Raw genomic sequence first — 57,671 nt, 5'->3', positions numbered from 1 at the left:
CTCGCCCTGTTCGCGCTGCAAAACCTGACCGCCATCGCCTGTTACCCGGCGTGGCGGCACGCCGCCGCCGAAGCCGCCGCGCAGTTCCCCGCCTATGCCGGCAACCTGGCCGCCGCCGAAACCGTGACCGGCCCGTTCCCGCCCGTGGGGCAGGCGGACGGCCTGTACCTTGCCTTTGTACGCACCCCGCTGCTGCGCGTGACGCTGCCGGGCACCCTGCTGGAGCTGGCCACATCGGCCGCCCTCGCCGTCCTGCTGGCGGGCTGCACGGCCTACGGCGCGTCGCACGGCAGCCGTTTCGGCCTGCTGTTCACCGTGCTTGTCCCTGCCGTGACCTATGGCGTGTGCGTACAGGCCGCGGCCGTGGCCGAATTTTTCTGGAGCCTGCTGCCCGTCCCGGTATTCCTGCTCCTCTGGGCGGCCTGGCTCTCTGCCAGCACCGTCTTGCGCTATGTCCGCACATTCAACCTGCCCTGACAAAGGAGGGAGCCACATTATGAAAAAACGCATTGCCGCCCTCTGGCGCGCGCACGTCCTGCCCATCCTTGCGGCAACCGTCCTCATTTGCTTTGCCGGGCTGTTTTTCTGGCGCATTGCCGCGGGATATGCCGCCGCGGCCACGCTCCAGGACCTCACGGGAGACCGCGCCGCGCTGCGCACCTTCCCGCTTTCCTTCGACCTGCGCGACGAGCGCCACCTCCGCACGGTCTCGCTGCGGGACGGCGCGCCGTCGACCGATACGGTGCTCACAGACCCTCTTTACGCCACGGAATATATCGACCGCCCCCTTTCGGTCACCATCCCGGGGCGACGGGATAAAGTGGGCGAATTCCGGATGGAAACGGCGGCACGCGGGGCGGAAACCGGTATTTACCTGTACCTCAACTTCTACTCCCGCGGCAACGCCTGGTATTCCGGCGCAATGGCCGGCGCCGGGGTGTTCACCGGGCTTTATACCGGCAAGCCGTATAAGCCGGACGATTTCCCCACATTCAACCCGTCCGTACACAGCGCCTTCATCGGCTCCACGCTTTACTATATCCTGGACAATTCCGACCCGGCGCTGGGTTACCAGGGGGAAAACGGCCTGTTCCGCCTGGCGCTCGACCCGGATACCTTCCGCCCCGACAGCGCCGACCCCTACCGGGGATATGTGGAACAGCCGCTGGAATACGGTGATGCGGACTGCATCGCTTCGGTCGGCAGCGGCACGCCCGTGCTTGGGCTGGCGGCGGCGGGCGAATACCTGGTCTTGCTGACGCGCAGCCGGGACGGCGTTACGCTCACGCTGCTCGACCAGGACGGCAACGCCTGCGGCAGCTATGAAGCGCCGCTGCAGGGCGGCCGCGTTTCCTATACGCTCTGCACGGATACCAGCCAGGGGCAGGCCGTGTGCGCTGTGCACCTGGCCGGGTACGATGCGGGCGAGCCGCTGATGACCAATATGCTGGACGCGCGCTTTCTCGCCCTGCGTATCGGCGCTGACGGCTTCACGCCGCTGCTTTCCGCCCCGGCTTCCGCGATGCGCGCGGACAGTCTGCCGCTCGATTCGGTCTATTACCTCGCGTGGCGGGACGGCAAGCTGCTCGTATCCGGCCTGCGCCAGGTCGCGCCGGACACGACCTACGCGACCTATGAGGGCGCCTCCATGGCCGTCGGCTTTTTCGACGTCTATGTCGCGGTGTACGAACCGTCGGACATGGGAAGCGCCGCGCTGCTCTATGCGGGGCAGTTCGACAGCGGCATGGCGGACGACAATAAGACGCAGATCCATTCGGGCGTCTATTATGCCGGCGTGCCGCCCTACCGCACGCAATACTACATGCTCCAAAATTACCGCATAGAGGGGGATGCCGCATGATTACGATCGAACACCTGGCAAAATCCTATCCTGACAGCGCGCACTGCGACCTCTATATCCCGTCCCTCACCATCCCGGACGGCGAGGTCGTGGGCGTGCTGGGTGCGAACGGCGCGGGCAAATCGACGCTGCTGCGCGCCATTATGGGGCTGACAAACGCAGGGGACCCCCGCGCCGTACAGATCGACGGCCGCCTGCCGCAGGCGTGCTATGACGAGCTGTCCTATATGACCGAGGCGGGCAGCTTCCCGCCCTTCCTTTCGCCGTCCGCCTACGGCGTGTTCCAGGCCGACCTGTACCCAGGTTTTGACCGCGCACGGTACGAAAAGCTGCTCTCCTTCTTCCAGCTCCCCACGGACCGGCCCGCGCGCACATTTTCCAACGGGCAGCGCGCCAAGCTGGAGGTCGCAGCCGGGTTCTCCCGCGGGGCAAGGTACCTGCTACTCGACGAGCCGTTTCTCGGCAAGGATATTTTCACGCGCCGGGATTTCCTGAAGCTGATGGCCGGCTCGCTGCACCACGGCGAAACCATTCTGGTTGCAACACACCAGGTCGACGAGATCGAGAACTTTTTAGACCGCGCCATCCTCCTGCACGACGGCGAAATACGCGTGGACGTCTACCTGGACGACCTGCGCGCCCAAGGGCGAACGCTTGTCGGGCTGATGCAGGACGCCGCGGGGTACGACCCCGCGCGGTGGCGCAAATTTACCGGATAACGCGCCGGGGGCGGGCATGGCTTTTTGCCATCCCCGCCCCCTTCCGTTTACCGCAAAAATGCCGCAAACGCAAACGCCAGCAGCCATACCGCGACCCGCATCGCCCTCATAGACCGTCCCTCCTGCGTTTTCTTTTTATTCTGCCATGGGCATGCATAAAAATCCTGTCTGAAGCGCACGGCAAAAAAACAACTTTCCGGCGCGCTGCTTCGGCATATCCGGCCGGTATCCGTCCAAAACCGCCCAAATCCACCGCCGTACCGTACAGCACGCGCATTTTCGCCGCCAATTGACATTTTGGGCAGAATCCACTAAAATAGAGACCATCTAGGCGCCTTTTATGAAAAATACGGCGTGTAAGGGGGAACACCGGCATGGACGTGGGGATTATCGGCGCGGGGCGCATCGGCAAAACGCACGCGGAAGTGCTGCGGCGGCACGCGACCGGGCTGCATGTCCGCGCAGTCGCGGTACGGCAGCTCCGCCGGGAACTGGCCGGCTGGGCGCGGGACGCGGGCGTGGCCTGCCTGACAAACGATTATCACGACCTGCTGCGCGACCCCAGGATCGGCGCGGTGCTGATCTGCACCCCGGGGGATTCCCATGCGCGCCTGATCGAGGAAGCGGCGGACGCGGGCAAGCACGTTTTCTGTGAAAAGCCGGTCAGCCTGTCCCCCCAGCGCGTCGTGGACGCGATGCGCGCGGCCGACCGCGCGGGCGTTGTCCTCCAGGTCGGGTTCCAGCGGCGCTTCGACCGGAATTTCCGCCTGATGCACGACCGTATCGTTGCGGGCGGCCTCGGCGACGTGCGCACCCTCAAGCTGACCTCGCGGAACATCGCGCCGCCGCCGCTCTCCTACCTGCCCGGCTCCGGCGGTATTTTCCTCGACATGATGGTGCATGATATCGATATGGCGCGGTACCTTGCGTGCAGCGAGGTGCGGGAGGTCTATGCGCACGGCGACGTGCTGACCGACCCCGCCATCCGGGAAGCCGGGGATTACGACACCGCGGCCGCCATGCTGAAGTTTGAAAACGGCGCGACCGCGCTGATCGACAATTGCCGCCAGTGCTCCTATGGGCACGACCAGCGCGCCGAGGCCTTCGGCTCGCGCGGCTGCCTGACGGCGGATAACGAGCGCGCCTCCACGGTTTCCCTGCATTTGGACGGGCACGCGGAATACGCCGCCCCGGTCGGGCCGTTCCTCCCCCGCTACGAACAGGCCTATGCGGCGCAGTTTGCCGCTTTTGCAGCCGCCTGCGCCGGGGACGCGCCGGTGCAGGCGGACGGGTTCGACGGCCTGCAGGCGCTGCGCATCGGCCTGGCCGCGCGGCAGTCTGCGGCGGAAAACCGCCCGGTGGCGCTGCCGACGCTCACGCGCGGGACGGTATAGGCGGCGGGAACGAATAGGGAAAGGAGGTGCGGCATGCAACAGGCTGATTTTGAAAAATACCCCGTCAAGGAGCGGTATCTCCCCTCCCTGCGGTACATCCTGCACCAGCACAGCGAGAGCGCGGAATACTTTTATCATAAGCATGAGGATATCTGCGAGCTCGTCTACCTGGCGCACGGCAGCGGCACGGTTTCCGTGCGCGGCAAGGAATACCCGTTCACGGAAGGCGACCTGCTGCTCATCAACCAGGACGCCATGCACAGCGAAAAGTATGAAGCCGGCGTTGTGGTGGAAAAATACGTCTACGGCCTGGACAATGTGCTGCTGGCCGGCATGCCGCCCAACCACCTGCTGCCGGACGACGCCTGCCCGGTGATCCCGAAGAACGAATACCACGACGAGCTGCTGTCCTGCCTGCGCCTCATCGAGACCGAATACAACAACTCTAAACCGCGGTACGAGCAGGTATGCGGCGGCGTGCTGCTCGGTGTTTTCGCGCTGATCGCGCGGAGCAGCGCCGTCCCGGAAAAGTCGCTGGAGATTGACCGCATGACCTCGCGCCTGGCGGAGCAGGTGGAGGAGTACCTCAAGGTGCACTACTGTGAAAACCTGTCCCTCAAAAGCGTGGCGGACAAATTTTATGTGAGCACCTTTTACCTGGCGCACATCATGAAAAGCCACCTGGGCATCCCCATGATCCGCTATGTCATCCGCCTGCGGATCGGCGAGGCGCAAAACCTGCTGTGCACCACCAATTACCCAGTCAAGCAGATATCCCAAATGGTCGGGTATGCGAACTTCAACTATTTCCTCAACGTTTTTAAAAAGACGACCGGCAAGACCCCCAACGAGTTCCGCGCGCAGGTGCAGAAAAAACAATATTGACCCCGCCGGCGGCAAGAGGACGATGCCGCCGGTTTTTCATGCAAAAACCGCTTTGCAGGGCGTGGGCTTTTTTATTGCAGCAGGGGCGTCCCCGTATGCGGCGCAGCAATTTTGTGCACCCCCGCGCCCCGTATGCGCGGCGGCCGCGCCCGCCGTTATCCTTTGCCGATTGCGGCATATTTTTTGCGTATATCTGCAAAAATCACGTTAAATATCCGCATTTTTATCCCAACTATCCCTTATCTGCACAAACGTTACCCGCCCGCAGCAGGACAATTTACCGCAGCCCCTTCCGCCAGCCTTTTCCATATCCGACCCGCTGTGCAACAAGATTCTTTGTATATAATGACAAGAAGTGTGAACAAAATGCACGGCAAAGCAATTTTGTGTCCCGCCAGTTGGCAAAACCGCATATTTTTCTTTTGATTTTTCCGATTCCACCGGAACAGGTGAAAAATATTGCTGAGTTTTTCCGCCGGAACCGGGCGTTTTGGCATCACCCGGTGTGTAATCTTGCTGTCGCCCCAAGGTGCGCGCCTTAATTTACCAACCCGTAAAACGTTCTGTTTTCCGTATTTTTTCCGTTTAATTTGGAATAATATCCAATTATAAATACAAATATTTCGCCATTTCTCTTTATGCAAGTTTTTATTGTAAATCCTGCATTTCATTTTTTCGGGCTTCCTCTCTGTGCGAATCTACCTGTTTGCACATTAATAACCCTATTTAATTGTGCAATTTACCCACAAAATCCTGTGCGCTATGGAGAATCCGGATGGTTTCCGCGAAACTTCCTGGTGATTTCCCAGCATTTTTCCGTCATTTTGCACAATTAATTTGTATCCTCTTCGCTCCCGCCAAAATTGACAACGCTTCCCCCTTCCCCTTATACTGTGGTTACTCCGGCAGGGGAACACCGCCGGGATTATGGCCCGGGCCGTCGGCCAGGGAAGCCATCAATTGCAGACCATAGGAGTGAAGACACAGCAATGAGCGATAAAGAACAGCTTTACAGCCAGTACACCGCCATCCTGAAAAGCGAGCTTGTCCCGGCGCTGGGCTGCACCGAGCCGATCGCGATATCCTACGCAAGCGCGGTCGCCCGGCAGACGCTTGGCCGTTTCCCGGAGCATATCGTAGCGGCGTGCAGCGGCAACATCGTGAAAAACGTCAAGGGCGTCATCGTACCGAACACCGGCAATATGAAGGGCATCGAGACCGCCGCCATTGTCGGCGCGGTCGGCGGCGACCCCGCGCGCAAGCTCGAGGTGCTGACCACCGTTACCCCGGAGGATGTTGAAAAGGCCCGCGCGCTGCTCGCCGGGGGGCTTTGTAAGGTCGAGGTGCTGCACGGTACCGCCAACCTGCACATCATCCTGACCGCCTCCGCGGGGGAAGACACCGCGACGGTCGAAATCCTGAACGAGCACACGAACATCGTGCGCATCGAGAAAAACGGCGAGACCCTGTTCCGCGCCGACCCGGGCGAAACGCAGGCCGAGGCCGCGGAACCCGACCACAGCTGCCTGAACATCCGCGATATCCTGGATTATGCCGACCATGCCGACCTGGATACCGTGCGCGGCGTGCTCGACCAGCAGATCGAGTGCAACACTGCGATTTCCAAAGAGGGGCTGGCCAAGGACTACGGCGCCAACGTCGGCAAAACGCTGCTCAGCGTCTACGGCGACGACGTCAAGGTCCGTGCGAAAGCGAGCGCGGCCGCCGGGTCGGACGCCCGCATGAGCGGCTGCGTACTGCCGGTCGTCATCAATTCCGGCAGCGGCAACCAGGGCATGACCGCGTCCCTGCCCGTCATAGAATTTGCCAAGGAGCTTGGCGCGAGCCGGGAAAAGCTGTACCGGGCGCTGCTCGTCAGCAACCTGGTCGCCATCCATCAGAAGACGGCAATCGGCCGCCTTTCCGCCTACTGCGGCGCGGTCAGCGCGGCGTGCGGCGCGGGCGCGGCGATCACCTACTTGAGCGGCGGCGGGTACGAGCGCGTATCCCACACCATCACCAACACGCTCGCGAACGTTTCCGGCATCGTGTGCGACGGCGCAAAGCCGTCCTGCGCGGCGAAAATCGCCTCCGCGGTCGATGCGGCGGTCATGGCGCATTACATGGCCATGAAGGACGAATATTTTAACGCCGGCGAGGGCATCGTGAAGGACGACCTGGAAAAGACGATCGAAAGCGTCGGCCGGCTCGGCCGCGACGGCATGAAGCAGACCGACGTCGAGGTGCTCAAAATTATGGTGGACGATTGACAAATCCGGATTCCCGGTATACAATCTAATTCATACTAATCCACTATGAAAATAGGTTTAAACTCCTGGGGAGCTTAAATATGGCGTGCGGCCTGCTTTGGGGGCAGCCGTACAAAACAAAATTTTGGGAGGAAACGAAAATGAAAAAATTCCTGTCTTTATGCATGGCGGGCGTCATGGCGGCCAGCCTGCTCACCGGCTGCGGCGGCGATGCGGCCAAGGACGATACCCCCGCGGCAAACGGCACCCCCTCCGAGGGCGGCGTCCAGTATACCAAGCACACGCTGGCGGCTTCGATCCCGCTGACCGGCAACACCATGCAGTACGGCATCAGCTATAAGAACGCGCTGGAAATGGCGGTTGCGGATTTTAACGCGGCTGGCGGCCTGGGCGGCGAAGACGTCGTCCTCGAGATCAACGACGACAAGGGCGACCAGAAGGAAGGCATCAACATCGCCAACAAGATCGTGGGCGAAAAGGACGTGTTCGCGACCGTAGGCTCCTTCGGCTCGAGCGTCACGATGGCGGCGGCGCCGGTTTATGAAAAGAACTCCATGCCGCTCGTCTCCCCGAACACCTCCCACCCGGACTTCCCGGAAATGGGCAAGATGATGATCCCGATCTCCCCGATCGCGGACCTCGAGCGCACCAAGACCACCAACCTGCTGTTTGAAAAGTTCGGCGGCGGCGACCTGGCGATCATCCACCAGAACACCGACCTCGGCGTCGCGGGCGCGGAGATCATGAAAAAGACCTATGAGGACCTGGGCGGCAAGGTCGTCCTGATCGAGAACTTCGTCCCGCAGCAGACCAAGGACTTCACCCCGATCCTGTCCAAGGCAAAGGCCGCGAATCCGGCTATCCTCTATATCGACGGCGAGTATAACGACGTTGCGAACGCCATCCTGCAGACCGAAAAGGTCGGCCTGACCGGCGTGCAGCTCGCAGGCCCCGGCAACGTGTTCAAGCAGGAGTTCCTGGACCTCGTCGGCAACAAGGCGGACGGCATCATCCTGGCGGGCACGACCCCGGTTTACCTGGATTCCATCATGAACGGCGAAAACGACTACAGCGAATACCTCAAGGACTTTACCAAACGCTACACGGAAAAGTACCCGGACGTCCCGTGCGACGGCTTTGCGGCCTCCGCCTATGACGCGGCGATGCTCGCGATGACCGCGGCCAAGAACGTCGGCACGACCGACCCGCAGGCGCTGATCGACGAGATGCACAAGGCGCCCATCGAGGTCGCTTCCGGCAAGTCGATGTCGTTTGACGGCCAGTACGTCGTCAAGGACGTATTCATCTATACGGTCAAGGACGGCGAGTTCGCCTCTTATAACGCGTAACGCCTCTACTTCTCTTCGCGTAAACCTTCTCTTCTTTTTTCGCCGCGCCCGCCTTCCAAACGGGCGCGGCGAAACACTGGAAACCATTTAGGGCCGTTGCTCTGGCAGCCTGTTTAGGAATAAGCTGCTCTAGCCAAACGCCACGACCTTTCAAACGGCCTCTCATTTTAGAACAAAGGGGAAATAAAAATGACAAAGACCGAACGCCTCCGCGCGATGGTGGAAAAAAAGCCTTTTGACCGTATCGGCCTGTCCGGCTGGGTACATATGCCGATGGTCGACCGCAATGTGCGCGACTTCACCAAGGCGACCATCGATTTTACCGACAACAACGACTGGGATTTTGTCAAGCTCATGTCGAACGGCCACTATTTCGCCGACGCCTACGGCGCGAAGATCCGCTGGCGCAACGACCCTAAGGAATGGTCGGGCGAGTTCCTGGAATACCCGGTCAAAACCCCGGAGGACGTCGCGAACCTGCCCGTTATCGACCCGGATACGAACGCGGTGTTCCAGCGCGAAATCCAGCTTGCCAAGAACGTCTGCGGGCACTACCACGGCGACGTGCCCGTGCTCGCAACCATCTTCACCCCGCTGACCTGGCTGCAGGAAATGATCTCCTCCACCAACCCCGCGCCGGTCATGCAGCTTATGGCGGAGCACCCGCAGTACGTGCACAAGGCGCTCGAAGCGCTGCTCGAGACCAACAAGAAGCTGCTCGACCGCATGATCGAGGCCGGGATAGACGGCATCTTCCTGTCCACGCAGTGGGGCTGCCGCGACCTGATCTCCAAGGCGGCGCAGGACGAGTTCTGCCACCCCTACGACCTGGAGCTGCTCAACTACATCAAGGGCCGCACCTGGTTTAACATGTTCCACATCCACTACTGCGAGAACCTGACCTTCGGGGAGTACCTCGATTACCCGATCCAGGCGCTCAACTGGGAGAACTGCACGCGTATCCCGGATATGTCCAAGCTGACCTCGATCAAGCAGGTGCGCGAGATGACCGACAAGGTCCTTATCGGCGGCATCGACCAGCACCACGACTTCCACAATGCCGAAAACGACCGCGACGCGATCAAGGAGACCCTGCGCCGCCGCCTCGTGACCGCGCTGGAGGAGTGCGGCGACAGCCGCTTTATCTTCGCGCCCGGCTGCGCGCTGCCGATGGATGTAGACCGCTATGTCTTCACGCTGATGCGCGAGGTGGTCGAGGAAGAAGGCATCCTGAAATAAAAAAAGCAGAGCGGGCGGCGGGCGTTTTCAGGCCGCTTCCCGCTCTTGCCCTATTAGGAAGGAGAAAGCATCCTTATGCTATTTGAACAAATCCTCAACGGGTTGACCATCGGCAGTACATACGCGCTGGTAGCGATCGGCTTTACGATGGTATTCGGCGTGCTGGAACTGGTCAACTTCGCAAACGGCTCGATCTACATGCTGGGCGGCTACCTGACGCTCATGGTGTATACCACCATGCAGGGGCACTTCATCCTGGCGTTCATCCTGGGCGTCGTGATGACCGGCGTCGTCGGTTTCTGCCTCGACCGTTTCGCGCTGCGCCGTTTGCGCGAAAAGAAAGCGCCCAAGCTCACCGGCCTCATCACCACCATGGGCTTTGCAACGGTGATCGACAACGTCATCCTGCTGTTCTTCGGCAGCCAGACCAAGCCCTACCCGAACCTGATCGACTTCGGCCAGTTCCAGGTCGGCGGGACGACCGTCAACACGAGCCAGATCGTCATCCTGGCCGTGGCGCTGCTGCTCATGGGCGTGCTGTCCTACGTCACCTATAAGACCAAGCTCGGCAAGGCCATGCGCTGCACCGCGCAGAACGCGGACGCCGCCCGCCTGATGGGCGTGAACGTCAACATGGTCATTTCCGTGACCTTCATCATCTCCTCGGCGCTCGCGGCGATCGCGGGCACGCTGGTCGGTATGTATTACCAGACCATCGACATCAACATGGGCTTTACCATCGGCATGAAGACCATGGCCTCCGCGGTCCTCGGCGGCGTCGGCGTGCTGCCGGGCGCGATGGTCGGCGGCCTGCTCGTCGGCCTGTTCGAAACGCTGGGCGCAAGCTATATCAGCGCAGGCTACCGCGACGCGGTGGCGTTCATCATCCTGATCATCATCATCCTTGTCAAGCCGGCCGGCCTGTTTGGCAAGAAGAAGATCAACAAGGTTTAAAGGGGGTTGCACGCAGTGAAAAAAGCGCTTGATTTTGTCGCATTGCATATGCGCGCGATCTCGGTTGTCCTGATCGTGCTGCTGATTGCCTTCCCATTCGCCGTATCCTCCTCGTACATCCTGCGTATCATGACGATCTGCTTCATGTACGTCATGATCGCGCTCAGCCTGAACCTGCTGACCGGGTTCCTCGGCCTGATGACGCTCGGCCACGCGGCCTTCTGGGGCATCGGCGCGTATACCGCCGCCCTGATCGCCACGCGCGCCGGCCTGGGCATGGGCGCGTGCATGGTCGCGGCCGCCATCGTCGCGGGGGTGTTCAGCCTGCTGCTCGGCGGCGCCGCCCTCAAGCTGAAGGGCTACTTCCTGACGATCGTCACGCTGGGCTTCTGTGAGATCATCCGCCTGGTGGAAATGAACTGGACCGGCCTGACCCGCGGCCCGCTCGGCATCCCGGGCATCCCGTCCCCGAACTTTTTCGGCATCGACCTGTCGTCCAACACACAGATCTACTTCGTCATGCTGGTGCTCGTCATCCTGTCCGCGCTCGTGATTTACAGTATCGTGCATTCCCGCATCGGCACGGCGATCATGGCCATCCGGGAGGACGACCTAGCCGCGCAGGCGATGGGCGTCAACGTGTTCAAGTACAAGATCATGGTCTTTATCATCTCCTCCATGATCGTCGGCGTGGCCGGCGCGTTCTACGCCCACTACATCAATTACATCGACCCGACGAGCTTCACAACCGCCGCCTCGACCGATATGCTGGTCATGGCGATCTTCGGCGGCCTCGGCTCGATCCCGGGCACCATCCTGGGCGCGTCCATCCTGACCATCATCCCGGAGACCATCCGCGCGCTCGGCATGTACCGCAACCTGTTCTACGGCATCCTGATCGTCGTGCTGATGATGGTCAAGCCCGACGGGATCCTGGGCAACGTAAACTTTAAGTACCTCAAGCAGCGCGCGCTATCCCGGCGCGCGGCAGAACCTGGAAAAACGGGGGGCAAAGCGGAATGAGCAGTGTTTTAAAGGTCACCTCCGTGACACAGAAGTTCGGCGGCCTAAAGGCGCTGAGCGATATCAATATGCACATTGAAAAGGGCGAGATCGTCGGCATCATCGGCCCGAACGGCGCGGGCAAAACCACGCTGTTCAACATCATCACCGGCATCTACAACCCGACCGAGGGCAAGGTCGAACTGGGCGGCGAGGACATCACCGGCCAGAAGCCGCACGTCATCGCGCGCAAGGGCTTTGCACGCACCTTCCAAAACATCCGCCTATTCAGCAAGATGTCCGCGCTGGACAACGTCATCGTCGGCATGCATGGCCGTACCAGCGTGAACCTGGTGGACGCGATCTTCCATACGCCGAAAAAGCGGCGCGAGGAAAAGGCATGTGGCGCGCGCGCCGAGGAGCTGCTGCGGCTGATGGACCTGTGGGAGGACCGCTACGCGCTGGCCAGTTCCCTGCCCTACGGCAAGCAGCGCCGCCTGGAGATCGCCCGCGCGCTGGCGACGCAGCCCAAGCTGCTCCTGCTGGACGAACCCGCCGCGGGCATGAACGAGCAGGAGACCGAGGACCTGCTGCATATGGTGCAGCAGCTCAAGGAGCTGGGCGAGACCGTGCTGCTGATCGAGCACGATATGAAATTTGTCATGAACGTCTGCGAGCGCTTGTACGTCCTCAACTACGGCGAGCTGCTTGCGGAGGGCACGCCCGCGGAAGTGCGCGGCAACCCCAAGGTCATCGAGGCCTATCTCGGGAAGGAGGACGACTGAGCATGGCACTGTTACGCCTGGAAAACGTCGTATCCAATTACGGCAGTATTAACGCGCTCAAGGGCATCTCCTGCGAGGTGAACCAGGGCGAGATCGTCACCCTGATCGGCGCCAACGGCGCGGGCAAGACCACGACGATGCACACCATCACCGGCCTCAAGGAGCTAAACGGCGGCAAAATCTTCTTTGAGGACCAGGACATTTCGCGCTGGGAATCCCAGAAGCGCGTCAAGGCCGGCATCGTGCTGTCGCCCGAGGGGCGGCAGGTGTTCCCGGATTTCACGGTCTACGACAACCTGATGATGGGCGGCTACCTGCAAAAGGCCGATACCAACGCGGCGACCCTCAAGACGGTCTACGCGCTGTTCCCCCGCCTGGAGGAGCGCGCCAGCCAGGTCGCGGGCACGCTGTCCGGCGGCGAACAGCAGATGCTGGCCGTCGCCCGCGCGCTGATGGGCAAGCCCAAGCTGATGCTGCTCGACGAGCCTTCCATGGGCCTCGCGCCGCTGATCGTCAAGGAGATCTTCAACCTGATCCAGCGCATCCGCGACCTCGGCACCACCGTGCTGCTCGTGGAGCAGAACGCGCGCGCCGCGCTCAAGATTTCCGATCGCGCCTATGTGCTCGAAACCGGCAAGATCGTCCTGTCCGGTTCGGCGCAGGACCTGCTTAATTCCGAAGAAGTACAGCAGGCCTACCTTGGCATGTAAAGCTGCCCCTAAAGCGTCCCCAGCAGGGGACGCTTTGGGGCGGCAAACCGTTAACCCAATGGACTTGAGGTGAAAGATATGGTAAACGTAGGTATTATCGGCTGCGGCGGCATCGCAAGCTTCCGCCATATCCCGGCGCTGAAGCTCATCCCGGAAAAGGCCACAGTCTACGGCTTTTTCGACGGCATGGCCGGGCGCGCGGAGGAATACGCGCAGAAGTACGGCGGCAAGGCCTACGCCTCGCTGGAGGAAATGCTAGCCGACCCCGCCATCGACGCGGTCGACGTGTGCACCGCCACCCGCTCGCACTGCGAGCTGACCGTAAAGGCGCTCGAGGCCGGCAAGCACGTGCTGTGCGAAAAGCCGATGGCGGCCTCCGCCGCGGACGCGCGCGCCATGATCGCCGCCGCGGGGAAGAGTGGCAAGAAGCTCATGATCTCGCACAACCAGCGCTTTTACGAGCCGCACCGGAAGGCCAAGGAACTGCTGGAGGCAGGCGAGATCGGCAGCCTCATCACCTTCCGCACCTTCCTGGGCATCAAGGGGCCGGAATACAGCTCCGCGCTCGGCGTCAACAACATGTATTTTAGCCGCGCGCTGTCCGGCCGCGGCGTCATGTCGGACGTCGGCTCGCACCGCATCGACCTGATGCATTATATCGTCGGTTCGCGTTATAAGCGCGTCCTGAGTTACACGCCCACGCTCGCAAAGCGCGGGCCGGACGGCAACCTGATCGGCGTAGACGACAACGCGATGAGCATTGTCGAGATGGAAAACGGCGTGGTCGGCCTGATGGTTTACAGCTGGACGAGCATGAGCGGCAACGACCGCATGACCCAGTTCTTCGGCACGGAGGGCGTCATCACGCTGTACGGGCCGGACTGCGCGGTCAAGGTCGAGAAAAAGGACGGCACCGTGACCAAGATCGACTTCGCGGACAACCCGCATCAGGACGTCACCCTGCTGACGCACATCGACGAGTCCTTTATCGACTGCATCGAGCGCGATACGGCGCCCTTCATCACCGGCGAGGACGGGCTTGAAGTCGTGCTGTGCATCGACGCGATGGAGCAGTCCAACCTGACCGGCGGCTGGGCCGAGGTCGCCCGTTAAAATAGCCCCAAAATCATTTTCCATATGCTCCCTAAACATACAGGGCGTGCACACTTTGCAGTGTGCACGCCCTGTGTGCTTCCATCTATGCGTGCAAAAGGGCGGCCGCTGCCGCCCTTTTGCCATCTAGTGGTGTTAGATTTCCCGCCAGCAGATTTCATGCAGCATGCGCGTCAGCTCGTCCTTGACCGCCTTGTTGCCCCGCGGGTCGGGATCAAAGCGCCAGCTTTTGTTCAGCGCCAGCAGGCGCCCCTTTTCTTCCGCCGTAATGCGGCCGCGCTTTTCCTCGCTGTCCATCCAGGTATCGAAGTTGCCGATCCAGCGGTGCAGGTCGCCAAGCTGCGGGTCGGTGGGGATCACCTTGCTGTGGTCGAGCACCTCGTAGTTGAGCCGGGAGGGGTCGCCCGTGATCGAGACCTCAAACAGAAGGCTGGTGCCGCCCAGGCCGGGCTGGTAGGGGCTTGCAATGTCGCGCTCCAGCACATCCTTCTGCACGCTGCACCCGACGGTTCGGCCAATATACAGCGTGGTATTGGACAGCGGGTAGGAATCCACGATCTTGACCTCCACGTTGGAGACGCACTCGGCAATGCCCGGCGCCTTGACCTGGCGGGACGGCAGCGGGGTCAGCCCGGCGACGTCCAGCTCGCTGATTCCGTGCGGCACCGGCAGGCCGCACATCCAGCTTTGCCGGGCGAGCGGCGCGTCGTAATAGCACACGACGCATTCCTTCGTCTGGTCAAGGTTGATGCGGGTCTGGCGGCGGTTCTGTACCGCGAAGCAGAAATACCAGCCACAGTCCGCCGGCTCGCCCCACATGGCGGTGCCCATGGAAATCGGGGCGACGTTGCCGTTGCCCTGCCCGTCCAGCGTGGAGATCAGGTAACAGGCGACCGGCGGCTGGATCCAGCGGTGCGAAAAGCCGTAGTCCTCGTAGCGGGTCAGGATATCGCCCATGTCAAAGCGGTCCTTTGCCTCAATATCGGCATAGATTTCGGCGACGTCAAAATATTTGTGTTCCATTTCCCTGCATCCTTTCATTTTTCCTATGTGGTTTGTCATAGTGTGGGAGGTGTCCCGCCTATCCTTGCATCCAGTATAGGAAACCCGCCGCCTTACCGCAATACGATTGCCGCCCCTAAAAAGTGAACCGGTTCAATAGGATGTTATCCCCTGTTTTTGCACGCCCCCGGCACGCCGCGGCGTTCACCTGTCCGCACGCCGCGGCATAGACTGCAAACACAACGAACCGTTTCAAAGGAGGCCGTCCTATGCCAACCATCTACTTATCGCCATCCACACAGGAGTACAACCCCTACTACGGCGGAGAGGGCAACGAAGAGTATTACATGAACCTGATCGCCGACGCCATGGAGCCGTACCTGACGTCCAGCGGGATCGGGTTTGTGCGCAACACCCCCGATATGACCGCCGCCTCGTCCATCGCCGCCTCAAACCAGGGCGGGTACGATGTGCACCTCGCGCTGCATTCCAACGCCTCGCCCCCCAGCATGTCCGGCCTGCTGCGCGGCACCGACGTGTATTACAACCCGTCCTCCGCGCGCAGCGAACAGCTTGCCGAGATCATCGCGAACAACCTGAAATACCTGTACCCGGACTCGTCGCTCGTCAAGGCGGTGCCGACCACCTCGCTCGGGGAGGTGGTGCGCACGCGCGCGCCGGGCGTGCTGGTCGAGTTCGCCTATCACGACAACCCGGACGACGCGGCCTGGATCCGCGCGAACATCCAGAACCTGGCGCGCAACATCGTGCTGTCGCTGACGGAGTATTTCGGCATCCCGTTTATCGAGCCTTCCCCCGCGCGGCAGGCGACGGCCGACCTGTCCTCCGGGTATCTCAATATCCGTTCGCGCCCCGCCTATGACGCACCGGTCGTGGCCACCGCCGCGGACGGCGAACCGCTTACTGTCCTCGGGGCGTGGAACGGCTGGTTCCTGGTGCGCCGGGGCGGCGATACCGGATATGTGCGTTCTGAATATATCACGCTAAATTATTGAATCAAATTTTGTAAACTTGCTTTTTTATAGCACTTTCTTTCGAAATCCGCCGCCCGCTCTTGCATAATCGTGCAGGAAATTGTATAATGAAAGCGCTTGTACCGGATGTTATAGAGGAGGAATCAGATACCGATGTTTGAAATTTTAAAGAAAAAGACGCTGAACGCGAACACCAAGCTTATGGTGATCCACGCGCCCAACGTCGCGCGCAAGGCCGAGCCCGGCCAGTTCATCATCCTGCGTGTCACCGAAGACGGCGAGCGCATCCCGCTGACGATTGCGGAGTATGACCGCGCGGCGGGCACGATTACGATTATCTTCCAGGAGGTCGGCGCGACCACGATGGCGCTGGGCTGCCTGGAAGAGGGCGACAGCCTGCATGACTTCGTCGGCCCCCTCGGCCGTGCGAGCGAGCTGGAAGGCCTCAAGAAGGTCGCGGTCGTCGGCGGCGGCCTCGGCTGCGCTATCGCCTACCCGCAGGCCAAGAAGCTGCACGAAATGGGCTGCGAGGTCGACCTGATCGCGGGCTTCCGCTCCAAGGATATCATCATCCTCGAGGACGAGATGAAGGCGGCCTGCACCAACCTGCATATTGTAACGGACGACGGTTCGAACGGCCGCAAGGCGCTCGTCACCCAGGTCCTGAAGGAACTCATCGACGCCGGCAACCAGTATGACGCGGTCATCGCGATCGGCCCGATGATCATGATGAAGTTCGTTTCCGAAACCACCCGCCCCTACGGCATCAAGACCATCGTTTCCATGAATACGATCATGGTGGACGGCACCGGCATGTGCGGCGGCTGCCGCCTGACGGTCGGCGGCGAGACCAAGTTCGCCTGTGTCGACGGCCCGGATTTCGACGGCCACCTGGTCGACTTCGACGGCTCCATGCGCCGCGGCGCGATGTACAAGGCGCAGGAGAAGGCCGCCGTCGAGCACCACCAGTGCAATCTCATGAAGCAGGAGGTCAAATAAGATGCCTAACATGAATCCCAAGAAGATGCCCATGCCCGAGCAGAACCCCAACGTCCGCAACAAGAACTTTGAAGAGGTCACGCTCGGCTATACCCCCGAAATGGCGATCGAAGAGGCCGGCCGCTGCTTAAACTGCAAGAACAAGCCCTGCATTGCGGGCTGCCCCGTACAGGTCAAGATCCCGGAGTTTATCGCGCTCGTCGCCGAGGGCAAGTTTCTCGAGGCGGCCGCCAAGATCAAGGAAACCTCCTCCCTGCCCGCCGTCTGCGGCCGTGTGTGCCCGCAGGAGACCCAGTGCGAGCAGAAGTGCGTGCGCGGCATCAAGGGCGAGCCGGTGGCGATCGGCCGCCTGGAGCGCTTTGTCGCGGACTATGCGCGCGAGCACGGCGAGGAAAAGCCGCAGAAGCCGCAGCCGAACGGCCACAAGTGCGCCATCGTCGGCGCGGGCCCTGCCGGCCTGACCTGCGCGGGCGACCTGGCGCGCCTGGGCTACGAGGTCACCGTTTTTGAGGCGTTACATACCGCGGGCGGCGTGCTGATGTACGGCATCCCGGAATTCCGCCTGCCCAAGGCAATCGTCCAGAAGGAGATCGACACGCTGGGGGATCTCGGCGTCGAGTTCGTGCTGAACTTCGTCGTCGGCCGTTCCGAGACGATCGACGAGCTGTTTGCGGACGGCTACGAGGCCATCTTCGTCGGTTCGGGCGCCGGCCTGCCGACCTTTATCGGCGTGCCGGGCGAGAACGCCAACGGCGTGTATTCCGCGAACGAATACCTGACCCGTATCAACCTGATGAAGGCCTATGAGGACGGTTCCCCCACGCCGATCCAGCACGCGCACAAGGTCGCGGTCGTCGGCGGCGGCAACGTGGCCATGGACGCGGCGCGCTGCGCCAAGCGCATGGGTGCGGAAGAGGTCTATATCGTCTACCGCCGCTCGGAGAAGGAACTCCCCGCCCGCCTGGAGGAGATCCATCACGCCAAGGAAGAGGGCGTGGTCTTCAAGTTCCTGACCGCGCCGCTTGAGGTGCTGGCGGACGAGAACTACAACGTCACCGGCATGCGCTGCCAGGCGATGGAGCTCGGCGAGCCGGACGCTTCCGGCCGCCGCCGCCCGGTGCCGGTCGAAGGCAGCGAGTTCACGCTCGACCTGGACTGCGTTATCGCGGCGATCGGCACCAGCCCGAACCCGCTGATCCGCACGACCACCCCCGGCCTGGATACCAACCGCAAGGGCTGCATCGTAGCAGACGACGAGCACGGCGTCACCTCCAAGGACGGCGTGTTCGCGGGTGGCGACGCGGTCACCGGCGCGGCGACCGTCATCCTCGCCATGGGCGCGGGCAAGCGCGCGGCGGCGGCGATGGACGAATACATCCGCAATAAAGCGTAATCCCCGCAAGCTTCGCAATCAAGAGGGCTTTCCCGGATGGGAAAGCCCTCTTTTATATGCCGGTTTTGGCTGGGAAACCTCCGCACAAAAAGGGGACGGTGCACCTGCACCGTCCCCTTTTTGTCGCTAATTGTAATTTTAATGTTTAAATATACAGTACGTCATCATTCAGGCGCACCGGGCTGCCTTCCACCAGCAGGTTGAACAACTCGGCGGGCGCCCAGGTCGTGCCCTCGGCTTCATACGCCGCCGCGCCCAGGGAGGCCGGTGCGGACATGCCAGCCAGGCCTTCCTTTGCCGCGGAATAGGCATAGCTGTCCACGCCCAGCTTGACCGTTATCTGGCGCGTGCCGTCGGTCAGGTGCACGGATTCCGCAGCGCCGTCCCAGGTGACCTTGAAGCCGAGCTTCTCCGCGACCTGGCGCAGCGGTACCATGACGATGCCGTTTTCCACCTTGGCCTTGCCGATCGCGATGTCGCCCTCGGAAACCATGGTCAGCTCGCGATCCTGCGCGGGCAGCAGCACGGCCTTCGTCGCCGTGGCCTGCGCGGGATAGGATTCCGCTACCACGTCATACCACGCCAGCACGCGCACGCCCATGCGGATATCGGTGTTCTTGACGATATTCTTCGTCAGGTACGGCGCGACCGGCGCATCTGCCGGTACCGTCACCAGGATGCCGCCGTTCTCCGCCAGCAGCGTCACGCTGCCGTCCGGGTTGACTGTCGCGCGCTCCGCGGTCAGCAGGCGTACGCCGGCGCCCGGCTCCTCCTGGTTGACGACGACCGCCTCGGCGGTTACCTGCGCAGGCTCGCTCGCCGTCATGACGGGGCCGTAATATACGGTGAGCTTGGTACCCTCGGCGACCGCCTTTTCCTGGTCGGTGACGTCCGTCCAGCCCTTGACGCTCCCCTGCTTACCGTCTACAAACAGCGTGCCCTCGCCCAGCTTGACCTCCAGGGTCTCCCCCGNCGTCGCGGGTTTCAGCGGCCGCCGCAGCGTCCGTAGCGTCCGCCGCGTCCGGCAGCAGGACGGCCTGCGTGGCGTGCGCCTGTCCGGGCATGGACAGCGCGACCTGGTCATACCACGCAAAGAAGCGCGTACCAACCTCAATGTCGGTGTTTTTGACGATATTCTTCGTCAGGTAGGGGCTGACCGGGGTGTCCTTGCCGATGGTCACGAGGATCGTGCCGTTTTCCGCCAGCACGGTCACGCTGCCGTCGTCGTTCTTTGTGACTTCCTCTGCCGTCAGGTAATGCGCGGGCGAGGCTTTCTCGTCCAGGTTGACGACCAGTGCGTAGCAGTAGGACTGCGGCGGGAGGCTGCGGGTCATGGCCGCGCTGTAATACGCATAGATCTCGTCGCCGACCTTGATATCCCCGGCGTTCGCCGCGGCGCCGGTCTTGGTATCGATGCAGACCGTATCCCCGCCCAGGTTGAGCTGGAGCGCCAGGCCGCCGGACTCGCGTCCCGCGTCTGCGTCGTCCGCCGGGACAACGCCGATGGACGGGTACCCGCCGGACTTCAGGTTTACTTCTACAACTTTCATCTTGCCGCCCAGCACGGAAAGCTGGGCCTGCTGCTCCGTCGCCGCCGGGGCGTCCTGCGGCGCCGCGGGCGTCAGGGTGTTGGCGCTCGCCGCGAGTACGGCGGTGCAAAGCATGGTGGCGCTCAAAATAGCGGCCATAGTACCTCTAAATTTCATATATAAATTCCTCCTTGTTTTAAGCAGCATCGTTTGTTTGCTCCCATCTGTCAGATTAGACGGGGGCTTTGCGGAAAGGTTCCCGCCGCAAAATAAAAAGTGCCGGGAAAAATTCCCGGCACCCTTATATCCCGTTTTGTGACAGACGTTCGGTTCTTACTCCGCGGCAGCCGGTACCGTGTAGGTATCCAGGTCGGCCGGCAGCTCAACCTTGACGCTGTCGCCGGTCGCGGTTACATTTGCCTTTACGGTAATGTCCATATTCATGGTCTGGCCCTCTGCGCCAGCCGTCATGCCCATGGCCATGTCCATCGCGGACACCATGCCGTCCTTGACGGTCGCGTTCATCTTGAACGTATCCATCTTGAACGTAACGCCCTGCATCACAGCGTCCATGTTCATGCCCTTGAGCATCGTGTCCATCATGCTGTTCATCACAGCCGGGGCATACTCTACCGTGTAGGTATCGCCGGACTTCGTCAGCGCCTTGATCGCGCTGACCGGCTCAGAGGATACATCCTTGGTGCTGTTGATCATCGCCTGCGCCTGGGAGAAGTCCATCGGCATCTTGACCTTATCCTCGCCGAGCTGCATATACATATTGCCGTCGGTGTAGTAGTACTTGAGATCCTGGGACAGCTTGGCGTCCGCCTCGTTCTCTACCAGGGACTTGTCCATTTCGATGTCCATGGTGCCGTCCATCGCCATCTTGGACTTGTTGAGGTCCTCAAGGTCCATATTGGCCTTGATCGCCATCTTGCTCTTCATGGTCATAAAGTCCTTGCCGTTCAGCTTTGCGGACATCGCCATATCCATATCCATCGCCATCTTGGACACGTCGTTCTGCTTGGTCGCGGCAGACTCGTATTCCTTGAAGTTCTTGAACAGGTCGAGCGTCGGCTGCGCCTTGGCGCTGTCGACCGCGCCGTCCGCCACCAGCTTGGCCAGCAGGGTATCGGCAGACTTGTCCTTGGGCTCTACAGAAAGCGCGGTGTAGCTCATCGCCACCACATTGTCGCGCAGGAAGTTCTTCGTGTCGCAGTTTACCATATCGACTACGCCAAGCTCGGTGGCCTTATCGACCGCCTTGTCATAGGTAAAGTCGCCCTCCGCCGCATCGCTATAGCCCAGCGCGCGCAGCAGGAAGGTGGAATACATCTGTGCATCGCACTTGCTCTCCGGGTCGAAGGTCGTAGCCGTCGCGCCGTTGGTCAGCTTTGCATCATAGAGGTACTGGACGTAGGGCTTCTCCCAATCCTCCAGGTCGGTAAAGGGCGCGGTGTAGGTGAGCGCCTTGGCGTCCGCCTCCTTGCCCAGCATGCGTACCAGCATGGTCGCCGCTTCCGCGCGGGTCGGCGCGCGGTCAAGCTCGTAGCCGCTCGTGCCGCCCTGGAACAGGCCCATCTGGTTGAGCGCGTCCGCGCAGTGGTCGAAATCGGCCGCTGCGGCGGATACCGTCAGCGCAGCCGCAACGACCAGGCCCGCGGTCATCGCCTTCAGCGAGTTCTTCATTTCTTTTGTCCTCCTTAAAATTAAGCAAACCGGGATATCGGGTATTATTATAGCATGTTTTTGTGCTTTCTGCACAATTTTTTACAAAATATTCACAATCCGCACAGATGCGCGGCTACGTCCGGCGAAGGCGGCGGCGCATGCTGGTAATTTTAACATTTTGTTGGTTTTTTCCGCGGACGGCCGTGGTATACTAAGGGTAATAGCGGCGGCGGCCGGCCGCCTAAAATATTAAGAAACTAGGGGTATTGCATTATGGTAAATTTACGCAAATGCGCCGTGATCGGCGTCGGCTTTGTCGGCGCGACCTCGGCCTTCACGCTGGCCACCAGCGGCCTGTTCTCGGAAATCGTGCTGATTGACGCGAACACCAAAAAGGCGGAGGGCGAAGCGGCCGATATCAACCACGGCATTTCCTTCGCGCAGCCCTGCTACGTGCACGCGGGCGACTATCCCGACCTGCACGACTGCGGGCTGATCGTCATCGCCGCGGGCGCAAACCAGAAGCCGGGCGAAACGCGCATCGACCTGCTCAACCGCAACCTTGCGATCATGAAATCCATCATCCCGTCGATCACGGCGGTCAACAAGGAATGTATCCTGCTGATCGTGTCCAACCCGGTCGACATCCTGACTTATATGGTGCAGAAGGTCTCCGGCCTGCCGGCGGGACGCGTCATCGGTTCGGGCACGGTGCTCGATACCTCGCGCCTCAAATACCTGCTCGGCCAGCACCTCGGCGTGGACAGCCGCAACGTGCATGCCTTCATCATCGGCGAACACGGCGACAGCGAGCTGGCCGTGTGGTCGTCCGCAAACATTTCCGGCGTGGATATCGAGGATTATTGCCGCATCACCGGCAAGGACTATTCCTTCGGCACCATGCAGCGGATCTATGAAAACGTCCGCGACGCGGCCTATTCCATCATCGAAGGCAAGGGCGCAACCTATTACGCGATCGGCATGGCGGTACGCCGCATCGCGGAGGCCATCGTGCGGGACGAGCACTCCGTGCTGCCGGTCTCCTCGCTCGTCACCGGGCATTACGACGTGTCCGAGGTGTGCCTCGGCCTGCCCTCCATCGTCGGGCGCGACGGCGTGAAGGCCGTACTCGATATCCCGCTGGCGGACGAGGAGCGCACCCAGCTTATCAGCTCCGCCGAAAAGCTCCGTTCCCTGCTCGACCAGATCAATTTCTAATTTGCAAAGCCTCCCGGTTCCCGGGGGGCTTTCCCTTTTTTTACGCGGATTTGATGCGGTTTTTACCCGGGCGGCGTAAGATGGGGATAGGGGCTTTCCCGCCCCGGTCTATCCTTCTCTTCAGCCCATCCCGCGAAGGGGGGCAGGCCTTGCAGTTTCTGCCAGCCTGCCCCCTTTTGCTATTGACAGCGCCGCCCCGAATGTATATATTAAACATATACAATATCGAAGCGCTGCGGTGCAGCAAAGCCTTGACATCCCTTATCGCACGGTGTATTATTGTATTATTCTTATGACACAATCAGAGGAGCGAAAGGAGATCCTGATGAACGCAAAACGATTCCTGGCCGGGCTGCTTTCCGCAGCCATGCTCAGTACCGCCCTGCCCGCTGCCCTTGCGGCCGGACCGGCCGACCCCGCGGCGACGCGCGGGCAGGTGTGCGCCATGCTGCTCACGGCGGCGGACGACTATAACCCCGGCGTCAAGCAGTCCGATATCCTGCACGGCGACCCGGACGGCAACTTGCGGGAAAACGACCCCGTGACGCGCGCGGAGGCGCTTATCATGCTGCAGCGCGCCTTCGGCGAACTGCCAAAGCCGACGGGCGACAACGCCCGCAAGGCTTACCCCGCATCCAGCTTTACCGACATCCCCGCATGGGCGCAGGCCGAGCTGCAAGGCGTCTTTGACGCGGGCATCGTCGCGGGCACCAGCGCCACGGCCTTTTCCCCGGACGAAAACGTGACCGTGGGGCAGATGGAGCTGTTCATCCGCCGCGTGTTCGCCCTGGAGGGCAGCAACCAGAAGGACGATTTCTACGCGACGGTCAACAAAAGCCAGCTTGACAGCTCGGTGATCAAGCCCGGCCGCCAGGTCAGCGGCACGCTGTACAACCTGATGGACAAGTCCAACGCGGACGTCGCCGCGATCATCGGGGAGATCACCGCGGACGGCAAAACCTATGCCAAGGGGACCCGGGAGCAGAAGATCAGCACCTTGTACCATAACATCCTGGACTGGGATGCGCGGAACAAGGCCGGCATCGCCCCGATCAAGCCCTACCTCGACGCGATTGACGCGGCAAATTCGTTCGACGACCTGATGGCGGTGCGCCAGAAAGTAGCGGACGGTCTGGGCGCCGGCATGTTTGTGAATTTCAGCCTGTCGGCCGACGCGAAGGACAGCACCCGCTATATCCTGCATTTCGGCGGGATGTCGCCCTCCCTCAATAAGGATGTCTACACCAGCGGCGGCAAGCAGAAGGATGCGTTCATGAAATATGTGCGCACGCTGTACATGCTCGGCGGGCTTTCCGAGGAGGAGGCCGCGCGCGAGGCCGGCCTGTTCTGGCAGCTCGAATCCACCCTGTCCGCGGCGCAGTACGACCGGCAGGAGTACGGCGACATCGACAAAATCTATAACATTTATACCATGCAGCAGCTTCGCGACCTGTTCCCGGCCATCGACCTGGACGCGGTGCTGGCGCAGAGCGGCCTGAAGGCGGGCGACGCCATCATGGTCAACGACCCCGGCCTGCTGGAGGCCAACGCCTCCTTGCTGAACGGCGGGCACCTGGACGAACTGAAGGCCGCCGCGCGCCTCACCCTGCTTTCCGGTTACGGCGGCACGTTAAACCGTGAGTTCCTCGACGCGGCGAATACCTACCAGCAGGAGTTCCTCGGTACGGAAGGCACGCTGACGGACGAGGAGGTCGCCGCCCAGGTCGTGCAGTCCTGGATGCCGGAATACCTCGGCAAGCTGTACGTCGACCGCCACTTCAGCCAAAAGGCCAAGGACGACGTCACCGGCATGGTCAAGGACGTGCTCTCCATTTATAAGGAGCGCATCCAGAAGCTTGACTGGATGGGCGACGCCACCAAGGCAAAGGCCATCCGCAAGCTTGATACCATGAACATCAAGGTCGGCTACCCCGATAGCTGGGACAGCCTGCTCGACGGCATAGACATCCGGGGCGCGGCGGACGGCGGCAGCTATTTTGACAACCTGGTCGCCATCTCGAAGGCCAACCGCGAGCACCTGGTTTCCCTGCAGGGCAAGCCGGTCGACAAGACCCAGTGGGGCATGTACCCGTACACGGTCAACGCGATGTACAACCCGATGAGCAACGACATCACCTTCCCCGCAGGCATCCTGCAGGCGCCGATGTACGACGTGGACGCGCCGCGCGAGCAGAACCTCGGCGCGATCGGCTACGTGATTGCGCATGAGATCACCCACGCCTTTGACAACAACGGCGCGAAGTTCGACGAAAAGGGCAACGCCGCCGACTGGTGGACGCCGGAGGATTATGCAGCGTTCCAGAAGCTGTGCGACCAAGCGGTCGCCTTCTACGACGGCCAGGAGGCCGCCCCGGGCATCGTCTGCAACGGTACCCTGACCCTGTCTGAAAACATTGCCGACCTGGGCGCGGCGGCCTGCATCACGGAAGCCGCCGGGCGGCTCGACAATCCGGATTACAGCCTGCTATTCACTTCGATGGCCAACGTCTGGGCAAGCACTTCCTCCCGGGATTATGCCCTATACGCTGCACGCGCCGACGTGCACGCGCCGGACAAGCTGCGCGGCAACCGCGTGCTGCAATCCCTCGACCAGTTCTATACCGCCTTCGGCATCACGGACGGCGACGGCATGTACCTCGCCCCGGAAGACCGCATCACCATCTGGTAACGGGCGGCGAGGATTCCCCCTACTTCCATAAAATACGCGCTGCGGCGCAAAAAAAGCCCCGTTCCATTATTGGAACGGGGCTTTTGCCGTCCGGTACCACGCACAACGCGCGGGCGGCTCCCGGCCTTTAGCCTTCGCTTGCGGGGAAATCGACGGGCAGCGGCGCGGGGCGCTCAAACGTGGTCTCCGGGGTGCAGAACACCTTCCCGTGCGCCGAACGGAGGATGCACTCCATCACCTCGAGCGAATGCAGCGCCATGTCGCCGGACGCACGCGCCGTGCGGCCGTCGCGGATGGCGTACACCATGTCCACCAGGCCGATGCCGCGCGGGTTCTCCTCATGGCTGACCGAATTGAAGGGGTGGGCGTTCGGCGCGACCGTCCACGGCACGTCGACATACTGCGGCGAGCGCGCCGGGTCCTGCCAGCGGTACTGCTTCGCGGCGCGCACCAGCGTGTCCCCGCCAAAGAGGTTCGGGCCGGAGATCGGATCCTTCTCGTCCACCAGGATCGTGCCCTCCGAGCCGTACAGCTCCAGGCGCGGCAGCTCAGAATCCCATACGTCGAAGCTGCACGTCAGCGACACGACGGCGCCGCAGGCAAACCCCAGCGTTGCCACGATATGCGTATCCACGTCGACCGGCAGCACCTGGCCTTCGCACGGGCCGGACGGGACGACGCGCGTGTCCCCCGCCTTGGTCGCCATCGCGCACACGCTGCTTACCGGGCCGAGCAGGGACAGCAGCGCGGTCATATAATACGGCCCCATATCGTAAAGCGGGCCCGCGCCGGGCTGATAGAAGAACGCGGGCGCGGGATGGTGGAACTCATGCCCGTGGCTGACGAAGTACGCGCCGCCGCCCGTGACGCGGCCGATCTTGCCGCTGTCCAGCATCTCGCGGATGTTCTGCAGGCGGCCGCCCAGGAAGGTGTCGGGCGCGCAGCCGATATACAGCCCCTTTTCGCGCGCCAGCTCGACGAGCTGGCGGCCTTCCGCATAGGTCGTGGCGAGCGGCTTCTCCGTATAGACGTGCTTCCCGGCCTGGAGCGCCGCGAGGTTGTACTCAAAATGCGCCTGCGGCGTGGTCAGGTTGAGGACCAGGTCGATATCCGGGTCGGCGATCAGTTCCGCGCCTGAGGCGTACGCCTTCGGGATCCCGTGCTGCGCGGCCTTGCGCTGCGCCTTCTCCAGGCCGCGGGACGCGCAGGCGACCACCTCGACCACATCGTATTTCTTTAAATTGTTCAGATAGACGTCGCTGATATCACCGATACCGATTACGCCCACACGTACCTTTGCCATGTTCCATACCTCCTGTTTTGTGATACGTCACGCAGGGCTGTTTGAAGGCCTGCCCCGCGCTGCTATTGTATACAGTATACAGGATTTCCCGGCCGCTGTCATTTAAAAAACCCGCTGCAACGTTAAAAAATTGCAGCGGGTTTTCTTACTTATTCACAACGACCAGGTGCGGGTATGCGATATCGATGCCCGCGCGGTCATACGCGCCCTTGACGCTTTGCAGCAGGTCGCTCTTCATGACCGCGGCCGTGCCGTTGTCCCGCGCCCACAGCCAGGCGCGCAGCACCACCGCCGAGTCCGCCAGCTCGACCACGCGCACCACCACCGGCGGCGCGCCGTTCATGCGGTCGTCCACCGTGCGGTAATCGAAGAAGGACGGGTGCTTTTCGATCTCGGCGGACAGCAGGTCCTTCGCCCGCTCGATGTCCGATTCATAGGTGATGCCGATATCGAGGAATACGCACACCTTGCTGTCCGCGTAGTCGGCGTTCTCAATGATCGCGCTGTTCATCTTGCTGTTCGGCACGATGACGCGCTTGTTTTCCCAGGTGCGGATGGTCGTATGGTGCACCGTGATCTCCTCCACGACGCCCGAAATGTCGTTATCGACATAGCGCACGACGTCGCCCAGCGTAAAGGGCTTAAACACGAGGATCATGATGCCGCTCACCATACTGCCGAGCGCCTCCTGCGAGGCAAGGCCGGCCACGACCGTAATGATGCCGCCGGCGGCAAGCAGCTTGTTCAGGATATCCTGCACCGCGCCGATGGTCGAGGACAGCACGCCCAGCACGCTGACCGCGCCGCAAATATAGATGACGCCCATCAGCAGGTGGCCGCAGAAGCCGATGAGCGCCGCGCTCGTGTTCCCCTGCGCCCGCAGCCGCTTTTCCAGCCGCCGCAGGAAATGCGCCGCGATATTGCGGATCAGCACCATCAGCAGCACGACAAGCAGCACGGACAGCACGATCTGCACCAGATGGCCGAGGTCGGTCGTAAAGAACTCCCGGAGCTGCTGCCGCACCCCCTCGGGCGCGACGTCCGTCACGGCTTCCACGACTTTGTCCGGCACTTGACTTTCCATAAGCCCTCCTTTCCGGCAAAAGGCAGGCCTCCCGGCGATACCCCTCCCCGGAAGGCCTGCCGTATACATGGTTTGACAGCACGCGGAAGGGCTTAGTAGGCCACGCCCCAGACGATCATATGCTTCGCGGGCTTGCCGCAGACCGGGCAGGTATCGCCCAGGTTTTCCTGCGCGAGCGGCATGCAACGGGAGGACATGCCCGCCTCTTCCTTGACCTTTTCCTCGCAGGCCAGCCCGCCGCACCACATCGTCTTGACAAAACCGGTATGTTCGGCGGCGACCTGCTTCATCTCCTCGAGGGAGTGCGCCGTATAGGTGTGCTCCTCGCGGTTTTTGAGCGCCTTGTCGAACAGCGCCTGCTGCAGGTCTTCCAGCAGCTTCGGGATGACGGTTTCCAGTTCCTCGAACTTTACGACCGTCTTTTCGCGGTTGTCGCGGCGCACCAGCACGCACTGGCCGTTTTCGATGTCGCGCGGGCCGACCTCCAGGCGGAGCGGCACGCCCTTCATCTCGTACTCGGCGAACTTCCAGCCCGGGCTGTTTTCGGACAGGTCGATCTTGGCGCGCACGCCCATCTTCTTGATGCTTTCATACAGCTCGGACGCCTTGTCGGTAACGCCCGGCTTGTGCGCCGCGACCGGGATGACCACGAGCTGCGTGGGCGCGATTTTCGGCGGCAGCACCAGGCCTTCGTTGTCGCCGTGCGTCATGATGATCGCGCCGATCAGGCGGGTGGACGCGCCCCAGGAGGTCTGGTGCATATACTGGAGCTGGTTGTTCTTATCCGCATACTGCATGTCGAACGCGCGCGCAAAGCCGTCGCCGAAATAGTGGCTCGTGCCGGACTGCAGCGCCTTGCCGTCGTGCATCATGGCCTCGATCGTATAGGTCTCGACCGCGCCCGCAAAGCGCTCCTTGTCGGTCTTGCGCCCCTTGAGCACCGGGATCGCGAGGTATTCCTCGCAGAAGGTCGCGTAGACGTTCAGCATACGCATGGTCTCTTCGCGCGCCTCGGCCTCGGTGGCGTGGACGGTGTGCCCCTCCTGCCACCAGAACTCGCGGCTGCGCAGGAACGGGCGGGTGGTCTTTTCCCAGCGCACGACCGAGCACCACTGGTTGTAGAGCTTCGGCAGGTCGCGCCAGGAGCGGACGACCTTGGCGTAATGCTCGCAGAACAGCGTCTCAGAGGTCGGGCGCACGCACAGGCGCTCCTCCAGCTTCTCCGAGCCGCCGTGGGTCACCCAGGCGACCTCGGGCGCAAAGCCCTCCACATGGTCCTTTTCCTTTTGCAGCAGGCTCTCCGGGATAAAAATCGGCATGGCCACGTTTTCGTGCCCGGTCTCCTTGAACATACGGTCGAGCGTGGACTGAATGTTCTCCCACAGCGCCTGCGCATAGGGGCGCAGGATGATGCAGCCCTTCACCGAGGAATAGTCCGCCATCTCGGCCTTTTTGACGATGTCGGTGTACCACTTGGCGAAATCCTCGTCCATGGACGTGATTTCGGACACCAGCTTTTTCTGTTCTGCCATCTGTCTGATTTCCTTTCACTTCTGCTTTCGTTGATTCATATCCTATAGGGAAACGATTTTTACTGCTTTTAAGGGGTTGTGCCTTTTATGAACGCTTTTGAAACCTTCTACGTCAAGCCTTCGGAAAACGAGCTGATCGAGACCGTGGTACATATCAAGCCCGACCCGCGCCCGGCGCTGCTTGGCTCGGTCGTGGGGGCGGAGGGCAAACCAGTGTCCTCCGCGCTCGTGGCGGTGTACCAGTCGGGCGGGGGCGGCTCGCCCGACGTGCCGGTCGGCTCGCTCTACACGGACGAGTTCGGCCAGTTTGCCTTCGGCCCCCTGGAACCCGGCAAGCTGTACATCGTCCGCGTGTACAAGAACAGCGGCCAGATGCGCACCCTGGAGCTGGCGGACTAGCCGCCCACCCCGGCGCCCAGCGCGTCCAGCCGCTTTTGCTCGGACGCGATCGCGTCGCGGTACTGGCCCGGATCCCAGGTGCCCGACGGCGGCAACACCCGGATTTTCCCGTTTTCCACCGCGTATTCCAGCACCCAGTTCCAATTCAGCGCCCGCACCTCGCCGCCCGCGGCGCGCGCCAGCTTATAGAGCGTCAGCCCATGCGCAGGCGTGTCCCGGAGCAGCAGCTCTTCCGTGCCGTCCGCCCGGATACGGGCAACCTCGTCCGCCGCCGGGTTATAGGCCATGCCGGTTTTGGCGGGGTACTCCACGCGCTTGCCCGGCTCGTGCGTCAGGATGACATGGCTGCCGTCCGACGGGTCAAAGCCGTAATCAATCGTGGCGCGCGCCGTAATCTGCCGCAGGCGGCCGTCCTGTAGCTTATACAGCCCGGCGTCGCCCCAGAGATAAACGCTGTTATGGCGCAGCAGCTGCGGCGCATAGACCTCGCGTATGCCGGCGTCCTGCCCTTCCAGCAGGACATAGTCGTTCGGTACCGTGTAGGTATCCAGCGTTTCGCCGGTCGAAGCGTCGCGGCAGCGCAGGACGGTTTCCTCGGCCGAGGCCGCCTGCGTGATGACGCGGTCCCCCAGCACGGCGTAGACCCGCTCGCCCGGCGACGCTTCCAGCGTGCGCACGCCCGCCGCATCGGCCAAAAGGATGCCGTTGTCCGTCCAGACCAGCACGCAGCCGTCGCCGCGGAAATAGTTCTGATCCTTTTGCGGGTAGTATACGGAATACGCATCGTAGGTGCGCTGCACGGCCTTGCCGGCCACTTCGAGCAGCTTGCCGTCGCCCGTCAGCAGGTAGTCCGTCTGCCCGACCGCGCCGGCCGGGTAGACATAGGCGTACCGGTCTTCCAGCGGCTCGATGCGGTACAGCTCCGTCGCGTTGAGCGTCTGCGGGTCGAGGGCGTAGAGCGGCGATGGCGCGTCCCCGTCGTCCCGGCTAACCGCGTAAACATTGTTGCAGGCGTTGCCCTCGTCATAGGCGATGTCAAGCGCGGGCAGCGCGTCGTTCCGCGCGACGACGACGTCCGCGATGCGGCAGGCCGGGCGCCAGTCGCCGTAGGGGTCATCGGGGTCCTGCGCCAGCCCGTAGACGCGCGGCAGCACATCCCAGGCCGCGCCCTTCAGCCCCTCCGCGGTAAAGACGCCCTTGCCGATGAGGAACTGCGCCATGCTCATAGTGTTGCCGTTTTTCGTGTAGTACGCCGAGAGCGTGCGGGCGGACAGCAGCGCCGCGTCGCCGCGCGTGAAGCCCGCCTTGTCGCAAGCCGCCACCTCCTCCGGCTGCGCGATGTTGTACGCGTAGCTGTCGTCGCCGGTTGCAGCGCGGTTTAAAAAGATGCAGAACTGGTCGCATGTCACGGGTTGCGCCGCGCCGTAGCGCGTTTTGGACACGCCCTTCGTCAGCCCGGACTGGTACAGCCAGCCGACATATTTGTCCGCCCAGGCGGGGACGTCGGAAAACGGGTGCTTCCAGTCCCCGGCCAGCACCGTACCCTCCGCGCCCAGGTAGCGCACAAGCATGGCGGCCGCCTCGTCGCGCGTCATCGCGCGGCCGAGTTCAAAGCCCTGCTCCGTGCCGCGGAACAGGCCGAGCTCCTTGAGCATTTCGGCCTGCTCCTGCAAGCCGCCGGGATAACCCTCGTTTTGGATTGTCGCGGCCGCCGCAGGGGTCGCGCACAGGAGCAGCAGCGCGAGCGCCGCAATCAGTTTTTTCATGGGAAAGCCCTCCTTTAACATCGGGGCCGTCCAAAACCCTTCCGCGCCGGGGGCAGCGCCTTTGCCGGGCGGCGGGAGGTTGGGCGGCGAAGCCATACCCTTTAAACGGATGCCGCCGCCCAGTTTACTACAGCGTCTTACCGCGCCTTGCTCTTGACCTCGAAGGCCAGCTTTTCTATAAACGCAGCCAGCTCCATCACGGTCGTCTTACCGTCGCGGCGGTCGCGCACGGCCACCATGCCGCCCTCCTGCTCCTTATCGCCCAGGACAAGCATATACGGCACCTTTTCCAGCTGCGCCTGGCGGATTTTGTACCCGATCTTCTCGTTGCGCGCGTCCATCTCGACACGGAAGCCCGCGTCCTCAAGCTGCTCCTTCACCGCCGCGGCATACGCCTCGTTGCGCTCGGTCATGGTCAGCGTCTTGACCTGTACCGGCGCCAGCCAGGTCGGGAACGCGCCGGCGAAGTGCTCGGTCAGGATGCCGATGAAGCGCTCGATCGAGCCGAACACGACGCGGTGGATCATGACCGGGCGGTGCTTTTCGCCGTCCTCGCCCATATACTCCAGCTCAAAACGCTCTGGCATCTGGAAGTCGAGCTGGATCGTGCCGCACTGCCAGGTACGGCCGAGGCAGTCCTCGAGGTGGAAGTCGATCTTCGGGCCGTAGAACGCGCCGTCGCCCTCGTTGATTTCAAACGGCTTGCCCATCTCCTCGAGCGCGGCCTTGAGCGCGCCCGTCGCCATGTCCCAATCGGCCAGCTCGCCCATATGGTCTTCCGGCATGGTGGACAGCTCGATATGGTACGGGAAGCCGAACAGGCTGTATACCTCGTCGATCAGGCGGCATACGCCCTTGATCTCGTCCTTGATCTGGTCGCGCGTCATGAAGATGTGCGCGTCGTCCTGCGTGAAGCAGCGCACGCGCATCAGGCCGTGCAGCGCGCCGGACAGCTCGTGGCGGTGCACCAGGCCAAGCTCGCCGCAGCGGAGCGGCAGCTCGCGGTAGGAGTGCGGCTGGGACTTGTAGACCAGCATGCCGCCCGGGCAGTTCATCGGCTTGATTGCGAAATCCTCGTCGTCGATGACCGTGGTGTACATGTTGTTTTTATAGTGGCCCCAGTGGCCGGAGCGCTCCCACAGGGCGCGGTTGAGCATGATGGGGGTGGAAATCTCCTGGTAGCCCGCCTTGCGGTGGATTTCGCGCCAGTAGTCGATCAGCGTATTCTTGAGCACCATGCCCTTCGGCAGGAAGAACGGGAAGCCCGGGCCCTCGTCCATCAGGGCGAACAGGCCGAGTTCCTTGCCGAGCTTGCGGTGGTCGCGGCGCTTGGCCTCTTCCAGGCGCTGCAGGTAGGCGTCCAGTTCGTCCTTTTTCGGGAACGCGGTGCCGTAGATGCGCTGCAGCATCTTTTTGGACGAGTCGCCGCGCCAGTATGCGCCCGTGACGTTCATCAACTTGAGGCCGTTGCCCTTGACGCGGCCGGTCGAATCCAGGTGTGGGCCGGCGCACAGGTCGGTAAAATCGCCCTGCTTGTAGAACGAGATCACCTCGTCCTCGGGCAGGTCGCGGATCAGCTCGACCTTATACGGCTCCTCGCGCCCCTCCATATACGCAACGGCTTCCGCGCGCGGCAGCTCAAAGCGCTCGAGCGGCAGCTTTTCCTTGCAGATCTTCTTCATTTCGGCCTCGAGCGCGTCCAGGTGCTCCTGGGTAAAGGAGAACGGCGCGTCAAAGTCGTAATAGAAGCCGTTTTCGATCGACGGGCCGATCGCCAGCTTCACCTCGGGATACAGGCGCTTGACCGCCTGCGCCAGGATGTGGGATACCGTATGGCGGTAGGTGTCGCGGTATTCCTTGTTTTCAAACGTGTACTTGCTTTCTTCAGACATGGTTTTCCCTCCTGCTGTTTTTGATACGGGGTAAAAGAAAAGCCCTCACCCCTGTGTGTCCAGGGGTGAGAGCAAAAAATTGTTCCCACGGTTCCACCCTGCTTGCAAGCCCCGCCCCATAGGGCGGCGCCGCCGCTCGGAGCCCGTAACGTGGGCGACCCGTCGCGGGTTCCTCCTCCGGTACCGGAGGTTTTCCCCGCAAAGCTCAGGAACCGGTTGCATCTCCACCGCACCCGCGGCCGCTTCCAGCCACGGCGGCCGCTCTCTTGGGGCGCAGGATGCGGAAACGCGTTTTCCGTCATCGCTTTTGCATAATAAGTTTATGAATGTACCTATATTACACCTGATAGCCGCATTTGTCAACGGCAAAAAGCGCCAAAAACGCGCGTTTTAACGGGATTCCCTTATTCCTGCACCGCGCCGCCCGCCGCCTGGACGCGCGCCTTAAAGTCCGCGAGGAACGCCGCGCGCGCCGCCGCGTCCGCAAACGCGGTGAACGGCACGATCAGCGCCTCCATCTGTCCGGTGTAGATGTAAAAATGCGCGGCGTCCTCCACAACCTTCTGCACCTTGGCATAGTCGTACAGGCTGTCCTCGCCCGCGCCCTTGAGGCGGAAGCGGCCGTCCTCCAGCACCAGCGACTTCTGCCCGCAGGCGATGCTGCCGGACTGCTGGAGGGTCTTGCGCACGTTGTTTGTGACCTTTTTCGTGATGGTGCGCGGGATCATGAGGGCGTACAGCACCGCCGCGGCCACAAAAATCGCGATCAGCACGGGCGAATACGCGTTCAGCAGGTACCCGCAGATACCGCCCGCCGCCAGGATCAGTACCGCGCCCTGCAGCCGCGCCTTGAGGATATTGCGCTTCGACGTGCGGTTGTTGCGCATGTAATCCAGGTTGAAGGCGATATAGTCCTCTGCCGTGATGTCGTAGGTAATCTCCATTTGTCAAACTCCTTTGGGGCCGCGCACATGGGGCGGCGCCGGTTTTGCGGCGCGCTGCGCCGTTTGGCAACATGATACCATGCCGCGCGCAAAATAACAAGCCGGGATTTCCAAAGTGCCGTTTGAAATCCCCAAAGCGCCGTTTACCTTGGCCGCCAGCCTTGGTTTCGCCGTGCCCGGCGCACGGCGCGCGTCCCAGCGCCCTGTGGCACAAAAAAGCCCCCGTCCGCAAGGGACAGGGGCTTTCGCAGCAATGTAAACTTACTTCTTCAGGACAACTTCGCCGCCCAGGCCGGTGTGCGCGGTGATATACTCGCGGCCCATCTTGGCGTACTCGAACGGGTTGGCCTTTGCCGGGTCCTGCTCCGCTTCGACCATGATCCAGCCGGTGTAGCCAGCCTTATCCAGCAGGTCGAAAACCTTGTCGAACTCGACACAGCCGTCCGGGTCGCCCGGTACGGTGAACGCGCCTTCGCGGACGGCCTTCAGGAAGGACCAGTCCTCCGCCTTGACCTTGTCCACGATCGGCATACGCATATTCTTCAGATGTACATGGCCGACACGGTCTGCGAACTTCTCCAGCATAGCGACCGGATCCTCGCCCGCGAAGGTGAAGTGGCCGGTATCGAAGCACAGGAAAACGTACTTCGGGTCGGTGTTCTCCATCAGGCGGGTGGTCTCCTCAACGGTCTGGCAGACGGTGCCCATGTGATGGTGGAAGCAGGTACGGATGCCGTACTTCTCCATGGACAGCTTGCCCAGCTTGTTGAGGCCGTCGCAGAAGCGGGTCCACTCCTCGTCGGTCATCACGCGCTTGTCCTTGAGCACGCGCTTGTCCAGCATGCCCTGGATCGAGCCGGACTGCTCGGAAACGTTGATCGCGGTCGCGCCGACATAGGAGAGGTATTCAAGCTCCTTGATAAACTCCGCCTCGGTCTCCTCATACGGCTTGTCAACCAGGAAGGAGGAGAACCACTTGGACGCGATCGTCAGGTTGCGCGCGTCGAGCATGTGCTTCAGGACCTTCTTGTCCTCCGGGTATTTGTGGCCGACTTCGCAGCCGTCAAAACCGGCAAGCTTCATCTCGGAAATGCACTGCTGGAACGTATTTTCATCGCCCAGGTCCCACATATCGTCATTCGACCAGCCGATCGGGCAAATACCCAGGCGTACCTTCTTTGGATCTAACATAATGTTTACCTCCATATACTTCTCTACTTTTTTCATAGCAGGCGAAACCGGGCGCAACGCCCGTCCTGTCTATCTATTATTGTATAAGAGAGCGGAGGTAAAGTCAAACGGAATTTGTAATTTTTCACAAGCAAAAGCAGGTCGCGGCGGGTTTTGCCGGTTAAATTGTATACATTTTCACGCTTTCACGCAATGCTGCCGTAAAGCCCCGCGCAGGAGCGCTTAAATCCGTGCAACGCCCGAATCGCGCGCCGCCTGTGCGACCGCCTGTGCGACCGCCTCGGTCACGCGCCCGTCGAACGCCAGCGGCATAATGTGTTCCGCGTCCAGCTCCGCGTCCGTCACCACTTCCGCGATCGCCCTGGCCGCGGCAAGCTTCATCTCCTCATTGATATCGCTTGCGCGCACGTCGAGCGCGCCGCGGAAGATGCCCGGGAACGCCAGCACGTTGTTGATCTGGTTCGGATAGTCGGAGCGGCCGGTACCGACGACCGCCGCGCCGCCCTTTTTAGCGTCTTCCGGCCAGATTTCGGGCACGGGGTTCGCCATGGCAAAGACCATCGGGTCGGGCGCCATCGTCGCGACCATGTCCGCCGTCAGCACCTGTGGGCCGGACATGCCGAAAAATACGTCCGCGCCCTTGACCGCGTCGGCCAGCGTGCCCGTCATATGGCCGCGGTTCGTGACCTTTGCCATCTCGGCCTGCGCCGGGTTCAGGCGCCCGTCGCCCTCGCACACGATGCCGAAACGCTCGCACATCACGATGTCCTTGACGCCGAGGAACATCAGGAACTTTGTCACGGCGATGGCGGCCGCGCCGCAGCCGTTGACCACCATCTTAATCCCCTCGACCTTGCGGCCGGTCAGGCGGCAGGCGTTCAGCAGCGCCGCGCCGCAGCATACCGCGGTGCCGTGCTGGTCGTCATGGAACACTGGGATATCGCAGGCCTCCTTGAGCTTGCGCTCGATCTCAAAGCAGCGCGGCGCGGCGATATCCTCCAGGTTAATGCCGCCGAACGAGCCGGAAATCAGCTGCACCGTCCGCACGATCTCATCCACATCCTTGGATTTGACGCAAAGCGGGAACGCATCCACATCCGCGAACGCCTTGAACAGCGCGCACTTGCCTTCCATGACCGGCATACCGGCTTCCGGGCCGATATCGCCCAGGCCGAGCACCGCGGTACCGTCCGTAATGACCGCGACGAGGTTGTGGCGGCGGGTATATTTATAGCTGTCGTCGATATTATCGCGGATTTTCAGGCAAGGCTCTGCCACGCCGGGGGTATAGGCGACCGAGAGGTCCTCCTTGGTCTTGACCTCGCATCGCGCGACGACCTCGATCTTGCCGCCCCACTGTTCGTGCGCCAGAAGCGCCTTTTCCTTTGCGTCCATTTTCGATATCCTCCAATTTGCACATATTCTTCTAATAATATTGTACACGACAAGCAAGGGGTTGCAAAGGGGGGATTTTACACAAAAAACCGGATGCGGCAGGAATTTATGCGTTCCGATGCGCGGGACGGGGTTTTGCGGCTGCGCGCCGTAAGGGGCGTGCAGCCCGCGTAGGAATATTCGCGCCACGGGCGCGGGACGGGGATATGCGCTCCCGCGCAGGGGCCAAAGGGACATGGGGGAACCCATGGTTCCCCCATGTCCCTCTGGACACCCCTCCCCCTCCTTTGGCGCGCTACCCGTCGGACAGGCTGCGCCTGTCCTCCTAAGACGCGCGCCGCGGGGGCGTAGCTGCTTCTGCAATCACGCAACGCCGCGTGCCGTTTTAAGAAGGGGGCTGTTTTGGGGGACGGCTTCCTGCCGATTTGACTGTGATGCCCCGCGCCGCCGTGCTGCTGTGCGCTTGGGGTTCGCGCCCTGGGGCACATCCCACTTTATACCCTGCACGCAGTGCCGGACGGGCGGGCTGCACCGTCAAGTTACCCTGCAACCCGCATCCCCGTTTACATGCATCACCCTCTAATCTCTGGTTCGCGGAAGGGGCGGCGCGCCGCACGCAAAGGAACGCCCCCGCCCGCCGTTTGGCGGTCAAAATGCGGGCAGCATTTTGAGCCGCCGCCGGCGGAAGGGAAAGGGTGGGGATTCCAAAGGGATCCGGGAAAACCGCAGGTTTGCCCATACCCCTTTGGCGCCTGCGGCGCGCAGCCGCAAACCCCGTCCCGCGCCCGCGGCGCGTTTGGCAAAACAAGCTTCACTTGTTAATTTTCCGGTTCGTCCGCCTCGTAAGACCAATAAAACCTCGTTTCATCGTCCACATCCCGCAAATGATAATTGTCGACCCTTCGCGCCGCCCGCCAGCCGCCTTTAAACGCTGCCCGCACAATCTGGAATAACGCTTCCTCCGCCCGGTCATATTCTTCCTGCCCCATAATTTCTTCAAACGCTTTTTCAAAATCCATAAAAACACCTCGTTTGACATTTAGTAAATGTCAATATTTACATCAGTATAACATATACTTTCTGTATTGACAATCTCTAAATGTCAATTTGGAGGGATGGAATATGTATAAGAACCGGAGTGCCGAAGGCCGTGCGAACATTTGCGGATACAATATCATGCGCCTTCGGAAAGAGCAGGAAGGCAAGCTGTCCCAGCGGGCTTTGGCCGACAAACTGCAGCTTGTGGGCATTGACTTGGATAAGAATGCGATTCAGCGCATTGAAAGCGGGCTACGGTTCGTTACCGATATTGAGCTGCGTGCATTCGCGGCCGTTTTTGGTGTGACTGCCGACGCGCTACTCGAATCGCCTGAAATGCAATAAAAAAGGGGACGCTTTCGCGTCCCCTTTTTTCATCCGGGCGTAATGTTAATTACTTGCGGGAAATAGCCTTCTTCGCAGCGGCTACGATATCCTCAGCGGTCAGGTTGAAGATCTTGCACAGGTCGGCTTCCGGGCCAACCTCGCCGAAGCGGTTCTGGATACCGACCATCTCCATCGGGACAGGGCCGTTCTTAACCAGGACGTTCGCAATCGCGGAGCCCAGGCCGGTCTCGACCTGATGGTTCTCAGCGGAAACGATGCAGCCGGTCTCCTTGGCGGAAGCCATGATCAGCTCCTCGTCGATCGGCTTCCAGGTGTGCATGTCGATAACCTTGGCGGAAATGCCCTCAGCCGCCAGCAGTTCCTGTGCGGCAAGCGCCTTGTCGACCATGATGCCGGAGGAAATGATGGTGACGTCCTTGCCTTCCTTCAGGGTTACGCCCTTGCCGATCTCGAAATCGGAGCCGTCGCCGTAAATGGTCTTGTGACCCTTACGGATGAGGCGCATGTAGGAGATCTGGTCGTAATCCTTCGCCAGGCGCTTGGTCAGCGCGTAGGTCTGGGTATAGTCGCAGGAATCGATGACGACGCAGTTCGGGATGTTCATGTACAGGCCGCAATCCTCGAACGGCATGTGGGTCGCGCCGTTGACCGCAGCGGTTACGCCGGGGTCGGAGCCGATGACCTTGACGTTCAGCTTGGAGTAGCCGCAGGACAGGAAAGCCTGGTCAAAGGCACGGCGGGAAGCGAAGCAGCCGAAGGAGTGGATAAACGCCTTCTTGCCGGTCGCAGCCAGGCCGGCCGCTACGCCCATTGCGTTCTGCTCGGCGATGCCGGCGTTGAACGTCTGCTCCGGGAACGCCTTGAGCAGCTTGGTGGTATTGATGCAGTTCATCAGGTCGCAGTCGACATGGACGACGGACTTGTCTTCCTGCATCAGCTCGAGCATCGCGTTGACGTAACCGTCACGGTTTGCGCGAGGGTCGTTTTCGTGTTTTCCAATCAGAGTAAAGCTCATTATTCCGTACCTCCCTTACTTCGCGGCCTTGATTTCGGCCATCTGCTTCTCAGCGTACGCAAAAGCCTCATCCCACTGCTCTGCAGTCGGCTCGGAGCTGTGCGCGCCGGAAGACTCAGCGAAGGTAGCGCCCTTGCCCTTGACGGTGTCGAGGACGATAGCGGTGGGCTTGCCGGTTACGGTATAAGCCTCTGCGATTGCGTCATAGATCTTCTCTACGTCGTTGCCGTCCGTGACGTGGATGACATGCCAGCCGAACGCGTCGAACTTGGCGGCCAGGCCCTTTGCATGGCCCATAACGTCGGCAACCGCGCCGTCGAGCTGGCGGCCGTTGTTGTCGACCAGGCAGATCAGGTGGTCCAGCTTGTAGTGGGCGGCAAACTCCGCTGCCTCCCAAATCTGGCCTTCATCCGCTTCGCCGTCGCCGATGGCTACGAATACGTGGCTGTCACGGCCGTCGACCTTGTTGCCGAGCGCCGCGCCGACTGCCTCGGACATGCCCTGGCCCAGGGAGCCCGTGGTCAGGTCAACGCCGATGGTCTTGGTGCGGTCGGTGTGGGACGGGAAGTTGGTGCCCGGGCGGTTGAGGGTGTACGCCTCTTCTACCGGGTAGAAGCCCATCAGGCCGAGGGTCGCGTAAGCGACCGGGCCCGCGTGGCCCTTGGACAGGATGAACCAGTCACGGTCCTCCCAGCGGGGGTTCTTGGGGTCGATCTTCATGTACGCGCCGTAGACAACCGCCATCGCGTCCGCCATACCCATGGCGCCGCCGACATGGCCCTTGCCCAGGGAATGGATGATCTTCAGCGTCTCCATTCTGATTTCCTGCGCGAATACACGCAGTTCCTGCATTTTCTCTGCTTTCTGCATGAAATACACCTGCCTATTCCTAAATTTTCATTGCAAACCATAAGTCCGTACCGCGGCGCCTCTTTATACGCCGTAGCACTGCTTAGATATTATCATTTTTTTTGCATAATTTCAATGCTCTCCGCCTATTTTGTCCGGAAAATCTTTGCCTGATTTTACCGACATTATATGCTCCCTTCCATATTTCTGTAAGAAATCCTTGAATTCCGGGTTTTTGTTGGTTGATTTTTCAGTAAATTCTGATAAACTTAGAAGTATACGAAATCGATAAGGAAAATGAGAGGGGCCTAGCGCCCCTCTTTCCGACATAATACTGATTCGAGGTGTCAGGGTTTTGAAAATTAGCAGGCTCAATTCCATCGAACAATATGTAATATCCAAGGAGACCGCCACGATCGACGAGCTTTGCGAGGTCTTCGGCGTATCCAAAAACACCATCCGCCGCGACCTGAACGAGCTCGAGGCCCGCGGCCACATCGCGAAAGTGTACGGCGGCGTGACGGCGATCGCCTCCGCGGGCGCGGTGCCCATGCCGGTGCGCTCCGGGCTGCACCCGGCCGACAAGACCCTGATCGGCCGCCTGGCCGCCGAAGAGGTCGCCGACGGCGACACCATCTTCCTCGATTCCGGCTCCACCACGGTGTGCATGCTCAAATTCCTGGCCGCCAAAAAACGCATTACGATCGTGACGCATTCGCTCGGCGCGCTCGCGGAAGCCTCGAAATACGAGAACCTGAGCGTCATCTCGCTCGGCGGCATTTACTCGCGGCCGACCGATTCCTTCGTCGGCCTGTCCACCTTCGAGGCGCTGTCCACAATGAAGATCAACAAGGCCTTTATGGCGGCGACCGGCGTTTCCATCGAAAACGGCATGATGAACACGACCTTCCTCGAGTCCGAGATCAAGCGGGGCGTCGTGCAGCGCGCGGCGCACATCTTCCTGATGGCGGACGGCTCCAAGCTTGACCGGGACGCGGTCATCACCTTCTGCCGCCTCGAGGAGCTGACCGGCTTTGTCACCGACCGCCGCCCGCCCGAGCAGTACATGAAATTTTTCGCCGCGAGCGGCGTGCGCGTGCGCTACGAATAGGCGCGCAAAAACCGCGCCGCCCGCGCCGCGTCCCTTGCAGCCGCGGGCTCTGTGTGGTACAATATAGGAAATATTTGAATCCCCGAGATTTCAAATACTAGGAGGTATGCTGAAGATGTATATTGATAAGGAAGTAAAGCGCGGGTATAACGAGTATATCCGGCTGGACGAGGGCATCGGCAAGGACGCCATGATGGACGTCGGCCTGCTCGTCATGGAGGACGGCGACACCTGGACGTGTGAAGAGGCGGAAAAGGAAGTCGCAGTGCTCGTATTTGACGGCAAGTGCACGGTCAAGTGGGACGGCGAGTCCTATGACGTCGACCGCCCGAACCCGTTTGACTACAACCCGTCCTGCCTGCACGTCTGCAAGGGCACCAAGGTCGAGGTCGTCGCGCACGGCCCCTGCAACATCTATGTGCAGAAGACCCTGAATGAAAAAACCTTCCCGAACAAGATGTACAAGCCCGAAGACACCGATACCTGGGCGCGCGGCAACAAGGGCGAGCTGATGGGCTGCATCAAGCGCGACGTGCGCACCTGCTTCGACCTGGACAACGCGCCGTACTCCAACATGGTGCTGGGCGAGGTCGTCAACCTGCCGGGCAAGTGGTCCTCCTACCCGCCGCACCACCACCCGCAGCCGGAGTGCTACTTCTACCGCTTTGACAAGCCGATGGGCTTCGGCGCAGGCTGGGCGAACGGCGAAATCTATGAGACCCACCATAACGGCCTTGCGATCATCACGGACAAGATGCACTCCCAGGTCACCGCGCCGGGCTACTCCTGCTGCTATGCATGGGGCATCCGCCACCTGCCGGGCGACCCGTGGGACAAGACCCGCATCGACGACGAGGAGCACCTGTGGCTGCTCGAGGACGACGCGAACGACCATATCTGGCACTGCCCGACCGGCAACTAAGGCGATATGCCTGCCGGCGGCGTGCAGACGCGGCCGTATGGAAAAAGTATGATTTGTTGGGGCATCTGGCCCCAGCCGCTTCCTGGAAGCACACAAAAGGGCGTGGAACGGATTGTTCCACGCCCTTTTTTTATTTGTGCGCCGCCCGCCAGGCCAAGCAGGCCTGGAAAAGGAGCATTGCGGCGTCGGCCGCCAGCACCAGGACAGCCTTTGCAAGCCAGCCGTCCCCCGGGGACTGCGCGATATCCAGCAGCACGCCCTGGAAAACCAAGCCGCAAACAACGCCCGCCAGGAGCACCGCGCCCACCGCAAGGTCAAAGCAGAGCGCCCGCTTGTCCATCCCCCGGCCGTACCGTGCAATTTTCAGGCTGTTGAGCAGCATGGCCGCCACTGTCAGATAGTAAATTGCAAAATCCAGATGGTAATACTGCATCAGTTCCGCGAACTGGGTATACATGCCCGTCCGCCCCCTTTCCCCGGGATACGCTTACGCGATCGGCTGCATCAGTTCGATCAGCTCCCCGCTCGGCCCCGCGAGGAACCAGTTGCGCAGGCCGCCGAACAGGCCGGGCAGCACGTTGGGCGCAGGTGTCTGGAACGTATCGATCCCGGCCGCCCGCAGCGCCTCCGCCGCCTGCTCCAGGTCGTCCACGCGGATGGCGAAATGCGGCAGCGCGCCGCCCTTTGCCGTGACCTCGGTGCCGTCGTGCGGCTCAATGAGTTCAATCTCAAAGCCCGCCAGCTCGATGATGGCAAGTTGGTTGACGCCCGTTGCCTTTTTCGCTTCGCCGCGCTTGCGCAGCACGCCGCCCATCCGCTCGTAAAAGTCAATGCTGACGCCAAGGTGCCCCGTCAGTACGGCGACATGCGCCAGGCCGGTAAAGTGGTTTTCCATGTGCCTTATCCTCCTATGGTACGGTTATTGATAAAATTTATAGCGCGAGGCGGTAGATCGCCTCGACGTCCGCGGCCGTAAGCGGCACGAAGCCGCCTAGCGTGCGCCCGCCCGTCAGGCCGATATGCGCCGCCAGCGCCGGGATATCCTCCTCGCGTGCGCCAAGCGCCGCAAAGCCCTGCGGCATGCCGATGGACGACAGGAACGCGCGGAACCGTGCAATGCCCTCGCGCGCGGTGCGTTCCGGGTCGGTAAAATCCATGTCGCAGCCCCAGACGCGCACGGCGAACTGCGCAAAGCGCTGCACGTCATGCGGCAGCACATACGTCATCCAGGCGGGCATGACCACGGCCAGCCCCGCGCCATGCGCCACATCGTATTTCGCGGACAGCTCGTGCTCGATGTCGTGGCTCGCCCAGTCCTGCGCGCGGCCAACGCCGCACAGGTTGTTATGGGCGACCATGCCCGCCCACATGATGTTGGCGCGCGCCTGGTAATTGCCCAAATCGGCCATCACCTTCGGCGTTTCCGTGATCATGGCCTTGAGCACGGCCTCGCACAGGCGGTCGGTCGTTTCCACGTCCGCCGTATTGGTGAAATACCGCTCGCACACGTGCGCCATGATGTCGGTCGCGCCGCAGGCGGTCTGGTAGGCCGGCAGCGTGCAGGTAAACATCGGGTTCAGGATGGAAAAACGCGGGCGGAGCGCCTCGCCGGAGGCCCCCCACTTGCGCATCCCCTCTTCGTGCGTGATGACCGAATCGGGCGAACCTTCGCTGCCCGCGGCGGCAATGGTCAGCACCGTGCCGACCGGCAACGCGGTATCGACCGGCTTGCCCGTGCCGTAATAGTCCCAAAAATCGCCGTCATAGGGCACGCCCGCCGCGATCGCCTTGGCGGAATCGATTGTGCTGCCGCCGCCGACGGCCAGGATAAAATCGATGCCTTCGCGGCGGCACAGGCCGATGCCTTCATATACCAGCCCGCTGCGCGGGTTGGGCTGCACGCCGCCCAGCTCGACATAGGGGATCCCCGCGTCCGTGAGCGACGCGACGACCTTGTCCAGCACGCCGTTGCGCCGCACGGAACCGCCGCCGTAGTGCAGCAACACCTTGGTGCCGCCAAATCGCCGTACCAGCGCGCCGCACTGCCGCTCGCTGCCGTCGCCGAAGCTGAAATAGGTCGGCGCATAAAATGTAAAGTTTTCCATAAGGCACTCCCTTTCAAAATACAGGTGTTCCCTTCCTTCCCCTCTAGGATACCCGTTTCCGCCGGGCGCCGCAAGCCCTTTCGCTAAAATATTGCTGCCCGCGGCAGCGGGGGCTGCAAAAGCCGCGCATCCATGTTATGGTGCAGAAAAGGGCGGCGCACAATTGCCACATGGTTGCGGAAACAGCCCGCCTTCCGGTTCAGCCGGACGGGCGGCACGTAAAAAAGCGGCTTCCCCTTTTGGGGAAGCCGCTTTTTCCTTGGTATGATGAGGAAATCCCTTACGCACCCAGGACCAGGGGCGAAAAGACAATATAGGCCAGTACCATGACCGCCAGCGTGACCGTGGCATAGATCTTGCGATGCTTCCACGGGGTCAGCTCGACCGCCTTGACGTCCTGTACGACGAAATCGGTCGGACGCGGGTTCTTCTTGACGATGAACCACATCACGATCATATCCACAACGAACAGGAACGCGGTGAAGTACAGGTAGTGGATGTCCTTCAGGAACGGGATGACATTGCGCAGGCCGAACTGCAGCGTGAAGTACAGGACGACGTGCATCGGGATGATGATCTTCGGCGCAATGGTCGGGACCTTCTTCCAGAAGAAGCCGCAAACCAGGCAGATCAGGATCGGCGTGTTGAACGCGGCGAACATGGAGTTTACGAAGGTCGTAATACCGCCCATGTACAGCATGAACGGGGACATGATGGTGGAAACAATCGCAACCACGGTGCCAAAGCGCTGGCCGACCTTAACCATGTAAGCGTCGGACGCGGTCGGGTTGAACATCGGGCGGTGGATATCCAGCGCGTAGATGGTGGATGCGGAGTTCAGTACCGAGTTAAAGGAGGACAGGATCGCGCCGAACATAACGGCCGCGAAGAAGCCCAGGACCGCCTTCGGCATAACCGCGGCGACCAGCATCGGGTAACCGGCGTCGCCGCCGTTTGCCTGGGCGGCAGGCCCAAACATGTGGAACGCGATGATGCCGGGGATAACGACGATCAGCGGGGTCAGGATCTTGAGGAAGCCGGCCAGTACCGCGCCCTTCTGCGCTTCCGCCAGGTTCTTTGCGCCGAAAGTACGCTGGATGATGGACTGGTTGGTACCCCAGAAATACATATTATTGATAAACATACCGGTAAACAGGAGCGGCCAGGGCATATAGGGTTCTGGCGCATCCGCCGGGTTGATTGCATTCATCATTTCAGGGTTTGCGTGCAGCAGGGTGTCGAGGCCCTCTGCAAAGCCGCCGCCGTGCATCTGGCCGAGTACGATCAGGCCGAATACCGGGACGAGCAGGCCGCCGACGATCAGGCCGAGGCCGTTGATGGAGTCGGAAAGCGCGATTGCCTTCAGGCCGCCGCAGATCGCGTAGATCGAACCGACGATCGCGGTCGCAACGCAGACGATGGCGATGCAGGCAAACTCGGACCAACCGGTCAGGCCGGGCAGGTCAAAGATTTTGACAAATACCTGTGCGCCGGCATACAGGATGTTCGGCAGCATGATTACGATGTAAGAAAGCAGGACGATGAACGATACCAGACGGCGGGTGCCCGCATCATAGCGCTGCTCAAAGAACTGCGGCACGGTCGTCAGGCCGGTCTTTAAGTACTGCGGCATCAGCCAGAATGCCAGGACGATCAGGGCGATTGCCGCCGTGACTTCCCATGCAATTGGGCCCATACCGATGCGGACAGCCTGGCCGTTTGTACCGACCAGCTGCTCTGCGGACAGGTTGGTCATCAGCAGGGAGCCTGCGATGATCGGGCCGGTCAGGCCGCGGCCTGCCAGGTAATACCCGTCCTGGGTATCCAGCTTATCACCTCTGGTTTTCCACCAGGAGATGATGGCGACCAACGCGGTAAACGCAATAAACGTAATCGCGGTGAACGCCAGCGAATTGACGAAACTCATAATTCTTCCCCTTTTATGCTTTTATACTTTTACACTACCCAAGTGCCGTCCTCACTCAGCATTTTGGGCAATTTGTAAACATTATAGGCCTTATTTACGGTTCCCTCAAACCGCAAAAAGGCGCAAAATATGGACCGCGGACGGACTTTGTCCGCGACCCATATTTTGTCTTGTAACTTACTTGCCGAGAAGCTCGCGCTCGATCTGCTCGCGCGCGGCCGGCGCCTGCTCGTTCATCTTCTCCGGGAAGCCGAACATGGAGACGCAGGCGATGTTGTCGCCGCCGACCTTCGGGGCGTCCGCCTTCTCCTGCTTGTGCGCGAAGTCCATCTCGCGCAGGGTCTCATAGATGCCCGGGAAGTCCACGTCGCCCTCGCCCATCATCAGGTGCTGATGGATCGTGACGTCCGCCTTGCCGCGCCCGTTCAGCCAGGGCGGGTTCGCGATATAACGGCAGTCCAGCGTCTGGTTGAAGGTGTCCGCAAACAGCACGTGCGTCAGCTCGTCGCCGCAGTAGCGCAGCATCGAGCGTACGTCGCCCTTGCCCTGGTCGTAGAAGAAGCCGTGCGGCGAAGAATATACATAGCCCAGGTTCTTCGAGCGGAACGACTTGACCATGTCGACCGTCTCGTTGTTCAGCTCGCAGAAGTCGTACGGGTGGGACTGGATCTCCACACGCAGGCCCTCGCGCTCGATGATCGGCAGCAGCTCCTCCATCGACTTGAACCACATCCCGTTGCAGATCTCCTGCTGGTTCGGGTCGCCCGATAGCTCCGTATTGATGACCGGTACGCCCATCTTTACCGCGATCTCGATGATCTTCTTCCAGTTCGCGACCGCAAACTGGCGCTGCTCCTCCGTCGGCCCGCTCCAGCGGTATACCACGATAAACGAAGAAATCTCCACACCGGTCTCGCGCAGCGCCTTCCGGTACTCCGCCTCGCACTCCTCCGAGAACAGCGGGTGCTTATAGAACGGGTTGATCCGCGGGTGCGGCGACTGCTCGATGTACTTGTAGCCCCAGTCGGCTACCTGGTGCACCATGTCGTTGATGCTCATCTGTTTCGCAAGTACGTCTACGTCAAATGCTACTTTCATCCTGACAAACCTCCATTTTCCGTATTTTCCCGGCCCCCGGCCGTGAGAAGCATATATGTTTGTGCACGCGTGCACGTGTACGCATGCTTGCACGCCTTTATCAGCCTTTACATTATATAGGCTTTGCCTTACCAGGACAATCTATAATCTTGCTCTATTCTTGCAATTATTTGGTCATATCCTAGGGAAAAATCGTGTTTTCAGCAGATAGCACTAAATATTCTTGTCTTATTTATTCAATATATCTATATTATTTTATATTAATTTGTGCGTTTTGACCTATTTGATTTGCATAACCTTGTTAGCCTTACTTTGTATACTTTGCCAAACGTTCCTCCTGGGCGCAAACCACCCTGCGGTACTGCCCCGGCGTCAGGCCGATATTCTTCTTAAACAGCAGGTTAAAGTAGTTCGGGTTATCGTAGCCGACCCGCTCGGCAATGCGCGTGACGGAGTCCTGCGTCGTGATCAGCAGGGTCTGCGCCTCGCCCATGCGGCGGTTGATAATGTACTGCATGGGGGAATACCCGGTCTTTTCCTTGAACAGGCGGCCAAGGTAATACGGGCTGATCCCGAGATGCTCGGAAATCGAGGTCAGCGTGAGGTTTTGCAGGTAATTTTCGTCGATGTACTGCTTAATACGCTGGCCGAGCGTATAGGGCGCGGCCGCGCGCGGTTCCGCATGCCCCTTGGCATACTCGAGCACCCGCAGCAGCAGCGAAATCATCAGGAAGCGCGCCTGTTCGGAAGCGTACTGCCCGCCTTGCCCGACCGTTTCCTGCAGCATGGAAAACAGGGCGCCGACCCCTTCCCCGTCCTCCCCCATATGGAGGACCGGCTCGACGTCCGGCGGGAAAATGCAGTTTTCCGCCAGGCCTTTCAGGCGCAGGCTGGTGATCCCACAGCAAAAATACCGCAGCGGTCCGCCCTGCGGGCGTTCGTCATGCGGCACGCCGACGTTGTAAATCAGGACATCGCCCGGGCCGGTGTGATAGACGTTGTCGCCAATCATATGTAGGCCGTGCCCGTCCATAATATAGACCAGCTCGGCGCCGTCCCCGTGCAGGTGCATGGCGCGCGGCAGCCATCCATTATCCCCGTCGATGTGGCACACACGGGACAGCCTGGGCAAGCGCCCATCTAAAAAACAGCTTTCCCATGTGCCGGGTACCTGATACTGGATCATGCGGCCGCCTCCTTTACTAAGATATTTCTATCATAACACGTATCCCGCTTTTTGTCAGTATTTCACAGATAAAAAAGAGAAAATCCCAAACAATTTGTTTGGGATTTTCTCAAATGCCTATGATTTATGCCTCGTCGCCCGCCGGTTCCATGCGGGTAACGGCGATGGACAGCTCGTCGAGCTGCTTGCCGTCGACCGTGTCCGGGCAGGACATCATGAGGTCGGACGCGTTCTGCACCTTGGGGAACGCGATCACGTCGCGGATGGAATCCAGGCCGGCGAGCAGCATGCAAAGCCGGTCGAGGCCGTAGGCCAAGCCGCCGTGCGGGGGCGCGCCGTAGGAGAACGCCGTGATCAGGTGGCCGAACTGTTCCTTCGCCTTTTCCTCGGTAAAGCCGAGCGCGCGGAACATGCGGGTCTGCAATTCGCTGTCGTGGATACGGATCGAGCCGCCGCCCAGCTCGCAGCCGTTTAAGATGATATCATACGCCTTGGCGCGCACCGCCTTGGGGTCGGTCTCCAAAAGGGCGACATCCTCGTCCATCGGCGCGGTGAAGGGGTGGTGCTTGGCGACCAGGCGGTCCTCCTCCTCGCTGTACTCGAACTGCGGGAACTCGGTGACCCAGAGCAGCTTGTATTCGTCCTTCTTCGCAAGGCCGAGGCGGCGGGCCAGCTCGCAGCGCAGTGCGCCGAGCGAGACGAGCGCGGTCTCCTCCGACGGGTCGGCGACGACGAACAGCACGTCGTTTTCATGCATGTCGGCGCGCGCCTTGATCGCGGCGATTTCGTCCTCGGTCAGGAACTTGGCAAACGACGAGGTCATGGAGCCGTCGGCGGCCAGCTTCATCCAGGCAAGCCCCTTGGCGCGGTAGGTCTTGACGAAATCGGCCAGCTTGTCGATCTCCTTGCGGGGAAACTTGTCGGCGTAACCGTTGATGTTAATGAGGCGCACCGTGCCGCCCGCCTCGACCGCGCCGGAAAACACGCCAAAGCCGCATTTCGCCGCGATGTCGGAAATATCCTTGATCTCAAAGCCGAAGCGCGTGTCCGGCTTGTCCGAGCCGAAACGGTCCATCGCCTCGCGCCAGGTCAGGCGCGGCAGCGGGAGCTGGATCTCGACGTCCAGCACTTCCTTGAACACGCGCTGGAGGAAGCCCTCGTTGACGGCGATCACGTCGTCCTGCTCGACGAAGGACATCTCGAGGTCGATCTGCGTGAACTCCGGCTGGCGGTCGGCGCGCAAATCCTCATCTCGGAAGCAGCGGGTGATCTGCATATAGCGGTCAACGCCCGACAGCATCAGGAGCTGCTTATACTGCTGCGGGGACTGCGGCAGCGCATAGAACTTGCCCGGATGCACGCGGGACGGCACGAGGTAATCGCGCGCGCCCTCGGGCGTCGATTTGGTCAGCATCGGGGTCTCGATTTCGAGGAAGCCGTTCTCGTCGAAGTAATTGCGCGCGACCTGCGTGACGCGGTGGCGCAGCATCAGGTTCTTCTGCATGGACGGGCGGCGCAGGTCGAGGTAGCGGTACTTCAGGCGCACCTGGTCGCCGACCTCCTTACTGTCGTCGATCTCGAACGGCGTGGTCTCGGCGCGGGACAGGATGCGCAGTTCCTCCGCGATGATCTCGACCTCGCCGGTCGGCATCTTGCTGTTGACCGCCGCCGCGTCGCGCGCGGCCAGCTTGCCGCGCACCGCCACGACGAATTCCGTGCGGCAGGTAAAGGCGACGTCAAACAGCGCCTTGTCGACCGATTTGTCGAAGGTGCACTGCACGACGCCCGCGCGGTCGCGCACCAGCAGGAACAGCACGCCGCCGTTGTCGCGCACGCGGTCGACCCAGCCGTTGACCGTAACCGTCTGCCCCGCGTCCGCAAGGCGCAGGTCGCCGCACATATGCGTGCGCTTCATCCCGTGAATTGAAGTTTCCATTTTATATCATTCCTTGTTTTCAGAATTTTGGCCTTGCCGCCGCTTGTAGGCGGCAAGGGCTTCCTTGGAATACGCCATGATTTCAGGCATCGCCATGCCCAGCCCGGCAAGCACGAGCAAAACCGACACCACATGCAGCATGGCCGCATCGGTGAACGTCTTGGCAAAGGTGTACCCCACCCATCCGAACATACCGGAAAAAAGCATCGCGCCGCCCCATACCGCACGTTTCATCCGCAGGCCGCCTTACGCCTTGTCCACGATGACCGTGCCTGTATCCTTCGCCGCAAGCCCGGCCTTGATGCGCGCCACGGCCTCCGCAAAATCGCCGACCGTCTGCTCGCCGGTCGCGAGATCCTTGACCGCCACAACCCCCTGCGCGATCTCATCCTCGCCCATGAAGATGACATAGGGCACGTGCAGCTTGTCGGCATAGGTGATCTTGGCCTTGAACTTCTTCTTTTCGCAGTGCAGCTGTACACGGACGCCCTGCTCGCGCAGGCGGGTCGCCAGAGCGATCGAGGGGCCGAAATCGTCGGTCATCGGCAGGATCATCACGTCCGCGGGCGCGGCGGGCTGTTCGTCGTTCAGGTAGCCCTGCTCGCCCAGCACATAGAACAGGCGCGTCAGGCCGATCGAAATGCCTACGCCGGGTAATTTTTTGTCGGTATAATACTCTGCGAGATTGTCGTAGCGGCCGCCCGAGCAGATCGAACCGATCTCCGGATGGTCGAGCATCGCGGTCTCGTACACCGTGCCGGTGTAATAGTCCAGGCCGCGCGCGATGGTCAGGTCGATCTCGAAGTGGTCCGCCGGCACGCCGAAGGCCTCCATATACCGCGCGACGGTGCGCAGCTCCTCCGCGCCCTGGTCGAACACCTCGTCCTTGCCCTGGTAGCCCTCGAGCGCCGCGAGGATGCCTGCGGTGCCGCCCGGGGTGCCGATAAAGGCGAGCAGCTCGTCCGCCGTCGCGCCCGCGACGCCGAAATCGCCCGTCAGGATTTCCTTCACCTTGTCCGGCCCGATCTTTTCCAGCTTGTCGATGGTGCGCATCACGTCGCCCGCCTTCCCGGTCAGGCCGAGGATGGAGAAGAAGCCGTTGAGCACCTTGCGGTTGTTGATGCGGATTTTGAAGCGGCGCAGCCCGAGCGCCGTAAAGGTCTTATAGATGATGGAGGGGATTTCCGCCTCGTTGATGATATCGAGCGTGCCGTCGCCGATAATGTCGATATCCGCCTGGTAAAATTCGCGGAACCGGCCGCGCTGCGCGCGCTCGCCGCGGTAGACCTTGCCGATCTGGAAGCGGCGGAACGGGAAGGTGAGCTGGCCGTAGTTCTGCGCCACGTATTTTGCCAGCGGCACGGTCAGGTCGAAGCGCAGCGACAGGTCGCTGTCGCCCTTGGTGAAGCGGTAAATCTGCTTTTCGGTCTCGCCACCGCCCTTGGCAAGCAGCACCTCGGAAGCCTCGATGAGCGGCGTATCCAGCGGATAGAAGCCGTACAGCGCGTAGGTGTCGCGCAGCACCTGCATCACGCGTTCCATCTGCATCTGGCGGGCAGGGAGCAGCTCCATAAACCCGGACAGGGTGCGCGGTTTGATCTTTTCCATTTGCTCTGTCTCCTAAATTACGGTTTTTTCATCAAAAAGCCCCCCAAAAAAGGAGGGCGGAATTACATTTTCCCGGAAAGCTGCGGCCGCCCGCAATGGGGCGGCGCCGGGTGCGGCCCTTCCCGCGTTATCGCTGCGGGTTGACGATCATACGCCAATCCAGGTCGCCGCGGTCAAGGCCGAGGATCAGCATTTCTGCCGTCGCCGCATTGGTCGCAATCGGGATATTGTGCATGTCGCACAGGCGGGCAAGCGCGTGTACGTCCGGCTCATATTGCGAGTTGGACATGGGGTCGCGGAAGAAGAGCACCATATCGATCTCGTTATAGGCCACGCGCGCGGAAATCTGTTCCTCGCCGCCCTGCATGCCGGCCAGGTATCTCTCGATCTTGAGGCCGGTCGCCTCCTGGACGAACTTGCCGGTCGTCCCCGTGGCGCAGAGGTTATGCTTGGCCAAAATGCCGCAGTACGCCATGCAGAACTGGACCATCAGTTCCTTTTTGCGGTCATGTGCGATCAGCGCGATATTCATAATAAAATAGGCCCCTTTCTTCTATAGCGGTCGCCCGCCCATCCTATACCTTCATCACCGGAAGGCGCTCGCCCTCGAGCCGCCGGGCAATATTGCGGTAGGCTAGCGATGCACCTGTTTTCTTGATCCTAAGGATACTTTTCCCACTGTTGCCGCAGGCGATCACGTCCTCGTCCTCCGGCACGATGCCGAGCAGCTGCAGCCCGGTCAGGTCCATTGCGTCGTCCACATTGGAGGCCAGCCCGTACTGGATGAGGCGCGGGCGGATGCGGTTGATCACCAGCCGCACGCGCATAATATGTTCCTCTTCCAGCAGCCGCGCAACGCGCTCCGCCCCGCGGATGCTGGCGCTGTCCGGTGTGGAAATGACGATCCCCTGCGTTGCGATTTGCGCAAAGGCGCGCAGTTCCGGTGCAAGCCCGGCGGGGCCGTCGATGACGACGTACTCGAACCCCATTTCCTGCGCCTGTGCGGCGAGCAGCCGCATCCCGTTCTCGCTGAGTGCGGGCGCGCCCACGGGCGCGGTCAGCATGCTGAGCCGCTCGATTGCCGGGTGCGGGGCGGCCGCCTTTTCCAATGCCACGACGCCGCGCGCGACGTCGGCAAAGCTGAATACCACGCTGTCCGACATGCCGAGTACAATGTCAAGGTTCCGCAGCCCGCTGTCCCCGTCAATGACGAGCACCCGCCTGCCGAGATCGGCCAGCGCCGTGGCAACCCCCGCGGAAAGCGAGGTTTTGCCTGTGCCCCCCTTGCCGGACGCGATGACGATTACCTTAAACATATACCCTCCCGATCCTTACGATATATAGGAAATTATAAACCAAAAGCGCGCAGGTTACAAGGCTTCCCCGCCATTTTTTGCAAAAAACTATCGTAAAAGCGTATAGGGCGCGGGCATATTGTCGCTTGTCTGCCCGGACTGGAAGTATGCGTCGAGGATATCGCGCACGGCGGGCGCGACGTTCGAGCCGCTGTTGCCGCCCTCGACCACGACGCAGACCGCGATCTCCGGGGTGTCGTAGGGCGCGAACGCGACAAACACGCCGTTGTTCGGGATCTTCTCGCCGTTTTTGTCCTTGCCGAGCTGCGCAGTGCCCGATTTGCCGCCGATCGCGATCGGGTAATCGCGGAAGATGCGCGCGGCCGTACCGCCTTCGGACACGACGGCGTGCATGCCCTCCTTGACCAGGTCAAGGTTCTTTTCCGAAATGTCGATCGTGTTGAGCAGCTCGGGCGTGTCGTCCTTGATGGTTTCGCTGTAGTCATAGCTTTTGACGCTCTTGAGCAGGTGCGCCGCGTAGTGCTTGCCGCCGGAGGCGAGCGTCGCGATGTAGTTTGCGATCTGGATGGGGGTAAAGGCGTTGTCGGACTGGCCGATAGCCGCCTGCACGTTATCGCCCGGCATCCAGGGGTTGAGCGCGGGGTTGTTCTTCCGCATGGCCTCGCGGTGCGCGGGCCCCGCCGCGCCGCTCCAGCCCGCTTCGCCCAGTTCGATGCCGGTCTTCTGGCCGAGGCCGAATTTTGCCGCCCAATCCTCGATCATTTCGCCGCCCATCTGCCGGCCGGTCTCATAAAAGAAGATGTTGCAGGATTTCTGGATCGCATGGACGACGTCGAGCCGCCCGTGGTAGCCCGTGCAGGTGAAGCGCTGCCCTTTGAAATAATCGTATACGCGGTTACAGTACACGGTGGTGGACGAATTGATAACGCCCTCCTGCAGCGCCGCCAGCGCGACCATGGGCTTGTAGGTCGAGCCGGGCGCATAGGTCGACATGGTGGCGCGGTTGATCATGGGCTTGAGCGGGTCGTTATACAGCTGGTCGTAATCCTGGTTGAACGTCGCGAGGTTATAGCTCGGGTACGACGCCATGGCGAGCACCTCGCCCGTGCCGACCTGCACCACCACGGCCGCGCCGGTCTTTGCGGTCGGGATGCCCTTGATCGTGCTTTCCAGCGCCTCCTCAGCGGCCTTTTGCAGCTCGATATCGATGGTCAGGATGCAGTTGTTGCCCGGCTGCGGCGGGTCGGAGCTGATGACGCCGGTGACGTTGCCGGAAATGTTGGTCTCCACCGAGCGGCTGCCGTCCGTTCCGTGCAGGTAGGGTTCCAGCACCTTTTCCATGCCGTCCTTGCCGACGATGGCGTTCATATTGTAGCCCTTGGCCTTGTAGCCGTCCTCGCCTTCCCACTCCTCCTTGTAGATCTTGCCGACGCGGCCGAGGATATGGGCGGCGTACTGGGTCTTATATTCGCGCACCGGCTCGGTCTCGATATCGACGCCAACAAAATCCTTATGCCGCTCCTTGACTTTCGAGACCAAATCCATGCTCACGTCGTGCGCGAACATATAGGGGGAAAAGAGCGAAAAGTCGGTCTGCGCCATCTCGTAGCGCACGCCCACGATCGTGCGCGCGTCCGTATCCGAGTAGGACGGGTCGACCTTGTACAGCTCGCGCAGGGCGCCCATCATCGCGCCGGCGGAAAGCTTTGTGCCGAGTTTCTTGGTTTCCGCGTACTTTTCCAGCGTCTTGCGCGCGGAATCCTCCTCCTCGCCGACATAGGCGAAGGGCGCTTCCGCGGTCACCGGCAGGGAGTCCTCCACCGTCGCGCCGTCCGCGCGCACAAGCTGCGCCAGCGACAAGATGGTTTCGTTCTGCTTTTCCTTGTCCCAGTAGGCGTAGTCGACGCGCAGGGAAAAGACCGTGCGGTTCGTCACGAGCGGTCGGCCGTAGCGGTCGAGGATTTCGCCGCGCGAGGCGGTCACCGTCATATTGGAGGTCAGGCGGCGCTCCGCCTGTACCCGGTATTCGTCGCCGTTGATCAGCTGCAGCGAAAACAGCGCGGCCACCGCCGTGCCGCCGCACAGCGCGAGCACGAGGAACAGCACGATCAGGCGGCGGAGCAGTTTTGCTTGATTGTCCATGGGATTCTCCTTTGCGAAGCAGACATAGGGTTACTTTGCCATGCGCTCAAACTTGCGGCTGATCCCGCGCACCAACAGGAACACGAACGGGGACAGCACGGCGGCAATGAGCGTTTCGCCGCACATTGCCTGGAAAAACAGCAGGAACGGGGCGCTATTGCGCAGCAGCAGGGAAAAACCGTACCGCATGAGGTCGAGCAGCAGCATGGATACCGCCGTGATGAGCAGCATGGACGGGAATATCCGCCGCAGGTAGCGCTGGCTGAAAAAGCCCGCTGCCGTGCCGAACAGCATGAAGTACAGCGGGTACAGCCCTTCCGGCCCGGTAAACCCGGCGTCGTACAGGACGCCGGTAAGCAGGCCGAGGATACAGCCTTCGACCGGCCCGTCCACCAGGGCGGCGGCGGCCATCACGCACGGCAGGACGTCGACCCGGAAGCCGAACACCCGCACGGGCATGCCGTTCGCCGTCTCCAGCACAAACAGCAGCACGAGCAGCGCCGCGTATATCACGATCTTTAAAACCGGGATTCGTTCTCTCTGCATGGCGTTACTCCGTAATGTCGAAGGACTTGATGACAAACACGTGGCTGACCGTTTCGATATCCACAAACGGGCGCAGCACCGCGTAGTTGGAGATGCCGTGCTCCTCCGGGATAATGCGCTCGACCGTGCCGATCATGATCCCCTTGGGGAAGATGCCGCCGCGGCCGGAGGTCTCCACCGTGTCACCGATAACGATATCCGCATCCTTCTTTAAATAGGAGAGCTTGAGGAAGCCCTCCGCCATCAGCTCATAGTTGCCCTCCGCGATCGCGATGTCGCGCGTGCGGGTGATGAGCGCGCCGGCCTGCATATCGGTATCGATGACCGTCGTCACCTCGCTCGAGGTGGGCGCGACGCTCGACACATAGCCGACCATGCCGTCCTCGGTGATGACGCAGTCGCCCTCCTCGATGCCGGCCTTGGAACCCTTGTCGAGGGTGATCGTGGTCGCCCAGTCGCCCGGGCTGCGCGCGATGACCTCGGAGATTTCAAATACAAAGTCGCGGTTGCGCTCCTTGATGCCGAGCAGGGCGCGCAGGCGGTCGTTCTCGTCGAGCGCGAGGTCGGCGTCCCGCACCTTCTGTTCCATTTCGCGCACCTGCTTTTTGAGATCGGCGTTCTCCTCCTCGAGCGCCTGGTATTCAAACAGGTACCCGTACATGGAGCTGACCTTCCCCGTCACAAAGCTGACGCCCTTTTGCAGCGGGGACAGCACCGTGCCCACCACGCCGGAAATGGGCGAGCCGCCGCCCGAGGCGCCGCTGTAAATGGCCAGGCCGAGGCAGATCACCGCGATGATGATCAGCACCGCCAGGAATTTCGATGTAAAAAACTTTCGCAAGAACCGCCCTCCCCCTATCCTTCGAGCAGGCCGCGCGCTTGCAGCAGCCTGGCCAGCTGCGCCACGGGCAGGCCCATAACGCTGTAAAAATCACCTTCAATGCCGCGTACCAGCACCGCGCCGCGGCCCTGGATGCCATAAGCACCCGCCTTGTCGAGCGGCTCGCCGGTCGCGACATAACGCTGGATATCGCGTTCGTCCAGCGCGTAAAACGTGACGCGCGTGACGTTCAGCGCGGTATCCTCGCGCCCGTCCGTCCCGACGACCGCGGCCGCCGTGACGACCTCGTGCGTGCGGCCGGACAGCATGCGGAGCATGCGCGCGGCGTCCGCCGCGTCCCGCGGCTTGCCGAGCGCCTTGCCGTCGACCGTGACCATGGTGTCCGAGCCGACCGCCACGC

Annotated in this window: 51 protein-coding genes and 1 pseudogene (1 of these 52 only partly in view); 22 read left to right on the top strand and 30 right to left on the bottom strand. The window is 61.4% G+C overall.

Features of this window, described 5'->3' with window-relative positions:
• The 5 genes and pseudogenes from CZ203_RS12065 to CZ203_RS12045 form a co-directional block, all read left to right on the top strand.
• Positions 1-477: the 3' portion of a hypothetical protein gene (locus CZ203_RS12065; protein ID WP_087066366.1), read on the top strand. 339 nt of this gene lie to the left of the window's left edge; the window shows 477 of its 816 coding nt (coding positions 340-816); its start codon lies beyond the left edge, outside the window; it ends in the stop codon at positions 475-477.
• A 19-nt stretch (positions 478-496) separates the two neighbouring features.
• The gene (locus CZ203_RS12060; protein WP_087066365.1) at positions 497-1,861 is read left to right on the top strand and encodes a hypothetical protein; all 1,365 of its coding nucleotides are present in this window, start codon (positions 497-499) and stop codon (positions 1,859-1,861) included.
• 50 nt (positions 1,862-1,911) lie between these two features.
• A pseudogene (locus CZ203_RS12055) lies at positions 1,912-2,580 on the top strand (ATP-binding cassette domain-containing protein); the annotation flags it as partial.
• 374 nt (positions 2,581-2,954) lie between these two features.
• Positions 2,955-3,974 carry an inositol 2-dehydrogenase gene (iolG, locus tag CZ203_RS12050; RefSeq protein WP_087066363.1) on the top strand — a complete coding sequence of 340 codons (1,020 nt, stop codon included), beginning with the start codon at positions 2,955-2,957 and terminating at the stop codon, positions 3,972-3,974.
• A gap of 33 nt (positions 3,975-4,007) precedes the next feature.
• Positions 4,008-4,859 (top strand): AraC family transcriptional regulator, encoded by an 852-nt coding sequence (locus CZ203_RS12045; RefSeq protein WP_087066362.1) that lies wholly within the window; start codon positions 4,008-4,010, stop codon positions 4,857-4,859.
• 254 nt (positions 4,860-5,113) lie between these two features.
• Here CZ203_RS12045 and CZ203_RS14280 read toward each other — a convergent pair whose 3' ends face one another.
• The gene (locus tag CZ203_RS14280; protein ID WP_143436210.1) at positions 5,114-5,530 is read right to left on the bottom strand and encodes a hypothetical protein; all 417 of its coding nucleotides are present in this window, start codon (positions 5,528-5,530) and stop codon (positions 5,114-5,116) included.
• Between the two features lie 318 nt (positions 5,531-5,848).
• On the opposite strand from CZ203_RS14280, the gene CZ203_RS12040 reads away from it, so the two are divergent.
• From CZ203_RS12040 to CZ203_RS12005, 8 genes are all read left to right on the top strand, one after another.
• Positions 5,849-7,129: an L-cysteine desulfidase family protein gene (locus CZ203_RS12040; protein ID WP_087066361.1), complete on the top strand. Its 1,281-nt coding sequence runs from the start codon at positions 5,849-5,851 to the stop codon at positions 7,127-7,129.
• A 140-nt stretch (positions 7,130-7,269) separates the two neighbouring features.
• Positions 7,270-8,478 (top strand): ABC transporter substrate-binding protein, encoded by a 1,209-nt coding sequence (locus CZ203_RS12035; RefSeq protein WP_159456509.1) that lies wholly within the window; start codon positions 7,270-7,272, stop codon positions 8,476-8,478.
• Positions 8,479-8,667: 189 nt separating this feature from the next.
• Positions 8,668-9,717, top strand: coding sequence for a uroporphyrinogen decarboxylase family protein (locus CZ203_RS12030; RefSeq protein WP_087066359.1), 1,050 nt, complete (start codon positions 8,668-8,670; stop codon positions 9,715-9,717).
• Between the two features lie 75 nt (positions 9,718-9,792).
• Positions 9,793-10,671, top strand: coding sequence for a branched-chain amino acid ABC transporter permease (locus CZ203_RS12025; protein ID WP_087066358.1), 879 nt, complete (start codon positions 9,793-9,795; stop codon positions 10,669-10,671).
• Positions 10,672-10,686: 15 nt separating this feature from the next.
• Positions 10,687-11,694, top strand: coding sequence for a branched-chain amino acid ABC transporter permease (locus CZ203_RS12020; RefSeq protein ID WP_200809485.1), 1,008 nt, complete (start codon positions 10,687-10,689; stop codon positions 11,692-11,694).
• Positions 11,691-12,458, top strand: a complete 768-nt coding sequence (locus tag CZ203_RS12015) for an ABC transporter ATP-binding protein (RefSeq protein ID WP_087066357.1) — start codon at positions 11,691-11,693, stop codon at positions 12,456-12,458. The genes CZ203_RS12020 and CZ203_RS12015 overlap by 4 nt, the downstream gene beginning before the upstream one ends.
• 2 nt (positions 12,459-12,460) lie before the next feature.
• Positions 12,461-13,168 carry an ABC transporter ATP-binding protein gene (locus CZ203_RS12010; RefSeq protein ID WP_087066356.1) on the top strand — a complete coding sequence of 236 codons (708 nt, stop codon included), beginning with the start codon at positions 12,461-12,463 and terminating at the stop codon, positions 13,166-13,168.
• 78 nt (positions 13,169-13,246) lie between these two features.
• On the top strand, positions 13,247-14,281 hold the full coding sequence (locus CZ203_RS12005; RefSeq protein WP_087066355.1) for a Gfo/Idh/MocA family protein: 1,035 nt from the start codon (positions 13,247-13,249) through the stop codon (positions 14,279-14,281).
• Between the two features lie 135 nt (positions 14,282-14,416).
• On the opposite strand, the gene CZ203_RS12000 is transcribed toward CZ203_RS12005, so the two are convergent.
• Positions 14,417-15,304, bottom strand: a complete 888-nt coding sequence (locus CZ203_RS12000) for a flavin reductase family protein (protein ID WP_159456508.1) — start codon at positions 15,302-15,304, stop codon at positions 14,417-14,419.
• Between the two features lie 248 nt (positions 15,305-15,552).
• Here CZ203_RS12000 and CZ203_RS11995 point away from each other — a divergent pair, with 248 nt between their 5' ends.
• The 3 genes from CZ203_RS11995 (at position 15,553) to gltA (ending at position 18,670) form a co-directional block, all read left to right on the top strand.
• Positions 15,553-16,299, top strand: coding sequence for an N-acetylmuramoyl-L-alanine amidase (locus CZ203_RS11995; RefSeq protein WP_087066353.1), 747 nt, complete (start codon positions 15,553-15,555; stop codon positions 16,297-16,299).
• 132 nt (positions 16,300-16,431) lie between these two features.
• Complete coding sequence (locus CZ203_RS11990; RefSeq protein WP_087066352.1) at positions 16,432-17,277, top strand: sulfide/dihydroorotate dehydrogenase-like FAD/NAD-binding protein; 846 nt, start codon at positions 16,432-16,434, stop codon at positions 17,275-17,277.
• Position 17,278: 1 nt separating this feature from the next.
• Complete coding sequence (gene gltA / locus CZ203_RS11985) at positions 17,279-18,670, top strand: NADPH-dependent glutamate synthase (RefSeq protein ID WP_087066351.1); 1,392 nt, start codon at positions 17,279-17,281, stop codon at positions 18,668-18,670.
• Between the two features lie 145 nt (positions 18,671-18,815).
• On the opposite strand, the gene CZ203_RS15175 is transcribed toward gltA, so the two are convergent.
• Both CZ203_RS15175 and CZ203_RS11975 read right to left on the bottom strand, forming a co-directional pair.
• Positions 18,816-19,163 carry a copper amine oxidase N-terminal domain-containing protein gene (locus CZ203_RS15175; protein ID WP_268875376.1) on the bottom strand — a complete coding sequence of 116 codons (348 nt, stop codon included), beginning with the start codon at positions 19,161-19,163 and terminating at the stop codon, positions 18,816-18,818.
• A 1,369-nt stretch (positions 19,164-20,532) separates the two neighbouring features.
• Positions 20,533-21,888, bottom strand: a complete 1,356-nt coding sequence (locus CZ203_RS11975; protein ID WP_087066349.1) for an S-layer homology domain-containing protein — start codon at positions 21,886-21,888, stop codon at positions 20,533-20,535.
• 255 nt (positions 21,889-22,143) lie between these two features.
• On the opposite strand from CZ203_RS11975, the gene CZ203_RS11970 reads away from it, so the two are divergent.
• A complete protein-coding gene (locus tag CZ203_RS11970; protein WP_087066348.1) occupies positions 22,144-23,088 on the top strand; it encodes an L-lactate dehydrogenase in 945 nt (314 codons plus the stop codon).
• A 325-nt stretch (positions 23,089-23,413) separates the two neighbouring features.
• Positions 23,414-25,777, top strand: coding sequence for a M13-type metalloendopeptidase (locus CZ203_RS11965; protein WP_159456507.1), 2,364 nt, complete (start codon positions 23,414-23,416; stop codon positions 25,775-25,777).
• Positions 25,778-25,904: 127 nt separating this feature from the next.
• Here CZ203_RS11965 and CZ203_RS11960 read toward each other — a convergent pair whose 3' ends face one another.
• From CZ203_RS11960 to proS, 3 genes are all read right to left on the bottom strand, one after another.
• Entirely contained in the window at positions 25,905-27,080 is a 1,176-nt protein-coding gene (locus tag CZ203_RS11960; RefSeq protein ID WP_087066346.1) for a Gfo/Idh/MocA family protein, read from the bottom strand.
• A 145-nt stretch (positions 27,081-27,225) separates the two neighbouring features.
• A complete protein-coding gene (locus CZ203_RS11955) occupies positions 27,226-28,164 on the bottom strand; it encodes a mechanosensitive ion channel family protein (RefSeq protein WP_159456506.1) in 939 nt (312 codons plus the stop codon).
• Positions 28,165-28,256: 92 nt separating this feature from the next.
• Positions 28,257-29,696 carry a proline--tRNA ligase gene (gene proS, locus CZ203_RS11950; protein ID WP_087066344.1) on the bottom strand — a complete coding sequence of 480 codons (1,440 nt, stop codon included), beginning with the start codon at positions 29,694-29,696 and terminating at the stop codon, positions 28,257-28,259.
• Between the two features lie 87 nt (positions 29,697-29,783).
• Here proS and CZ203_RS11945 point away from each other — a divergent pair, with 87 nt between their 5' ends.
• Complete coding sequence (locus CZ203_RS11945; RefSeq protein WP_087066343.1) at positions 29,784-30,095, top strand: carboxypeptidase-like regulatory domain-containing protein; 312 nt, start codon at positions 29,784-29,786, stop codon at positions 30,093-30,095.
• Here CZ203_RS11945 and CZ203_RS11940 read toward each other — a convergent pair.
• The 6 genes from CZ203_RS11940 to CZ203_RS11915 all read right to left on the bottom strand — a co-directional run bounded on the left by CZ203_RS11940 (position 30,092) and on the right by CZ203_RS11915 (position 38,302).
• On the bottom strand, positions 30,092-31,861 hold the full coding sequence (locus CZ203_RS11940; protein WP_159456505.1) for an S-layer homology domain-containing protein: 1,770 nt from the start codon (positions 31,859-31,861) through the stop codon (positions 30,092-30,094). The genes CZ203_RS11945 and CZ203_RS11940 overlap by 4 nt on opposite strands.
• A 137-nt stretch (positions 31,862-31,998) precedes the next feature.
• Positions 31,999-33,753, bottom strand: a complete 1,755-nt coding sequence (gene thrS, locus CZ203_RS11935) for a threonine--tRNA ligase (protein WP_087066341.1) — start codon at positions 33,751-33,753, stop codon at positions 31,999-32,001.
• A gap of 404 nt (positions 33,754-34,157) precedes the next feature.
• Positions 34,158-34,697, bottom strand: a complete 540-nt coding sequence (locus tag CZ203_RS11930; protein ID WP_087066340.1) for a YcxB family protein — start codon at positions 34,695-34,697, stop codon at positions 34,158-34,160.
• Between the two features lie 261 nt (positions 34,698-34,958).
• Positions 34,959-35,888, bottom strand: coding sequence for a myo-inosose-2 dehydratase (iolE, locus tag CZ203_RS11925; protein ID WP_087066798.1), 930 nt, complete (start codon positions 35,886-35,888; stop codon positions 34,959-34,961).
• A gap of 222 nt (positions 35,889-36,110) precedes the next feature.
• Complete coding sequence (locus tag CZ203_RS11920) at positions 36,111-37,283, bottom strand: NAD(P)-dependent malic enzyme (protein WP_087066339.1); 1,173 nt, start codon at positions 37,281-37,283, stop codon at positions 36,111-36,113.
• An 818-nt stretch (positions 37,284-38,101) separates the two neighbouring features.
• Positions 38,102-38,302, bottom strand: a complete 201-nt coding sequence (locus tag CZ203_RS11915; protein ID WP_087066338.1) for a hypothetical protein — start codon at positions 38,300-38,302, stop codon at positions 38,102-38,104.
• Positions 38,303-38,405: 103 nt separating this feature from the next.
• Here CZ203_RS11915 and CZ203_RS11910 point away from each other — a divergent pair, with 103 nt between their 5' ends.
• The gene (locus CZ203_RS11910) at positions 38,406-38,666 is read left to right on the top strand and encodes a helix-turn-helix domain-containing protein (protein ID WP_087066337.1); all 261 of its coding nucleotides are present in this window, start codon (positions 38,406-38,408) and stop codon (positions 38,664-38,666) included.
• A gap of 49 nt (positions 38,667-38,715) precedes the next feature.
• On the opposite strand, the gene CZ203_RS11905 is transcribed toward CZ203_RS11910, so the two are convergent.
• Both CZ203_RS11905 and CZ203_RS11900 read right to left on the bottom strand, forming a co-directional pair.
• Entirely contained in the window at positions 38,716-39,684 is a 969-nt protein-coding gene (locus CZ203_RS11905) for a transketolase family protein (protein ID WP_087066336.1), read from the bottom strand.
• Between the two features lie 15 nt (positions 39,685-39,699).
• Positions 39,700-40,554, bottom strand: a complete 855-nt coding sequence (locus CZ203_RS11900) for a transketolase (protein WP_087066796.1) — start codon at positions 40,552-40,554, stop codon at positions 39,700-39,702.
• A 334-nt stretch (positions 40,555-40,888) separates the two neighbouring features.
• Here CZ203_RS11900 and CZ203_RS11895 point away from each other — a divergent pair, with 334 nt between their 5' ends.
• The gene (locus CZ203_RS11895; RefSeq protein WP_087066335.1) at positions 40,889-41,644 is read left to right on the top strand and encodes a DeoR/GlpR family DNA-binding transcription regulator; all 756 of its coding nucleotides are present in this window, start codon (positions 40,889-40,891) and stop codon (positions 41,642-41,644) included.
• Positions 41,645-41,759: 115 nt separating this feature from the next.
• Positions 41,760-42,566, top strand: a complete 807-nt coding sequence (locus tag CZ203_RS11890; RefSeq protein ID WP_087066334.1) for a 5-deoxy-glucuronate isomerase — start codon at positions 41,760-41,762, stop codon at positions 42,564-42,566.
• A 130-nt stretch (positions 42,567-42,696) separates the two neighbouring features.
• Here the strand turns inward: CZ203_RS11890 and CZ203_RS11885 are convergent, their stop codons facing one another.
• The 15 genes from CZ203_RS11885 to CZ203_RS11815 all read right to left on the bottom strand — a co-directional run.
• On the bottom strand, positions 42,697-43,023 hold the full coding sequence (locus tag CZ203_RS11885; RefSeq protein ID WP_087066333.1) for a hypothetical protein: 327 nt from the start codon (positions 43,021-43,023) through the stop codon (positions 42,697-42,699).
• A 30-nt stretch (positions 43,024-43,053) separates the two neighbouring features.
• Positions 43,054-43,461: a VOC family protein gene (locus CZ203_RS11880; RefSeq protein ID WP_087066332.1), complete on the bottom strand. Its 408-nt coding sequence runs from the start codon at positions 43,459-43,461 to the stop codon at positions 43,054-43,056.
• Positions 43,462-43,498: 37 nt separating this feature from the next.
• Positions 43,499-44,671 carry an iron-containing alcohol dehydrogenase gene (locus CZ203_RS11875; RefSeq protein ID WP_087066331.1) on the bottom strand — a complete coding sequence of 391 codons (1,173 nt, stop codon included), beginning with the start codon at positions 44,669-44,671 and terminating at the stop codon, positions 43,499-43,501.
• Positions 44,672-44,951: 280 nt separating this feature from the next.
• Positions 44,952-46,598: a solute:sodium symporter family transporter gene (locus CZ203_RS11870; protein WP_087066330.1), complete on the bottom strand. Its 1,647-nt coding sequence runs from the start codon at positions 46,596-46,598 to the stop codon at positions 44,952-44,954.
• 177 nt (positions 46,599-46,775) lie between these two features.
• Positions 46,776-47,696 (bottom strand): sugar phosphate isomerase/epimerase family protein, encoded by a 921-nt coding sequence (locus CZ203_RS11865; protein WP_087066329.1) that lies wholly within the window; start codon positions 47,694-47,696, stop codon positions 46,776-46,778.
• Positions 47,697-48,003: 307 nt separating this feature from the next.
• Complete coding sequence (locus tag CZ203_RS11860; protein ID WP_087066328.1) at positions 48,004-48,882, bottom strand: helix-turn-helix transcriptional regulator; 879 nt, start codon at positions 48,880-48,882, stop codon at positions 48,004-48,006.
• 124 nt (positions 48,883-49,006) lie between these two features.
• Positions 49,007-50,818 carry an aspartate--tRNA ligase gene (gene aspS, locus CZ203_RS11855; protein ID WP_087066327.1) on the bottom strand — a complete coding sequence of 604 codons (1,812 nt, stop codon included), beginning with the start codon at positions 50,816-50,818 and terminating at the stop codon, positions 49,007-49,009.
• Positions 50,819-50,824: 6 nt separating this feature from the next.
• Positions 50,825-51,052, bottom strand: a complete 228-nt coding sequence (locus CZ203_RS11850; RefSeq protein WP_087066326.1) for a hypothetical protein — start codon at positions 51,050-51,052, stop codon at positions 50,825-50,827.
• Between the two features lie 12 nt (positions 51,053-51,064).
• Entirely contained in the window at positions 51,065-52,426 is a 1,362-nt protein-coding gene (hisS, locus tag CZ203_RS11845) for a histidine--tRNA ligase (protein ID WP_087066325.1), read from the bottom strand.
• Positions 52,427-52,553: 127 nt separating this feature from the next.
• Positions 52,554-52,958 carry a methylglyoxal synthase gene (locus CZ203_RS11840; protein WP_087066324.1) on the bottom strand — a complete coding sequence of 135 codons (405 nt, stop codon included), beginning with the start codon at positions 52,956-52,958 and terminating at the stop codon, positions 52,554-52,556.
• Positions 52,959-53,001: 43 nt separating this feature from the next.
• On the bottom strand, positions 53,002-53,742 hold the full coding sequence (locus tag CZ203_RS11835) for a nucleotide-binding protein (protein WP_087066323.1): 741 nt from the start codon (positions 53,740-53,742) through the stop codon (positions 53,002-53,004).
• 87 nt (positions 53,743-53,829) lie between these two features.
• Positions 53,830-55,884, bottom strand: a complete 2,055-nt coding sequence (locus CZ203_RS11830; RefSeq protein ID WP_087066322.1) for a penicillin-binding transpeptidase domain-containing protein — start codon at positions 55,882-55,884, stop codon at positions 53,830-53,832.
• 30 nt (positions 55,885-55,914) lie between these two features.
• Entirely contained in the window at positions 55,915-56,430 is a 516-nt protein-coding gene (gene mreD, locus CZ203_RS11825; protein WP_087066321.1) for a rod shape-determining protein MreD, read from the bottom strand.
• A gap of 4 nt (positions 56,431-56,434) precedes the next feature.
• Positions 56,435-57,271 carry a rod shape-determining protein MreC gene (gene mreC, locus CZ203_RS11820; protein WP_159456504.1) on the bottom strand — a complete coding sequence of 279 codons (837 nt, stop codon included), beginning with the start codon at positions 57,269-57,271 and terminating at the stop codon, positions 56,435-56,437.
• 14 nt (positions 57,272-57,285) lie between these two features.
• Positions 57,286-57,671 (bottom strand): Maf family protein (locus CZ203_RS11815; RefSeq protein ID WP_143436237.1); only part of this gene is annotated, 386 nt, incomplete at its 5' end.

The sequence above is a fragment of the Intestinibacillus massiliensis genome, assembly GCF_900155735.1.
In the GTDB taxonomy this organism is placed as follows: Bacteria; Bacillota; Clostridia; order Oscillospirales; family Butyricicoccaceae; genus Intestinibacillus; species Intestinibacillus massiliensis.
The sequence above is the reverse complement of the archived record's forward strand: the minus strand, read 5'-3'. Positions and strand labels throughout refer to the sequence as shown.

Bases quoted from the DNA above. Each gene is read 5' to 3' on its own strand.
- CZ203_RS11835 (WP_087066323.1), bottom strand. From the start codon at position 53,742: ATGTTTAAGGTAATCGTCATCGCGTCCGGCAAGGGGGGCACAGGCAAA.
- CZ203_RS12030 (WP_087066359.1), top strand. From the start codon at position 8,668: ATGACAAAGACCGAACGCCTCCGCGCGATGGTGGAAAAAAAGCCTTTT.
- CZ203_RS11990 (WP_087066352.1), top strand. From the start codon at position 16,432: ATGTTTGAAATTTTAAAGAAAAAGACGCTGAACGCGAACACCAAGCTT.
- CZ203_RS11830 (WP_087066322.1), bottom strand. From the start codon at position 55,884: ATGGACAATCAAGCAAAACTGCTCCGCCGCCTGATCGTGCTGTTCCTC.
- CZ203_RS11940 (WP_159456505.1), bottom strand. From the start codon at position 31,861: ATGAAAAAACTGATTGCGGCGCTCGCGCTGCTGCTCCTGTGCGCGACC.
- CZ203_RS11840 (WP_087066324.1), bottom strand. From the start codon at position 52,958: ATGAATATCGCGCTGATCGCACATGACCGCAAAAAGGAACTGATGGTC.
- thrS (WP_087066341.1), bottom strand. From the start codon at position 33,753: ATGTCTGAAGAAAGCAAGTACACGTTTGAAAACAAGGAATACCGCGAC.
- CZ203_RS12000 (WP_159456508.1), bottom strand. From the start codon at position 15,304: ATGGAACACAAATATTTTGACGTCGCCGAAATCTATGCCGATATTGAG.
- CZ203_RS11865 (WP_087066329.1), bottom strand. From the start codon at position 47,696: ATGAAAGTAGCATTTGACGTAGACGTACTTGCGAAACAGATGAGCATC.
- CZ203_RS12060 (WP_087066365.1), top strand. From the start codon at position 497: ATGAAAAAACGCATTGCCGCCCTCTGGCGCGCGCACGTCCTGCCCATC.
- CZ203_RS11910 (WP_087066337.1), top strand. From the start codon at position 38,406: ATGTATAAGAACCGGAGTGCCGAAGGCCGTGCGAACATTTGCGGATAC.
- CZ203_RS12015 (WP_087066357.1), top strand. From the start codon at position 11,691: ATGAGCAGTGTTTTAAAGGTCACCTCCGTGACACAGAAGTTCGGCGGC.
- CZ203_RS11860 (WP_087066328.1), bottom strand. From the start codon at position 48,882: ATGATCCAGTATCAGGTACCCGGCACATGGGAAAGCTGTTTTTTAGAT.
- iolE (WP_087066798.1), bottom strand. From the start codon at position 35,888: ATGTTAGATCCAAAGAAGGTACGCCTGGGTATTTGCCCGATCGGCTGG.
- CZ203_RS11945 (WP_087066343.1), top strand. From the start codon at position 29,784: ATGAACGCTTTTGAAACCTTCTACGTCAAGCCTTCGGAAAACGAGCTG.
- CZ203_RS11905 (WP_087066336.1), bottom strand. From the start codon at position 39,684: ATGAGCTTTACTCTGATTGGAAAACACGAAAACGACCCTCGCGCAAAC.
- CZ203_RS11995 (WP_087066353.1), top strand. From the start codon at position 15,553: ATGCCAACCATCTACTTATCGCCATCCACACAGGAGTACAACCCCTAC.
- CZ203_RS11930 (WP_087066340.1), bottom strand. From the start codon at position 34,697: ATGGAGATTACCTACGACATCACGGCAGAGGACTATATCGCCTTCAAC.
- CZ203_RS15175 (WP_268875376.1), bottom strand. From the start codon at position 19,163: ATGGTTTCCGAGGGCGACATCGCGATCGGCAAGGCCAAGGTGGAAAAC.
- CZ203_RS11880 (WP_087066332.1), bottom strand. From the start codon at position 43,461: ATGGAAAACCACTTTACCGGCCTGGCGCATGTCGCCGTACTGACGGGG.
- iolG (WP_087066363.1), top strand. From the start codon at position 2,955: ATGGACGTGGGGATTATCGGCGCGGGGCGCATCGGCAAAACGCACGCG.
- CZ203_RS12010 (WP_087066356.1), top strand. From the start codon at position 12,461: ATGGCACTGTTACGCCTGGAAAACGTCGTATCCAATTACGGCAGTATT.
- mreD (WP_087066321.1), bottom strand. From the start codon at position 56,430: ATGCAGAGAGAACGAATCCCGGTTTTAAAGATCGTGATATACGCGGCG.
- CZ203_RS12045 (WP_087066362.1), top strand. From the start codon at position 4,008: ATGCAACAGGCTGATTTTGAAAAATACCCCGTCAAGGAGCGGTATCTC.
- CZ203_RS11885 (WP_087066333.1), bottom strand. From the start codon at position 43,023: ATGTATACCCAGTTCGCGGAACTGATGCAGTATTACCATCTGGATTTT.
- aspS (WP_087066327.1), bottom strand. From the start codon at position 50,818: ATGGAAACTTCAATTCACGGGATGAAGCGCACGCATATGTGCGGCGAC.
- CZ203_RS14280 (WP_143436210.1), bottom strand. From the start codon at position 5,530: ATGAAATGCAGGATTTACAATAAAAACTTGCATAAAGAGAAATGGCGA.
- hisS (WP_087066325.1), bottom strand. From the start codon at position 52,426: ATGGAAAAGATCAAACCGCGCACCCTGTCCGGGTTTATGGAGCTGCTC.
- CZ203_RS11920 (WP_087066339.1), bottom strand. From the start codon at position 37,283: ATGGACGCAAAGGAAAAGGCGCTTCTGGCGCACGAACAGTGGGGCGGC.
- CZ203_RS11965 (WP_159456507.1), top strand. From the start codon at position 23,414: ATGAACGCAAAACGATTCCTGGCCGGGCTGCTTTCCGCAGCCATGCTC.
- CZ203_RS12035 (WP_159456509.1), top strand. From the start codon at position 7,270: ATGAAAAAATTCCTGTCTTTATGCATGGCGGGCGTCATGGCGGCCAGC.
- CZ203_RS11875 (WP_087066331.1), bottom strand. From the start codon at position 44,671: ATGGAAAACTTTACATTTTATGCGCCGACCTATTTCAGCTTCGGCGAC.
- CZ203_RS11850 (WP_087066326.1), bottom strand. From the start codon at position 51,052: ATGAAACGTGCGGTATGGGGCGGCGCGATGCTTTTTTCCGGTATGTTC.
- CZ203_RS12025 (WP_087066358.1), top strand. From the start codon at position 9,793: ATGCTATTTGAACAAATCCTCAACGGGTTGACCATCGGCAGTACATAC.
- CZ203_RS12005 (WP_087066355.1), top strand. From the start codon at position 13,247: ATGGTAAACGTAGGTATTATCGGCTGCGGCGGCATCGCAAGCTTCCGC.
- CZ203_RS11870 (WP_087066330.1), bottom strand. From the start codon at position 46,598: ATGAGTTTCGTCAATTCGCTGGCGTTCACCGCGATTACGTTTATTGCG.
- CZ203_RS12040 (WP_087066361.1), top strand. From the start codon at position 5,849: ATGAGCGATAAAGAACAGCTTTACAGCCAGTACACCGCCATCCTGAAA.
- CZ203_RS11970 (WP_087066348.1), top strand. From the start codon at position 22,144: ATGGTAAATTTACGCAAATGCGCCGTGATCGGCGTCGGCTTTGTCGGC.
- CZ203_RS11890 (WP_087066334.1), top strand. From the start codon at position 41,760: ATGTATATTGATAAGGAAGTAAAGCGCGGGTATAACGAGTATATCCGG.
- CZ203_RS11955 (WP_159456506.1), bottom strand. From the start codon at position 28,164: ATGGAAAGTCAAGTGCCGGACAAAGTCGTGGAAGCCGTGACGGACGTC.
- proS (WP_087066344.1), bottom strand. From the start codon at position 29,696: ATGGCAGAACAGAAAAAGCTGGTGTCCGAAATCACGTCCATGGACGAG.
- CZ203_RS11975 (WP_087066349.1), bottom strand. From the start codon at position 21,888: ATGAAGAACTCGCTGAAGGCGATGACCGCGGGCCTGGTCGTTGCGGCT.
- CZ203_RS11900 (WP_087066796.1), bottom strand. From the start codon at position 40,554: ATGCAGAAAGCAGAGAAAATGCAGGAACTGCGTGTATTCGCGCAGGAA.
- gltA (WP_087066351.1), top strand. From the start codon at position 17,279: ATGCCTAACATGAATCCCAAGAAGATGCCCATGCCCGAGCAGAACCCC.
- CZ203_RS11960 (WP_087066346.1), bottom strand. From the start codon at position 27,080: ATGGCAAAGGTACGTGTGGGCGTAATCGGTATCGGTGATATCAGCGAC.
- CZ203_RS11915 (WP_087066338.1), bottom strand. From the start codon at position 38,302: ATGGATTTTGAAAAAGCGTTTGAAGAAATTATGGGGCAGGAAGAATAT.